Annotated in this window: 51 protein-coding genes and 1 pseudogene (1 of these 52 only partly in view); 32 read left to right on the top strand and 20 right to left on the bottom strand. The window is 72.3% G+C overall.

The features are described from left to right. Positions 1 to 305, bottom strand: partial view of a dihydropteroate synthase gene (gene folP, locus CTZ28_RS37335; protein ID WP_121894189.1) — the start only. 622 nt of this gene lie to the left of the window's left edge; 305 of the gene's 927 nt are visible here — the first part of the coding sequence; it begins with the start codon at positions 303 to 305; its stop codon lies beyond the left edge, outside the window. 121 nt (positions 306 to 426) lie between these two features. Beyond that, positions 427 to 2,295: a phosphatidylglycerol lysyltransferase domain-containing protein gene (locus tag CTZ28_RS37330; RefSeq protein WP_121894188.1), complete on the bottom strand. Its 1,869-nt coding sequence runs from the start codon at positions 2,293 to 2,295 to the stop codon at positions 427 to 429. Between the two features lie 229 nt (positions 2,296 to 2,524). On the opposite strand from CTZ28_RS37330, the gene CTZ28_RS37325 reads away from it, so the two are divergent. Both CTZ28_RS37325 and CTZ28_RS37320 read left to right on the top strand, forming a co-directional pair. Further along, positions 2,525 to 3,646: an alpha/beta hydrolase gene (locus tag CTZ28_RS37325; RefSeq protein WP_121894187.1), complete on the top strand. Its 1,122-nt coding sequence runs from the start codon at positions 2,525 to 2,527 to the stop codon at positions 3,644 to 3,646. Positions 3,647 to 3,778: 132 nt separating this feature from the next. After that, on the top strand, positions 3,779 to 5,179 hold the full coding sequence (locus CTZ28_RS37320) for a hypothetical protein (protein WP_121894186.1): 1,401 nt from the start codon (positions 3,779 to 3,781) through the stop codon (positions 5,177 to 5,179). A gap of 42 nt (positions 5,180 to 5,221) precedes the next feature. Here CTZ28_RS37320 and CTZ28_RS37315 read toward each other — a convergent pair whose 3' ends face one another. Together CTZ28_RS37315 and CTZ28_RS37310 are read right to left on the bottom strand one after the other, a co-directional pair. Then, the gene (locus CTZ28_RS37315) at positions 5,222 to 6,550 is read right to left on the bottom strand and encodes a PH domain-containing protein (protein WP_121894185.1); all 1,329 of its coding nucleotides are present in this window, start codon (positions 6,548 to 6,550) and stop codon (positions 5,222 to 5,224) included. Then, positions 6,547 to 7,080, bottom strand: coding sequence for a PH domain-containing protein (locus CTZ28_RS37310; protein WP_121894184.1), 534 nt, complete (start codon positions 7,078 to 7,080; stop codon positions 6,547 to 6,549). The genes CTZ28_RS37315 and CTZ28_RS37310 overlap by 4 nt, the downstream gene beginning before the upstream one ends. Positions 7,081 to 7,111: 31 nt before the next feature. Between CTZ28_RS37310 and CTZ28_RS37305 the strand changes: the two genes are divergently transcribed. Continuing rightward, positions 7,112 to 8,263 (top strand): NADH-quinone oxidoreductase subunit D, encoded by a 1,152-nt coding sequence (locus tag CTZ28_RS37305; RefSeq protein WP_121894183.1) that lies wholly within the window; start codon positions 7,112 to 7,114, stop codon positions 8,261 to 8,263. A gap of 52 nt (positions 8,264 to 8,315) precedes the next feature. On the opposite strand, the gene CTZ28_RS37300 is transcribed toward CTZ28_RS37305, so the two are convergent. Beyond that, positions 8,316 to 9,530 carry an SAM-dependent methyltransferase gene (locus CTZ28_RS37300; protein ID WP_121894182.1) on the bottom strand — a complete coding sequence of 405 codons (1,215 nt, stop codon included), beginning with the start codon at positions 9,528 to 9,530 and terminating at the stop codon, positions 8,316 to 8,318. Between the two features lie 118 nt (positions 9,531 to 9,648). Between CTZ28_RS37300 and CTZ28_RS37295 the strand changes: the two genes are divergently transcribed. The 3 genes from CTZ28_RS37295 (at position 9,649) to CTZ28_RS37285 (ending at position 12,339) form a co-directional block, all read left to right on the top strand. Then, entirely contained in the window at positions 9,649 to 10,854 is a 1,206-nt protein-coding gene (locus CTZ28_RS37295; protein WP_121894181.1) for a sensor histidine kinase, read from the top strand. Between the two features lie 149 nt (positions 10,855 to 11,003). Then, entirely contained in the window at positions 11,004 to 11,675 is a 672-nt protein-coding gene (locus CTZ28_RS37290; RefSeq protein WP_121894180.1) for a response regulator transcription factor, read from the top strand. A 31-nt stretch (positions 11,676 to 11,706) separates the two neighbouring features. Continuing rightward, positions 11,707 to 12,339 (top strand): AAA family ATPase, encoded by a 633-nt coding sequence (locus tag CTZ28_RS37285; protein WP_121894179.1) that lies wholly within the window; start codon positions 11,707 to 11,709, stop codon positions 12,337 to 12,339. A 21-nt stretch (positions 12,340 to 12,360) separates the two neighbouring features. Here the strand turns inward: CTZ28_RS37285 and CTZ28_RS37280 are convergent, their stop codons facing one another. Next, complete coding sequence (locus CTZ28_RS37280; protein ID WP_121894240.1) at positions 12,361 to 13,458, bottom strand: DUF5937 family protein; 1,098 nt, start codon at positions 13,456 to 13,458, stop codon at positions 12,361 to 12,363. A 230-nt stretch (positions 13,459 to 13,688) separates the two neighbouring features. Continuing rightward, positions 13,689 to 14,861: a threonine aldolase family protein gene (locus tag CTZ28_RS37270; protein WP_121894238.1), complete on the bottom strand. Its 1,173-nt coding sequence runs from the start codon at positions 14,859 to 14,861 to the stop codon at positions 13,689 to 13,691. A gap of 204 nt (positions 14,862 to 15,065) precedes the next feature. On the opposite strand from CTZ28_RS37270, the gene CTZ28_RS37265 reads away from it, so the two are divergent. The 10 genes from CTZ28_RS37265 to CTZ28_RS37220 all read left to right on the top strand — a co-directional run bounded on the left by CTZ28_RS37265 (position 15,066) and on the right by CTZ28_RS37220 (position 23,180). Beyond that, a complete protein-coding gene (locus CTZ28_RS37265) occupies positions 15,066 to 15,998 on the top strand; it encodes a Rossmann-like and DUF2520 domain-containing protein (RefSeq protein ID WP_121894178.1) in 933 nt (310 codons plus the stop codon). Next, positions 15,995 to 17,017: a pantoate--beta-alanine ligase gene (gene panC, locus CTZ28_RS37260; RefSeq protein ID WP_121894177.1), complete on the top strand. Its 1,023-nt coding sequence runs from the start codon at positions 15,995 to 15,997 to the stop codon at positions 17,015 to 17,017. Before CTZ28_RS37265 ends, panC begins: the two co-directional genes overlap by 4 nt. Then, entirely contained in the window at positions 17,014 to 18,732 is a 1,719-nt protein-coding gene (locus CTZ28_RS37255; protein ID WP_121894176.1) for an L-aspartate oxidase, read from the top strand. Before panC ends, CTZ28_RS37255 begins: the two co-directional genes overlap by 4 nt. Positions 18,733 to 18,737: 5 nt before the next feature. Further along, positions 18,738 to 19,715: a carboxylating nicotinate-nucleotide diphosphorylase gene (gene nadC, locus CTZ28_RS37250; protein WP_121894175.1), complete on the top strand. Its 978-nt coding sequence runs from the start codon at positions 18,738 to 18,740 to the stop codon at positions 19,713 to 19,715. A gap of 4 nt (positions 19,716 to 19,719) precedes the next feature. After that, a complete protein-coding gene (locus CTZ28_RS37245) occupies positions 19,720 to 20,517 on the top strand; it encodes a type III pantothenate kinase (RefSeq protein ID WP_121894174.1) in 798 nt (265 codons plus the stop codon). Positions 20,518 to 20,618: 101 nt separating this feature from the next. Next, entirely contained in the window at positions 20,619 to 21,251 is a 633-nt protein-coding gene (locus CTZ28_RS37240) for a hypothetical protein (protein ID WP_121894173.1), read from the top strand. A gap of 44 nt (positions 21,252 to 21,295) precedes the next feature. Beyond that, positions 21,296 to 21,475, top strand: a complete 180-nt coding sequence (locus tag CTZ28_RS37235) for a hypothetical protein (protein WP_121894172.1) — start codon at positions 21,296 to 21,298, stop codon at positions 21,473 to 21,475. A gap of 198 nt (positions 21,476 to 21,673) precedes the next feature. Continuing rightward, positions 21,674 to 22,066 (top strand): BlaI/MecI/CopY family transcriptional regulator, encoded by a 393-nt coding sequence (locus CTZ28_RS37230; protein ID WP_121894171.1) that lies wholly within the window; start codon positions 21,674 to 21,676, stop codon positions 22,064 to 22,066. A gap of 9 nt (positions 22,067 to 22,075) precedes the next feature. Next, positions 22,076 to 22,609 carry an amino-acid N-acetyltransferase gene (locus CTZ28_RS37225; protein WP_121894170.1) on the top strand — a complete coding sequence of 178 codons (534 nt, stop codon included), beginning with the start codon at positions 22,076 to 22,078 and terminating at the stop codon, positions 22,607 to 22,609. A gap of 235 nt (positions 22,610 to 22,844) precedes the next feature. After that, positions 22,845 to 23,180, top strand: coding sequence for a histone-like nucleoid-structuring protein Lsr2 (locus tag CTZ28_RS37220; RefSeq protein WP_121894169.1), 336 nt, complete (start codon positions 22,845 to 22,847; stop codon positions 23,178 to 23,180). On the opposite strand, the gene CTZ28_RS37215 is transcribed toward CTZ28_RS37220, so the two are convergent. Continuing rightward, positions 23,159 to 23,839: an SCO3374 family protein gene (locus CTZ28_RS37215; RefSeq protein WP_259471992.1), complete on the bottom strand. Its 681-nt coding sequence runs from the start codon at positions 23,837 to 23,839 to the stop codon at positions 23,159 to 23,161. The two genes, CTZ28_RS37220 and CTZ28_RS37215, sit on opposite strands and share 22 nt — an antisense overlap. Positions 23,840 to 24,317: 478 nt before the next feature. Here CTZ28_RS37215 and CTZ28_RS37205 point away from each other — a divergent pair, with 478 nt between their 5' ends. Continuing rightward, on the top strand, positions 24,318 to 26,843 hold the full coding sequence (locus CTZ28_RS37205) for an ATP-dependent Clp protease ATP-binding subunit (RefSeq protein WP_121894166.1): 2,526 nt from the start codon (positions 24,318 to 24,320) through the stop codon (positions 26,841 to 26,843). Positions 26,844 to 26,957: 114 nt separating this feature from the next. Here the strand turns inward: CTZ28_RS37205 and CTZ28_RS37200 are convergent. After that, a pseudogene (locus CTZ28_RS37200) lies at positions 26,958 to 27,215 on the bottom strand (hypothetical protein); the annotation flags it as partial. A 453-nt stretch (positions 27,216 to 27,668) separates the two neighbouring features. Between CTZ28_RS37200 and CTZ28_RS37195 the strand changes: the two are divergent. Next, positions 27,669 to 28,277, top strand: a complete 609-nt coding sequence (locus CTZ28_RS37195; protein WP_121894165.1) for a M23 family metallopeptidase — start codon at positions 27,669 to 27,671, stop codon at positions 28,275 to 28,277. Positions 28,278 to 28,435: 158 nt separating this feature from the next. Here the strand turns inward: CTZ28_RS37195 and CTZ28_RS37190 are convergent, their stop codons facing one another. Continuing rightward, on the bottom strand, positions 28,436 to 29,032 hold the full coding sequence (locus CTZ28_RS37190; protein ID WP_121894164.1) for a TetR/AcrR family transcriptional regulator: 597 nt from the start codon (positions 29,030 to 29,032) through the stop codon (positions 28,436 to 28,438). Positions 29,033 to 29,156: 124 nt separating this feature from the next. Here CTZ28_RS37190 and CTZ28_RS37185 point away from each other — a divergent pair, with 124 nt between their 5' ends. Continuing rightward, on the top strand, positions 29,157 to 30,746 hold the full coding sequence (locus CTZ28_RS37185; RefSeq protein WP_183154784.1) for an MDR family MFS transporter: 1,590 nt from the start codon (positions 29,157 to 29,159) through the stop codon (positions 30,744 to 30,746). A gap of 317 nt (positions 30,747 to 31,063) precedes the next feature. After that, positions 31,064 to 31,507 (top strand): VOC family protein, encoded by a 444-nt coding sequence (locus CTZ28_RS37180; protein ID WP_121894163.1) that lies wholly within the window; start codon positions 31,064 to 31,066, stop codon positions 31,505 to 31,507. Between the two features lie 377 nt (positions 31,508 to 31,884). Here the strand turns inward: CTZ28_RS37180 and cseC are convergent, their stop codons facing one another. The 5 genes from cseC to CTZ28_RS37155 all read right to left on the bottom strand — a co-directional run bounded on the left by cseC (position 31,885) and on the right by CTZ28_RS37155 (position 36,367). Next, on the bottom strand, positions 31,885 to 33,216 hold the full coding sequence (gene cseC / locus CTZ28_RS37175) for a two-component system sensor histidine kinase CseC (protein ID WP_183154789.1): 1,332 nt from the start codon (positions 33,214 to 33,216) through the stop codon (positions 31,885 to 31,887). A 25-nt stretch (positions 33,217 to 33,241) separates the two neighbouring features. After that, the gene (cseB, locus tag CTZ28_RS37170) at positions 33,242 to 33,946 is read right to left on the bottom strand and encodes a two-component system response regulator CseB (protein ID WP_121894161.1); all 705 of its coding nucleotides are present in this window, start codon (positions 33,944 to 33,946) and stop codon (positions 33,242 to 33,244) included. A gap of 86 nt (positions 33,947 to 34,032) precedes the next feature. Continuing rightward, positions 34,033 to 34,698: a hypothetical protein gene (locus tag CTZ28_RS37165; RefSeq protein ID WP_398657531.1), complete on the bottom strand. Its 666-nt coding sequence runs from the start codon at positions 34,696 to 34,698 to the stop codon at positions 34,033 to 34,035. Continuing rightward, the gene (locus CTZ28_RS37160) at positions 34,686 to 35,225 is read right to left on the bottom strand and encodes a SigE family RNA polymerase sigma factor (protein WP_121894160.1); all 540 of its coding nucleotides are present in this window, start codon (positions 35,223 to 35,225) and stop codon (positions 34,686 to 34,688) included. The genes CTZ28_RS37165 and CTZ28_RS37160 overlap by 13 nt, the downstream gene beginning before the upstream one ends. A 266-nt stretch (positions 35,226 to 35,491) precedes the next feature. After that, positions 35,492 to 36,367, bottom strand: a complete 876-nt coding sequence (locus CTZ28_RS37155) for an HhH-GPD family protein (RefSeq protein ID WP_121894159.1) — start codon at positions 36,365 to 36,367, stop codon at positions 35,492 to 35,494. Positions 36,368 to 36,547: 180 nt separating this feature from the next. On the opposite strand from CTZ28_RS37155, the gene CTZ28_RS37150 reads away from it, so the two are divergent. Next, the gene (locus CTZ28_RS37150; protein WP_183154783.1) at positions 36,548 to 37,393 is read left to right on the top strand and encodes a hypothetical protein; all 846 of its coding nucleotides are present in this window, start codon (positions 36,548 to 36,550) and stop codon (positions 37,391 to 37,393) included. A gap of 26 nt (positions 37,394 to 37,419) precedes the next feature. On the opposite strand, the gene disA is transcribed toward CTZ28_RS37150, so the two are convergent. Both disA and radA read right to left on the bottom strand, forming a co-directional pair. Then, on the bottom strand, positions 37,420 to 38,544 hold the full coding sequence (gene disA, locus CTZ28_RS37145) for a DNA integrity scanning diadenylate cyclase DisA (RefSeq protein ID WP_121894157.1): 1,125 nt from the start codon (positions 38,542 to 38,544) through the stop codon (positions 37,420 to 37,422). An 80-nt stretch (positions 38,545 to 38,624) separates the two neighbouring features. Continuing rightward, positions 38,625 to 40,034, bottom strand: coding sequence for a DNA repair protein RadA (gene radA, locus CTZ28_RS37140; RefSeq protein ID WP_121894156.1), 1,410 nt, complete (start codon positions 40,032 to 40,034; stop codon positions 38,625 to 38,627). 198 nt (positions 40,035 to 40,232) lie between these two features. Between radA and CTZ28_RS37135 the strand changes: the two genes are divergently transcribed. Then, on the top strand, positions 40,233 to 42,008 hold the full coding sequence (locus CTZ28_RS37135) for a BACON domain-containing protein (RefSeq protein WP_121894155.1): 1,776 nt from the start codon (positions 40,233 to 40,235) through the stop codon (positions 42,006 to 42,008). A 268-nt stretch (positions 42,009 to 42,276) separates the two neighbouring features. On the opposite strand, the gene CTZ28_RS37130 is transcribed toward CTZ28_RS37135, so the two are convergent. Continuing rightward, entirely contained in the window at positions 42,277 to 43,143 is an 867-nt protein-coding gene (locus tag CTZ28_RS37130) for a DUF3109 family protein (RefSeq protein ID WP_183154782.1), read from the bottom strand. Between the two features lie 71 nt (positions 43,144 to 43,214). Between CTZ28_RS37130 and CTZ28_RS37125 the strand changes: the two genes are divergently transcribed. The 4 genes from CTZ28_RS37125 to ilvD all read left to right on the top strand — a co-directional run bounded on the left by CTZ28_RS37125 (position 43,215) and on the right by ilvD (position 47,773). Then, the gene (locus CTZ28_RS37125; RefSeq protein ID WP_121894153.1) at positions 43,215 to 44,147 is read left to right on the top strand and encodes a Ppx/GppA family phosphatase; all 933 of its coding nucleotides are present in this window, start codon (positions 43,215 to 43,217) and stop codon (positions 44,145 to 44,147) included. Between the two features lie 137 nt (positions 44,148 to 44,284). Beyond that, positions 44,285 to 45,118, top strand: a complete 834-nt coding sequence (locus CTZ28_RS37120) for a sugar phosphate isomerase/epimerase family protein (RefSeq protein ID WP_121894235.1) — start codon at positions 44,285 to 44,287, stop codon at positions 45,116 to 45,118. Beyond that, entirely contained in the window at positions 45,115 to 45,741 is a 627-nt protein-coding gene (locus CTZ28_RS37115; RefSeq protein ID WP_121894152.1) for a TetR/AcrR family transcriptional regulator, read from the top strand. The genes CTZ28_RS37120 and CTZ28_RS37115 overlap by 4 nt, the downstream gene beginning before the upstream one ends. Positions 45,742 to 45,919: 178 nt before the next feature. Beyond that, positions 45,920 to 47,773: a dihydroxy-acid dehydratase gene (gene ilvD / locus CTZ28_RS37110; protein WP_121894151.1), complete on the top strand. Its 1,854-nt coding sequence runs from the start codon at positions 45,920 to 45,922 to the stop codon at positions 47,771 to 47,773. 51 nt (positions 47,774 to 47,824) lie between these two features. On the opposite strand, the gene CTZ28_RS37105 is transcribed toward ilvD, so the two are convergent. Then, positions 47,825 to 49,984: an outer membrane protein assembly factor BamB family protein gene (locus CTZ28_RS37105; protein WP_121894150.1), complete on the bottom strand. Its 2,160-nt coding sequence runs from the start codon at positions 49,982 to 49,984 to the stop codon at positions 47,825 to 47,827. A 235-nt stretch (positions 49,985 to 50,219) separates the two neighbouring features. Between CTZ28_RS37105 and CTZ28_RS37100 the strand changes: the two genes are divergently transcribed. From CTZ28_RS37100 to proC, 6 genes are all read left to right on the top strand, one after another. Then, positions 50,220 to 50,546, top strand: coding sequence for an SH3 domain-containing protein (locus CTZ28_RS37100; protein WP_121894149.1), 327 nt, complete (start codon positions 50,220 to 50,222; stop codon positions 50,544 to 50,546). A 42-nt stretch (positions 50,547 to 50,588) separates the two neighbouring features. After that, the gene (locus tag CTZ28_RS37095) at positions 50,589 to 51,104 is read left to right on the top strand and encodes an EamA/RhaT family transporter (RefSeq protein WP_121894148.1); all 516 of its coding nucleotides are present in this window, start codon (positions 50,589 to 50,591) and stop codon (positions 51,102 to 51,104) included. 108 nt (positions 51,105 to 51,212) lie between these two features. After that, positions 51,213 to 51,992 (top strand): class I SAM-dependent methyltransferase, encoded by a 780-nt coding sequence (locus CTZ28_RS37090; RefSeq protein WP_121894147.1) that lies wholly within the window; start codon positions 51,213 to 51,215, stop codon positions 51,990 to 51,992. A 42-nt stretch (positions 51,993 to 52,034) separates the two neighbouring features. Next, positions 52,035 to 52,862, top strand: a complete 828-nt coding sequence (locus CTZ28_RS37085; protein WP_398657523.1) for an ABC transporter ATP-binding protein — start codon at positions 52,035 to 52,037, stop codon at positions 52,860 to 52,862. Beyond that, positions 52,859 to 53,632 carry an ABC transporter permease gene (locus CTZ28_RS37080; protein WP_121894145.1) on the top strand — a complete coding sequence of 258 codons (774 nt, stop codon included), beginning with the start codon at positions 52,859 to 52,861 and terminating at the stop codon, positions 53,630 to 53,632. Before CTZ28_RS37085 ends, CTZ28_RS37080 begins: the two co-directional genes overlap by 4 nt. Positions 53,633 to 53,733: 101 nt before the next feature. After that, complete coding sequence (gene proC / locus CTZ28_RS37075; RefSeq protein WP_121894144.1) at positions 53,734 to 54,546, top strand: pyrroline-5-carboxylate reductase; 813 nt, start codon at positions 53,734 to 53,736, stop codon at positions 54,544 to 54,546. Positions 54,547 to 54,623: 77 nt separating this feature from the next. Here proC and trpS read toward each other — a convergent pair whose 3' ends face one another. Continuing rightward, positions 54,624 to 55,649, bottom strand: coding sequence for a tryptophan--tRNA ligase (gene trpS, locus CTZ28_RS37070; RefSeq protein WP_121894143.1), 1,026 nt, complete (start codon positions 55,647 to 55,649; stop codon positions 54,624 to 54,626). Between the last annotated feature and the right edge of the window lie 769 nt (positions 55,650 to 56,418).

Raw genomic sequence — 56,418 nt, 5'->3', positions numbered from 1 at the left:
CGCATGGTGTCGACGGAGACGGTGACGCCCTCGGCGGCGAGGCCGCGCACGACCGGGACGACGCGCCTGAGTTCCTCGGCCTCGTCGACACGGGTGGCGCCCGGGCGGGTGGACTCGCCGCCGACGTCGATCAGGTCGGCTCCCTCGGCGACCAGGTCGAGTCCGTGTTTGACGGCGGCGGTCGTGTCGAAGTAGCGGCCGCCGTCGGAGAAGGAGTCGGGGGTCACGTTCACGACGCCCATGACCGCGCACCGGTCCCATGCCGGAAGGCCCGCCACTCGGCCGCGCCCGCTCTGGTTGCTCATACGCTCAGCGTAGGCCCCGGGCGGGACGATCAGGGCCGCCGGTCCGGGCGGGTACGGCCGGGGCCGGCGGCCCGCGGTACGAGCGGGGCCCGGTGCCGTCGCGGGCGCGGGCCGGTGCGGGTCAGGCGGCCCGTATGTCGCGTTCCGCCATGCCGTGGGCGCACGGGCGGGCGGCGGTGGCCGAGCGGCGCCGCAGGAACCGGGGCAGCGGCAGGGCGAGGTTGACGAAGCCCTCCGCCTGCATGGCGGCGAAGCCGATGCGGGGCAGGTCGCCTGAGGCGCGGTAGACGACGAACCGCGGCTCCCAGCGGGGCCGGAACTTGGCGTTGAACTTGTACAGCGACTCGATCTGGAACCAGCGTGAGAGGAAGACCAGCAGCCCGCGCCAGGCACGCAGCACCGGTCCTGCGCCGATCTTCTCGCCGCGGGCCAGGGCCGAGCGGAACATGGCGAAGTTGAGCGAGATCCGCGTGATGCCGAGCTTCGGCGCCGCCTGGAGCGCGGCGACGATGAGCAGTTCGTTCATGCCCGGGTCGGCCGTGCGGTCGCGGCGCATCAGATCCAGGGACACGCCGTCGCCGCCCCAGGGCACGAAGTGCAGGATGGCCTTCAGGTCGCCGTACGGCCCTGGCTGGTCCTCGGCCCGGCCGTCGCCCGCCGCGGCCCTGTGCGGGTTGCCGTCCGGCGGCCCGTCGACCCGGTGCGCGGTGGCGATCAGGCAGTCGCCGTCGGCCGGGTCGCCGATGCGGCCGAGCGCCATGGAGAAGCCGCGCTCGGTGTCGGTGCCGCGCCAGTCCTCCGCGGCCCGCCGGATGCGTTCGAGTTCGCCTTCGCCGAGGTCACGGATGCGCCGTACCCGGGTTTCGTAACCGGCTCGTTCGATGCGCTTGACCATCTGCCGGACGTTGCGCATCGCGCGTCCGGCGAGTGAGAAATCCGCGACGTCCACCACCGCCTCGTCGCCGAGTTCGAGCGCGTCCAGGCCGGTCTCCCGGGTCCACACCTCGCCGCCGGTCTCCGAACAGCCCATCACGGCGGGGGTCCAGGAGTGGGCCCTTGCCTCGTCCATGAACCGTTCGATGGCGCCGGGCCAGGCCTCGACGTCGCCGATCGGGTCGCCGCTGGCGAGCATCACGCCGGAGACGACGCGATAGGTCACGGCCGCCTTGCCGCTGGGCGAGAACACGACCGCTTTGTCGCGGCGCAGCGCGAAGTGGCCGAGGGAGTCGCGCCCGCCGTGCTTGGCCAGCAGGGCGCGCAGCCGGGCCTCGTCCGCCTCGGTCAGCCGGGCGGCCGGGTGTTCCGGGCGGAAGGCGAGGTAGATGGTGGTGATCGCGGTGAGCAGGCCGAGGGCGCCGAGCGAGCAGGCGACCGTCCAGGAGGTGCTGCCCTGGTAGTTCACCGGTCCCTCGATGCCGAACAGGCCGTACAGGACGTGCGTCAGACGGTCGGCCACGCTGGGGTCGCCGATCGTCCGCTTCGGGTGGACGCTGACGACGACCAGCCCGAGGGCGAGTGAACCGGCGCCCATGAGGACGAAGTTGGCGAGCGCCCGCCACCGGCTGCGCGGATCGGGCAGGGCCGCGAACTCGCCGCGGTGGCGCAGCAGCGGGACGAGCAGCGCCAGCGAGATGAGCACCCCGATGACGGAGTGCCGGTAGGCGAACTGTGCGACCGCGCCGGCCGGCAGCAGCGCGACCGCGGCCCGCCAGGCCCGTCGTTTGCGCCGTTTGAGGCCGTGCGCGAGCAGCAGCAACAGCACGCCGACGCTGAGCGAGAGCGCGGCGGCGAACGGGCCGAGCGCGCCGGGCAGTACCTCGGCGAGCGCGTGCATACGGCTGTGCCGGAAGCGCGGGAAGACGCCCGCGGCGATGTCCAGGATGCCCACGAGGGCGCACGCCCGGCCGATCAGGGCGGGGACTGCCTCGGGACGTGGGCCGCGGAGTATGCGGCGCGCCACGCTTGCTCGACTCGGCACCTTGTCCGACATTTCCCCATCTATCCTGACAGACATCGCATCCCGTAGTTCTGCGAGAGACCTTGGACCCGGTGCCGATTCGGGCATCCGGCGACATTGCGCCCTCTAGGACGGTGTCCCGGGGGATCAGGTTCATTCCCCATCGGAAAGCCGGTTCAAAGGCCACGGAAAGCCCGGGGCAAGCCCTCGCGACGAACGCGGCGGCGGCCCGTGGGCGGAAAGCGCAGGCAGGAAGCAGCCCATGGGTCTGACGAGCGACAAGGTGCTGGCACTGGCGGTCGGGTCCGCCGTGCTCCTGTTCGCCGGCACGGTGTGGGTGTGGCCGCGGCTGGCCCGCGCGACCTGGCGGGCCGTCAGCGGCCGGATCGCCCTGCTGCTGGCCACCCAGGTGGCGCTGTTCGGCTCCCTGGGCATCGCCGCCAACCAGGCCTTCGGCTTCTACGCCGGCTGGGCCGACCTGTTCGGCCAGGAGACCGGCCAGGGCGTCGTCGTCGACCACACCGGCCACGGCGGCGGCCCGCTCCAGGTGGTCGGCACCGGGCGCGTGCCGGGCGCGAGCGGTTCGCTGCCGCAGATCGCCGGGGAGGTGCAGCGGGTCGACGTCGTGGGGCGTACGACCCGCATCGCCACGCCCGCGTACGTGTATCTGCCGCCCGAGTACTTCCAGCCGCGCCACCGCACGCGTACGTTCCCGGTGGCTGTCGTCCTCACCGGGTATCCCGGCACGGCGCGCGCCCTGGTGGACAAGCTGCACTACCCGCGTACCGCGCGGCAACTCGCCGAGGACGGGCGCATGCAGCCGATGATCCTGGTGATGCTGCGGCCGACGGTGGCGCCGCCGCGGGACACGGAGTGCGTGGACGTGCCGGGCGGCCCGCGCACCGAGACGTTCTTCGCCCGGGATCTGCCCGATGCCGTGCGCGCCCACTACCGGGTGGGCGGAAAGCCGGGCAGTTGGGGGATCGTCGGCGATTCCACCGGCGGTTACTGCGCCCTGAAGCTCGCGATGCACCATCCCGGTGTGTACGCGGCGGGCGCGGGCCTGTCCCCGTACTACAGGGCGCCGGCGGATCCCACGACCGGCGATCTCTTCCGCGGCGACAAGGATCTGCGCAATCGCGCCGATCTGCGCTGGTTCCTCGATCACGAGGCCGCGCCGGACACCGCACTGCTCGTCAGCAGCAGCAAGGTCGGCGAGCCCAACTACAAGGCCACGCTGGAATTCATCAAGCGGGTGGAGGCCACGAACCTGACCCGGATCTCCTCGATCATCCTCGACAGCGGCGGGCACAACTTCACCACGTGGCGGCGCGAGATCCCGGCCACGTTGCAGTGGCTGAGCGGGCGATTGACCGATCACTGAAAACGATCTTGAACAATTCGGCGGAGCAAGGTTCGCCGGTGCCGTTCCCTATGTTGCGAAAAGGCTTCGGTATGGCTGTGTTTTTACGGGCCGGGGCACCGCCATTCGCCTACGCGCGGTAAGTTTCTGGCCATGCCACGTGGACGTCACCGCCATTCCCCGCCACTGCACAGGCTGTTGCCGCCCTCGGCGATCGCCGGCGTCGCCCTCGTCTGCGCGCTGGGCCCCTGGGTGTCCTCCGAACCGATGGTGCTCCGCCTGCTCGCCGCGGTCGCCGCGGCGACCGCGTTCGTGGGCGCGGCCGTGATGCGCCGCTGGGACGCGCAGGCCGGCAAGCAGGTCGCCGACCTCACGCGCGCGCGTACCGGTGACGAGTGGCGCTACGAGGAGCGGGCCGCGGAGCTGGAGACCGACCTGGAGGAGTCCCGCGAACTGCGCGCCAAACTGGAGCAGCGGCTGCGCGCCAAGCGGGCCGAACTGGCGGGGCTGCGCAACGAGCACGCCGCGCTGCTGCGGCGCTACGCCACGGCGGAGACCGAGCGCGCCACCGCCCTGGAGGGCCGCCGGCTGCTGGAGATCGAGGCCGTGCCCTCGCACGCGCTGCCGGCCGTGGCGCAGCCGGAGACCGTGCAGCCGGCGACCGCGCGGGCGGATGCCGCCGCGTCCGGAGCCGACCGGTCCGACGGCGGCACGGCGGCCGACGAGCCCGGGACTCGCGAGGCGGCCGGGGCCGAGGCGACGGACGAGAAGAACGAGGCGGACGAGGCGGGCGAGGCGAAGCCGGCGGCTCCCGGGGTGTTCTCCCCCGCGGGGTCCCAGCTGTTCCTGCGGGCCCAGGCGGCGCTGTCCCGCCTGGCCGACGGCGACGAGGAGCCCCCGGAGGAGTCGGCTGCGGAGTCCGGCCCGGAGTCCGCAGCGGACTCTGCGTCGCCCGCTTCCGACCTCGACGCCGCCTCGGAGCCCGCGTCCGCCTCCGTACCGGCTCCTCCGTCGGCCCCGGAGCCCGCTCCCAAAGGAGACGGGCCCGCGGACGGTGTGACGAACGAGACCGAGGCCGCCGAGGCGCGGCCGGGCGATGGCGACGCGGAGCACGTCAGGGAGCCCGCCGCGGAGTCCGTCCCGGAGGACGAGCCCCAGGGGCAGCCCGAGGCGGCCGCCGGGCACGAGCACGCGGCCGCCGCCCCGGTGCCGGCCGCGTCCGCCAAGTCCGCGCAGCAGCCCTCGGGGCACTTCACCGTGCCGACCGCGGTGGCCGTCGTACCGCCCGCGCCCGCGCGGCCGGCGGTCGAGGGCGGGTTCGACTTCTTCGGCACCCAGAAGGACGAGGCGTCGGCGCCCTTGGACGCCGTGCAGAACGAGGACCTGGCCGACGTGGTCGGCCAGGAGGCGCTCGCGCTCCACAAGACCGAGTCCGACGGCGAGTTCAAGCCCGCCGGCGAGAAGGCGCACGACGCCGGCGAGGTCATCGACCTGACGGCGCACGACGAGACGGAACACATCGAGCTGCCGGGTCTGCGCAGCGCGGCCTCCTGAGCCCACCGGACGCGCTCGGGCCGGGCGTCCGTCCACGGGCGTTCAGGTCATCCAGCGGTCCGGTGGGGCGGCCCTGCGGCCCGTCCGTGATCGCTCGGCCTGGGCGTGCAGCAGCCGCGCCGCCTCCCCGGCGTCCCGTAGACGGGCCGTGACGGTCCTGTTGGCCCCGGTGTCCACATGGACGTTCGCGAGGCGCCACAGGCGTTCCCAGGGGCCCTGCGTGAGCCGTACGCTCTGGACCTTGGCGTGCGGCACCAGCGACAGGCTCCGGCGCAGCAGCCCGTGCCGGGCGGCGAACACCGTGTCGGTGACCGCGATGCCGTGCCCGCGCCACCACACCGGCAGGCACCGCCAGGCGCGCCGCGGCGGGCGCTCCGCCGACCGCGGCACGGCCACGCCGGGCAGCACGCGCGCGATGACCGACTCGGCGGCCGCGCGCGGGGCGACCGGCACGAGCACGGAGTTCGACGACCCGGCGACGTCCAGTTCCACCCGCACCCAGCCGCGCCGGCGCCACAGCAGCGGCTCCACGATCCGTACGGTCTGCACCCGCCCCGGCGGCACCGTCTCGTGCGCGCGGTCGAGCAGCCCGTGGTCGATCCGCAGCCCGTCCGGGGACTCGGCCACCGTCCAGTCGTACTCGGCGACGAACCGGCCCACGCTGCTCGCGCCCGCCGCGCCGAGCAGCGGCAGCCCGGTGGCGAGGACCGTCCACACGCTGTGGGTGGCGAGCCACAGCACGGGCGGTACGACGAGGGCGGCCACCAGGGAGCCCCAGGTGGCGCCCGTCAGCACCAGGGAGACCGCGAGGTCCCGTGCGGGCAGCCGCAGCAGTTCGTGCGCCGGGGCCTCGCCGACCTCGTGCGCCGTCTCGGGCGCGAAACCGGCGGCGCGCGCGAGCAGTTCCGCGCGCAGGGCGCGCGCCTCGCCCTCGCCCAGGAAGGCGAGTTCGTCCTTCTTGTCGGCCCCGACGACGTCGATGCGCAGCTTGGCGACGCCCGCCACGCGCGCGAGGAGCGGACGCGTGACGTCGATGGCCTGGATCCGCTCCAGCCGGATGTGCGCCGTGCGCCGGAACAACAGGCCGGTGCGTATGCGCAGTTCGCTGTCGGTCACCGAGAAGTGGGTGAACCACCAGGACAGGAAGCCGTAGAGGGCAGCCGCCGGGACCAGCACGGCGAGCCCGGTCAGCAGCCATGCGGTGGTCAGCTTGGTCAACTGCTCCTGCGCCTGGTTCGGGTCGTGCATCGCCCACCCGGCGAGCACGGCGACCGGCGCCCACGCCCGCCGGAAGGGCGTCACGGGGTGCAGCCGCCGCTCGGCCACGGCCCGCTCCGTCCGTATGCCGTCCTCGACGCCCGGCGCGGTCACAGGCCGGCCGATCGGGCCTCGCCGAGCTCGGTGAGCCGGTCGCGCAGCCGTTCCGCCTCGGCCGGGTCGAGGCCCGGGATGGTGGCGTCGGTGGCCGCGGCGGCGGTGTGCAGCTGGACGCTGGCCAGCCCGAAGTGCCGCTCCACGGGTCCGGAGGTCACCTCGACGAGCTGCATGCGCCCGTAGGGCACGACGGTCTCCTCGCGCCACAGGACGCCGCGGCTGATCAGCAGGTCGTCGGCGCGCTCGGCGTACCGCCAGGAGCGCCAGTTGCGGCCGAGCATCACCCAGCCCCATGCCCACAGGGCCAGCGGCAGCAGCGCGAACGCGGCCCAGGGCGGCCCGGCGAGCAGGCCGGGCAGCAGACCCGCGGCCAGGGCGACCAGTCCCAGCCACACCGACAGCAGCAGGCGGCGCATCCGCAGCAGCCCCGGCGGCAGCCCGGTCCACACCGGCCCGGCGCCCGCCGTCCCCTCGGTCCCCTCAGCGGTCCCCGCCGCTCCCGCCTCGCGCGGGCTCCCCGTCTCCATACGGCCAGCCTACGTAGGAGAGACTGGGTGCATGACTCCTACGACGGAGACCACGGTCGGGATCGGCGGTGCGGCGGAGAGCACCGACATGGTGCTCAACATCGGTCCCCAGCACCCTTCCACGCACGGCGTGCTGCGGCTGCGGCTCGTGCTGGACGGCGAGCGCATCGTGCACGCGGAACCCGTGATCGGCTACATGCACCGGGGAGCGGAGAAGCTCTTCGAGGCGCGCGACTACCGCCAGATCGTCATGCTCGCCAACCGCCACGACTGGCTGTCGGCGTTCTCCAACGAGCTGGGTGTGGTGCTCGCCGTGGAGCGGATGCTCGGCATGGAGGTCCCCACGCGCGCGGTGTGGACGCGCACGCTGCTCGCCGAGCTGAACCGGGTGCTCAACCACCTGATGTTCCTGGGCTCCTATCCGCTGGAGCTGGGCGGCATCACCCCGGTCTTCTACGCGTTCCGGGAGCGCGAGGTGCTGCAGAACGTCATGGAGGAGGTCTCCGGCGGGCGCATGCACTACATGTTCAACCGGGTCGGCGGCCTCAAGGAGGACCTGCCGGCCGGCTGGACGGCACGCGCGCGTGCCGCCGTCGCCGCGGTGCGTTCCCGCATGGACGTCTTCGACGACCTGGTCCTCGGCAACGAGATCTTCCGCGGGCGCACCCGGGGCGTGGGGGTACTCGCGCCGGAGACCGTGCACGCCTACGGCGTGAGCGGGCCCGTCGCACGGGCGGCCGGCGTGGACTTCGATCTGCGGCGCGACGAGCCGTACCTGGCGTACGGGGAGCTGCGGGACACCCTGCGGGTGGTGACCCGGCAGGAGGGCGACTGCCTCGCCCGCTTCGAGTGCCTCCTGGAGCAGACGCACAACGCCCTGGCGCTGGCCGACGCCTGTCTCGACCGGCTGGCGGAGCTGCCGCCCGGCCCGATCAACCAGCGGCTGCCGAAGGTCCTGAAGGCGCCCGAGGGGCACACGTACGCGTGGACCGAGAACCCGCTCGGCATCAACGGCTACTACCTGGTCAGCAAGGGGGAGAAGACCCCGTACCGGCTCAAGCTGCGCTCGGCCTCGTACAACAACATCCAGGCGCTCACCGAGCTGCTCCCGGGGACGCTGGTCGCGGACATGGTGGCGATCCTGGGGTCGATGTTCTTCGTGGTCGGGGACATTGATAAGTAGCGACAAGTAGTGATAAGTAGCGGCAAGTAACCGGCGACCGGCCCGGGGTGTCTCACGCGCGGGTGGAGTCCGGGGCGAGCGGGTGCGGGATGCCGACCGGCTGGAGCAGCCAGCCGAAGTCGCCGAGGCCGCCGACCGCGGTGAGTTCCGCGGCCTCGCCCGCGCTCGCGAGGGCGCTGAGGTACGCCTGGGGGTCCGTGGCGGCGAGCGCGAGCGGGGGGCGTGCGCCGGCGAGGCCCAGGGCGCGCAGCGCATCGCGTTGTGACAGCAGGAGCGCGTCGGGGAGCGCCCCACAGGCACCCGGCGCCGTATCGCCGTCCCGCGCCTCCCCGGCGTCCCGCGCCTCCCCGGCGTCCGGCGCCTCCTCGGTGTCCCGTGCCTCCCCGCGGTCCCGCGCCTCCTCGGTGTCCCGCGCCGTGCACGCTCCCCGCGCCGCGCACGCGTCCAGTGCGACGTGTGCCGTGATGTCGCAGGACCCGTCCGGCACGGGTGCCGTCTCGCGTCCCTCCCGGAACCCGGTGAGCGTCCCGAACGGGGGCCGCGCCCGCGCCGTGTGGGCGTAGTCCACGGCGACCGCGAGCCCCCGCTCGACGCACCCGACGGCGGACGCCCACGCGGTGTCCCTCGGCAGCCCGATCTCCGCGCGCAGCCCCTCCTCGGGCGGCAGCGGCCACCAGCGCGCGAGCCACGCCGCCTCCGCCCCCGCCACGGGCTCCCCGAGCCGCTCGATGCCGTCCTGCCGTACGAGCACCAGCCGGGCCACGCCCGCGTGGTCCACCTCGGCGACCTCCAGCGGCACGTCGTCCAGCCACTCGTTGGCGAACAGCAGCCCGGTGATCCCGGCGGGGGGCGCGCTCAGCCAGGTGATCCGCTCGTCGAGCCCCGCGGGGCGGTCGGCGACCTCCACGGCGTACCCACGCGCGCGTGCGGCCACCTCGTCGGGCAGCGCGGCGAGCACGCCGGTGACCAGTTCGCCCCGTCCGGCCGCCATGTCCACGAAGTCCAGCGCCGAGGGCCGCCCCAGCGCCTCGTCGACCCGGCACAGCAGCCGCGCCACGGCCGCGGCGAACAGCGGCGACGCGTGCACGGACGTACGGAAGTGCCCGGCGGGTCCCTCGGGGCGGCGGTAGAAGCCGCCGGGGCCGTAGAGCGCCGCCTCGGTGGCCGCACGCCAGCCGCGCCACCCGCCCGGCGCGGAATCCCGCTCCGCGCCGCCCGTTCCGCCTGCGGACCCGCTTGTGGTCCCGCGTGTCGTCCCGTCCGTCATCGGACCAGACTAGGCGCGTAGATGATCACGGTCTCCACCTTGCGGAGTATGTGCGTCAGGCACGGATCGGCCCTCCGGTTGACCCCCGCACACATCACCTTTCCCTACTCTGGGTTACGTGCAGCGCCTCTACGACTTCCTTCGCAGACACCCGACGTGGGTCGACACCTTCTGGGCCGTCGTCCTGTTCGGGCTCTCCTGCGTGGGCGTCGCCAGCGTCGACGGGGTGTCGGGCCACCACGGATCGGTCGCCGAGGGGCTGGTCGTGTCCACCGTGCTGTGTGCCGTCATCGCGCTGCGCCGCCGGCTGCCGGAGCAGATGCTGCTGCTGGCCGCCGGGACCGGAGTGGCCCAGCTCGTCCTGGACGTCGAGACGACCGTCGCCGACTTCGCCATGCTGGTGATCATCTACACGGTCGCCGCGACCGGTGCGCGCTGGGCCTCCTGGTTCGCCCTGGCCACCGGCCTGTGCGCGGCGACCCTGGCGCAGATCCGCTGGCCGGTCGAGCAGACGAGTTTCGCGGGGCAGATCGCCATAGCCGTCTTCCAGACCGTGCCGTTCGCCCTCGCCTGGGTGCTCGGCGACTCCATGCGCACGCGCCGCGCCTACTTCGCCCAGCTGGAGGAGCGGGCCGCCCGCCTGGAGAGGGAGCGGGAGGCACAGGCCAAGGTCGCGGTCGCCGCCGAGCGCGCCCGGATCGCGCGCGAACTGCACGACGTCGTCGCGCACAACGTGTCGGTGATGGTGGTGCAGGCCGACGGCGCCGCCTATGTTCTCGACGCCGCGCCCGACCAGGCGAAGAAGGCCCTGGAGACGATCTCCTCCACCGGCCGCCAGGCGCTCGCCGAGATGCGCCGCCTGCTCGGCGTGCTGCGCACCGGCGAGCACAAGGAGGTCGGCGAGTACGTCCCGCAGCCCGACGTGGAGCAGATCGACGAGCTGATCGAGCAGTGCCGCAGCTCCGGGCTGCCGGTCGACTTCAAGGTCGAGGGCACCCCGCGCCCGCTGCCCAGCGGCGTCGAGCTGACCGCGTACCGCATCGTGCAGGAGGCCCTGACCAACACCCGTAAGCACGGCGGGCCGAACGCGGGCGCCAGTGTGCGCCTGGTCTACTTCGACGACGGGCTCGGCCTGCTCGTCGAGGACGACGGCATGGGCGCCCCGCACGAGCTGTACGAGGAGGGCGGCGCCGACGGCGGGGGCCACGGTCTGATCGGCATGCGCGAGCGGGTCGGCATGGTCGGCGGCACCCTCGACGCGGGGCCCCGCCCGGGCGGAGGATTCCGCATCAGCGCCCTGCTCCCGCTCAAACCGGCGCATTGACGCCGTCGCACGCCCCCGTTGACACCTGTCACGCCCCGCAGAACCCAAGAACCCAAGAACCCAGAAGTCGAAGACCGTAGAGCCGAAGACCCAAGAGCCGAAGCCCGAAGAGACGGACCGAAGCGACGGAAACGGAAGAAGAGGACCCGATGGCGATCCGCGTGATGCTCGTCGACGACCAGGTGCTGCTGCGCACCGGCTTCCGGATGGTGCTCGCCGCCCAGCCGGACATGGAGGTCGTCGCGGAGGCGGGTGACGGCGTCGAGGCCCTCCAGGCGGTGCGCTCCACCGCCGTCGACGTCGTCCTGATGGACGTCCGTATGCCGAAGCTGGACGGCGTGGAGGCCACCCGCCGCATCTGCGCCGAGCCCGACCCGCCGAAGGTGCTGATCCTGACCACCTTCGACCTCGACGAGTACGCCTTCTCCGGGCTGAAGGCGGGCGCCTCCGGCTTCATGCTGAAGGACGTGCCGCCCGCGGAACTGCTGGCCGCCATCCGCTCCGTGCACAGCGGCGACGCCGTCGTCGCCCCCTCCACCACCCGGCGCCTCCTCGACCGCTTCGCGCCGATGCTGCCCCCCGCCGGCGGGGAACCGCAGCACAAGGAGCTGGAGCGGCTCACGGACCGCGAGCGCGAGGTCATGGTGCTGGTCGCCCAGGGCCTGTCGAACGGCGAGATCGCGGCCCGGCTGGTGCTGTCCGAGGCGACGGTGAAGACCCACGTCGGCCGCATCCTGACCAAGCTGGGGCTGCGCGACCGGGTGCAGGTGGTGGTCCTCGCGTACGAGACGGGTCTGGTGCGGGCCGGCGGACACGGCTGACCCCCGCGCGGGGCATCGATAGGGTCTGCGCATGCTCCTGTGGATCAACGGCCCCTTCGGGGGCGGCAAGACACAGACCGCGCACGAGATCCAGCGCCGCCTGCCCGGCAGCGTGATCTGCGACCCCGAGCACCCCGGCTTCGGGCTGCGTCGCATGCTCCCGCCCGAACTGCGCGGTGATTTCCAGGACTTGGCCTCCTGGCGGCAGGGTGTCGTCGAGGTGCTCGATCTCGCCCTGACCCGGCACGACGGTGTGGTGATCGCACCCATGACGGTCACCGACACCGGCCACTTCGCCGAGACCGTCGGCCGGCTGCGTGAACTCGGCCATGACGTCCAGCACTTCACGCTGCTCGCCGAGCACGAGACGGTGCTGAGACGGCTGCGCGAGCGGAGCCCGGGGCACCTGATGCGGCTCTCCGGCGGCAAGAAGTCGGCTCCGCGCAGGGCGAACTGGGCCGTCGAGCAGCTCGACCACTGCCTGGAGCGGCTGCGCGAGCCGGAGTTCGCCGAGCATCTGTGGACCGACCACTCCACCGTGCCCAAGACGGCGGACCGGATCGCGGTGCTGGCCGGCCTGACACTGCAGCCCAACACCGACGGTGCGCTGCGCACGCGGATCAGACAGGCAGGCGTCGGCCTGCGGCACATCCGCTTCGACTGACCCCGCCCGCGCCCGCCCCGGCTAGCGCAGCAGCCCCTCCAGGAGGTCGCCGCCCAGCCGGGCGACGACCGCCACGTCCAGCTGGTGCAGCACATAGCGGCCACGGCGGCGGGTGGTGACCAGGCCCGCCTTCTTCAGCACGCCGAGGTGCCGGGACACCTCGGGCGCGGTCAGGCCGTGCACCTGGGCCAGCTCGCTCGTGGTGTACGTGCTGCGCGCCAGATGGCGGCAGATCCGCATGCGGACCGGGTGGGACAGCGCGGTCATCCGCAGCGTGAGCTGCTCCACCGACGGGGGCGAGGCCGGCTCGGGGGAGGCGACCGGGTAGTGCAGCGCGGGCTGCCATCCGTAGCGGTGCAGCACGCTCAGATGCGGCCGGCCCAGGTTCGTCGGTATCAGGAGCAGGCCGCCCGCGGTGACCGTGCGGCCCTCGGTGAGCTTGTCCACGGTGATCCGCGCGGCGGACTCGTCCAGCGTGACGGCCGGGGAGACGGCGGCCAGCGCCTCGGCCAGCCCCTTGTGCCGCAGCAGTTCGCCCTTGTGCCGGGCGTCCGCCGTCAGCTGGTGGCGCATCCGGTCCCAGGTCTCGGCGAAGAAGGCCTCGTCGCAGTCCTCCAGGAACCGCCGCAGCCAGGCCCGGACGCTCGGCGGGTCGTCCAGCAGCCGCTGGGTGAACCGCACCTGCCGCGGTCCGCGCGAGGCGGCGGCCTCCAGCGCGCGGCGGCGCACGACGTCGTCCGACAGGATGTCCGGGGCCTGGGTGTCGTACGTGAGCATGCACGTGAACTCCAGGGCCGCGTCCACGAAGTCCTCGTCCGCCAGCTTGTCCAGCAGGTCCAGGTCCGCGGCGAGGGTGGCGCCCGGTACCGCGCCGGGGAGGCCCGCGAACGGCATGAACAGGTCCGAGAACGTCGTCCGCCACAGGAAGTCCGCCTCGCACATCCGGTCGGCGAGGTGCGCGTCAAGCCGGGCGGTCACATCGGCCGTCCAGCCGCGCAGGCCCGGATGGTGTCCCGGCTCCGACAGCGCGTGCAGCGCCATGCCCAGCTCGGCCAGGGGCGAGGGCACGACGACGACCCGCTCCGGCCGCAGCCCCGCGATGTCGATGCGCACACTCATGCCCCCATGGTGCATGCCGCCACCGACAACGGCCGTCTCGTTTGACGGCGGCCGTCAAACGACGGGACGTCCCGGCGCAATCGGCGCAACCCGGCCCCGCCGGGGGCCGCCGCGGAGCCCGCCCGCGCCCGGTACGGGTGACGTACGTCTCATACGCGAGCTGCGCGACCTGCGGCGCTTCCGCGCGGTCGGCGCGGGCCACCCGGGACGGCGGGCGCGGCCGGTGACGGCTAGGACTTCTCCGGGAGCCGGGCGGTGAACTCCGCGACGGCCTCCCGTACGTCCTGCGCGGTCCACTCCAGGCCGGCCGCCCCGACGGTGACCTCCGTCATGGCGAGCCCGGGGCCGCCGGACTGCCAGCGGCCCGCGAAGAGGGCCACGGAGGTCTCCTCGGCCTGCCGTACCGCCGCCTCCGCGGCCACGTCCGGCTCGTACGGCAGCCAGACCTGGAACTGGTGGGTGTGCGGCTCCTCGGGGTGCACGCTCGCCCACGGCAGCCCGTTCGCGGCGAACCCCTCGCGCAGCGCGCCGGCCACCACGCGCGCGTGCCGCACGTACTCCGGCAGCCGGGGCAGCTCGCGCTCCAGTCCGACGAGCGCCGACAGCGCGGCCGGGAACTGCTGGAACAGCGTGCCGCCGTACCGGTGCCGCCACACCTTGGCGTCCTCCACCAGCGTCGTGCTGCCGGCGAGCGCGGCGCCGCTGAGGCCGTCGAGGGACTTGTAGAACGACACGTAGACGCTGTCGGCCAGGCCGGCGATCTCGTCCAGGGAGCGGTCGAAGTGCACGGTCGACTCCCACAGCCTGGCCCCGTCGAAGTGCACCACGGCGTCCCGTTCCCGGGCGGCCGCCACGACCTCGGTCAGCTCGTCCCAGGCGGGCAGCACGAAACCGGCGTCCCTCAGGGGCAGTTCCAGCATCAGCGTGCCGAAGGGCTCCGCCAGGGCGCGTATCTCCTCGGCCGTGGGGAGCCGGGTCGCGGTGGTCACATGGACCGGGCGCAGGCCGCTGACCTGGCTGAGCGCATGCCGTTCGTGCACCTCGGGGTGCGACAGCGGATGCAGTGCGACCGACGGGTTGCCGGTGCGGGCCGCCCAGCAGCGCAGGGCCACCTGCTGGGCCATCGTGCCCGTCGGGAAGAACGCGGCGGCCTCCGTGCCCAGCAGCGCGGCGACCCGGTCCTCCAGGGCCGCCACGATCCGGTCGCCGTACATGTCCGCCGGTTCGTCCAGGTCGTACACCTGGGGTCCGGCCTCCCGCAGCAGCTCCAGCCGTTCGCGGATCGAGGCCCGCATGCCGGGGCGGGCCAGCACGTGCCGCGCCTCCCGGTGCGCCGCCGCCCGCCGCTCCGGCAGCCGCTCCCGCTCCGACGGCTCTTCGCCTCGCTCAGCCTTGTCGCTCATGCACGGGATCATGCCGTGCCGTGCTCCGCGGGGCAGCTCCATTTCCGGGGGCCGGCACCGGGCGCGTGCGCGGGCGGCGCCGGCGGCGGGCGCGGAGAAACCCACAGCCTGTGGACAGCCGATCGGCCCTCCACCCGATCGCGTTAACATGACGAGAAATCGTCCGGTACCCAGAGCGGACTGGAACGGGAAGGCCACCGTCGCGTGAGTACAGACCTACAGCCAGACCTCAAGGACCGCCCTGCGCGGCTCACCGTGGGCGTCGTCGGCGCCGGCCGGGTGGGCCCGGCCCTGGCTGCGTCCCTCCGACTCGCCGGGCACCGGCCGGTGGCCGTCTCCGCGGTCTCCGACGCCTCCATGAGGCGCGCCGAACTGCTGCTGCCGGACGTGCCGGTCGTGCCGCCCGCCGAGGTCCTGCAGCGGGCCGACCTGGTCCTGCTCACCGTCCCGGACGACACCCTGCCGGGCCTCGTGGCGGGGCTCGCCGAGACCGGCGCCGTACGGCCGGGGCAGCTGCTCGTGCACACCTCCGGGCGGTACGGCGCGCGGGTCCTGGACCCGGCGCTGCGCGCGGGCGCGCTGCCGCTCGCGCTGCACCCCGTGATGACCTTCACCGGCACCCCCGTGGACGTCCAGCGGCTGGCCGGCTGCTCCTTCGGCGTCACCGCCCCCGACGAACTGCGGCTCGCCGCCGAGGCGCTCGTCATCGAGATGGGCGGCGAGCCCGAATGGGTCGCCGAGGAGAACCGCCCGCTCTACCACGCGGCCCTCGCCCTCGGTGCCAACCATCTGGTGACCCTGGTCGCGCAGTCCATGGAGCTGCTGCGCGCGGCCGGCGTCGAGGCGCCCGACCGGATGCTCGGCCCGCTCCTCGGCGCCGCCCTGGACAACGCCCTGCGCTCCGGTGACGCGGCGCTGACCGGGCCCGTCGCGCGCGGGGACGCGGGCACCGTCGCGGCGCACGTCGCCGAGTTGCGCAGGCACGCCCCGCAGAGCCTCGACGGCTATCTGGCGATGGCCCGCGCGACCGCCGACCGGGCGCTGGCGCACGGACTGCTGAAGCCGGAGCTCGCCGAGGACCTGCTCGGCGTTCTCGCCACGGGCAGGGACGCGACCGGGAGCGGGGAGGACCGATGAGCCGCCGTCGCTGCGCACTCGCCCCCACGGCCGCGGACCTGACGGCCCTGCGCGACCGGTTCGCGGTGCCGGGAGGCACCGCCGTCGTGATGACCATGGGCGCCCTGCACGAGGGCCACGCCACCCTGATCCGGGCCGCACGCGAGCGCGTCGGCGACGCCGGTTTCGTGATCGTCACCGTCTTTGTCAACCCGCTCCAGTTCGGCGCGGGCGAGGACCTCGACCGCTATCCGCGCACCCTCGAAGCCGATCTGAAGATCGCCGAACAGTCCGGCGCCGACGCGGTGTTCGCGCCGTCTGTGGACGAGGTCTACCCCGGCGGCCGGCCCCAGGTGCGCATCTCCGCGGGCCCCATGGGCGAGCGCCTGGAAGGTGCCGTGCGGCCCGGGCACTTCGACGGTGTGCTCACGGTCGTCGCCAAACTGCTCCACCTCACCCGCCCCGACCTGGCCCTGTTCGGACAGAAGGACGCCCAGCAGCTGGCGCTGGTCCGGCGCATGGTGCGGGATCTGAACTTCGGCGTCGACATCGTCGCCGTGCCGACCGTGCGCGAGCCCGACGGCCTGGCCCTGTCCAGCCGCAACCGCTACCTCTCGCCCGACGAGCGGCGCACCGCGCTCGCCCTGTCCCGGGCCCTGTTCGCGGGCCACGACCGGCACGCCGCGCAGGAGGCGCTGCGCGCGCGTGCCCTCGAAGTGCCCTCCACGCGTGCGCGTGCCGAGGCGCTCAGCGCGATAGGCGAGTCCAGGGCGGCCGCCGACGCGCACGCGGTCGCCAAGGCCGTGCCGGGAGCCGCGGCGGCCGTCCGCGCCGCCGCCCGCACCGTCCTGGACGAGGCGGCGCGCCACGACCCGCCGCTGGAGCTGGACTACGTGGTCCTCGTCGACCCGGCCGACTTCACCGAGATCGACGACGACTTCACCGGCGAGGCCGTCCTCGCCGTGGCCGCCCGGGTCGGGACGACCCGGCTGATCGACAACGTCCCCCTCACCTTCGGAACCCTCGGAGCCGCCTCGTGACCAGCACAGGCATACGACTGCACGCGCCCGCTCCCGGGTGGTCCATCGCCGCGGACGTGGTGGTCGTCGGCTCCGGTGTGGCCGGGCTCACCGCGGCCCTGCGCTGCGAGGCCGCCGGGCTGCGCACGGTCGTCGTCACCAAGGCCCGTCTCGACGACGGCTCCACCCGCTGGGCGCAGGGCGGCATCGCCGCGGCCCTCGGCGAGGGCGACAGCCCCGCGCAGCACCTGGACGACACCCTGGTCGCGGGCGCCGGCCTGTGCGACGAGGAGGCCGTACGGATCCTCGTCACCGAGGGCCCCGACGCGGTACGGCGGCTGATCTCCACCGGCGCCCACTTCGACACCGACGACGAGGGCGACATCCAGCTCACCCGGGAGGGCGGCCACCACCGCCGCCGCATCGCGCACGCCGGCGGCGACGCCACCGGCGCGGAGGTCTCCCGGGCGCTCGTGGAGGCCGTACACGCGCGCGGACTGCGCACCGTCGAGAACGCGCTCGTGCTCGACCTGCTCACCGACGCGGACGGCCGGACGGCCGGCGTGACCCTGCACGTCATGGGCGAGGGCCAGCACGACGGCGTGGGCGCCGTGCACGCCCCCGCCGTGGTGCTGGCGACCGGCGGCATGGGCCAGGTGTTCTCGGCGACCACCAACCCGTCGGTGTCGACGGGCGACGGTGTCGCGCTCGCCCTGCGCGCCGGCGCCGAGGTCTCCGACCTGGAGTTCGTGCAGTTCCACCCGACCGTGCTGTTCCTCGGCGCGGACGCGGAGGGCCAGCAGCCGCTGGTCTCCGAGGCGGTGCGCGGCGAGGGCGCCCACCTGGTCGACGGCGACGGTGTGCGCTTCATGCTCGGGCAGCACGAACTGGCCGAGCTGGCCCCCCGGGACATCGTCGCCAAGGCCATCATGCGCCGGATGCAGGAGCAGGACGCCGGGCACATGTTCCTCGACGCCCGGCACTTCGGCGCCGCCATGTGGGAGCACCGTTTCCCGACGATCCTGGCCGCCTGCCGTGCCCATGGCATCGACCCGGTCACGGAGCCCATCCCGGTCGCCCCGGCCGCCCACTACGCCTCCGGCGGCGTCCGCACCGACTCCCGGGGCCGCACGACGGTCCCCGGGCTGTACGCGTGCGGCGAGGTCGCCTGCACCGGCGTGCACGGCGCCAACCGGCTGGCCTCCAACTCCCTCCTGGAGGGCCTGGTCTACGCCGAGCGGATCGCCGCCGACATCGCCGCGAGCCGGGCGGAGCACGGCCTGCCCGCGCGTGAGCCGGCGCCGGTCGGACGCCCGGGCCGGCCCGCGCACCCGCTGCTCGGCCCCGAGGCCCGGTTCGCGATCCAGCGGATCATGACCGACGGCGCGGGCGTGCTGCGCTCGGACGAGTCCCTCGCCAAGGCCGCCGACCAGCTCCGGCGGCTGGACACGGAGGCCCGCGACACCCTCGGCGAGAACGGCAAGACCGCCGAGCCCGGCGTCGACACCTGGGAGGCCACCAACCTCCTGAGCGTGGCCCGTGTCCTGGTCGCCGCCGCCCGCGTGCGCGAGGAGACCCGCGGCTGCCACTGGCGCGAGGACCGGCCCGACCGCGACGACGCCACCTGGCGGCGCCACATCGTCGTACGGCTGAATCCGGACCGCACGCTGGCCGTGCGCACCACGGACACCGCAGACTTCCCCCCGACCCGGCAGCACCGTCCCCAGGAGCAGTGACAGAAGTGAGCACCCACGACCTTCCCCTCGCCTCGTCCGGTGGCTGCGGCGACGGCTGCGCCTGCGGTGCCGAGGGCGACGAGGCATACCTGGAGTGCGGGCTCGACCCCGCCCTCGCCCAGCTCCTGGCCGACGCCGGGCTCGACCCCGTCGAGATCGAGGACATCGCGAACGTCGCCGTCCAGGAGGACCTCGCGGGCGGTGTGGACGTGACGACCGTCGCGACCATCCCCGAGGAGGCCGTGGCCACCGGCGACTTCACCTCGCGCGAGGCGGGCGTGGTGGCGGGCCTGCGGGTCGCCGAGGCGGTGCTCTCGGTGGCCTGCACGGACGAGTTCGAGGTCGAGCGGCACGTGGCGGACGGCGACCGGGTGGCGGCGGGCCAGCGGCTGCTGTCGGTCACCACGCGCACGCGTGACCTGCTGACGGCCGAACGCAGCGCGCTGAACCTGCTGTGCCGCCTGTCGGGCATCGCGACGGCCACGCGCGCGTGGGCGGACGCCCTCGAGGACACCCGGACCAGGGTCCGCGACACCCGCAAGACCACGCCGGGTCTCCGGTCCGTGGAGAAGTACGCGGTGCGCTGCGGCGGCGGGGTCAACCACCGCATGTCGCTGTCGGACGCGGCGCTCGTCAAGGACAACCACGTGGTCGCCGCGGGCGGCGTCGCGCAGGCCTTCGAGTCGGTCCGTGAGGCCTTCCCGGACGTGCCGATCGAGGTCGAGGTCGACACCCTGCACCAGCTGCGCGAGGTCGTCGACGCGGGCGCGGACCTGATCCTGCTGGACAACTTCACGCCAGGGGAGTGCGAGGAGGCGGTGGCCATCGTGCACGGGCGGGCGCTGCTGGAGGCGTCGGGCCGGCTGACGCTGGAGAACGCCAGGGCGTACGCGGACACCGGCGTGGACTTCCTGGCCGTCGGTGCCCTGACCCACTCGTCGCCGATCCTGGACATCGGCCTGGACCTGCGTGAGGCGGAGTAGGGCCATGCTCCTCACGATCGACGTGGGCAACACGCACACCGTGCTGGGACTGTTCGACGGTGAGGACATCGTCGAGCACTGGCGCATCTCCACGGACGCCCGGCGCACGGCGGACGAGCTGGCGGTGCTGCTGCAGGGGCTGATGGGGATGCACCCGATGCTCGGCGAGGAACTCGGGGACGGCATCGACGGCATCGCGATCTGCGCGACCGTGCCGTCGGTGCTGCACGAGCTGCGCGAGGTGACGCGGCGGTACTACGGGGACGTGCCCGCGGTGCTGGTGGAGCCCGGGGTGAAGACCGGCGTGCCGATCCTGACCGACAACCCCAAGGAGGTCGGCGCCGACCGGATCATCAACGCGGTCGCGGCCGTCGAGCTGTACGGGGGCCCGGCGATCGTCGTGGACTTCGGCACGGCGACCACGTTCGACGCGGTCAGCGCGCGCGGGGAGTACATCGGCGGGGTCATCGCGCCGGGCATCGAGATCTCCGTCGACGCGCTCGGGGTCAAGGGCGCGCAGCTGCGGAAGATCGAGGTGGTCCGGCCGCGCAGCGTCATCGGCAAGAACACCGTGGAGGCGATGCAGGCGGGGATCGTGTACGGGTTCGCAGGGCAGGTCGACGGCGTGGTGAGCCGGATGGCCCGGGAGCTGGCCGACGACCCGGACGACGTGACGGTGATCGCCACGGGCGGGCTGGCGCCGATGGTCCTGGGCGAGTCGTCGGTCATCGACGAGCACGAGCCGTGGCTGACGCTGATCGGGCTGCGCCTGGTGTACGAGCGGAACGTGTCCCGTCTCTGACCCGGTCCGGGGTGGGGCGCGCACGTCCAGGTGGGTGGTGTGCGCGCGCCACGCACGCCCCCTTACGCCAAATTTGTCTGATTAGTGCGTATGGTCGGTGTATGCCCACGCCCAATGGATCCCGCGGCGGCATGGCGTTCGGTGCGGAGGAGCTGCGTGTGCTCCGCCGTGCCCTCGCCCTCGCCCTCCACCCCAGCCCCGCTTCGGCCGAGGACGTCCAGGACTGTCTCCGGCTCGCCGAGTCGCTCGACGAGGCGATGCGCGAGGGGGCGCGGTTGCGCGCCTTCCTGGTGGCGGACCTCGCCCGGTACCGCGCTGCCCTGCCCGGCACCGTCGTCGGCTATCTCGCGCTCCTGGAGGAGGCGCTGGCCGCCGGATACCGGCCGTCGGACGACGACCTCGCCGCGCTGCGGGCGCTGCGCGGGAATCCCGTCGCGGCGGGACTGCTGCACCGCTGCACGAGCGGGCCGGTCGCCGGCGTGCCGAGCGTGCCCGCCTCCCGCCGCGGCGCCCGGCTGGTGGCCCTGCCGGGCGGTGCGGGCGAGGAGCGGGGCAAGAAGCCCGCGGAGCGGCCCAAGGAGCGTCCCGGCGAGCGGCCCGGGCAGCGGCCGAGCCCCGCCCCGGCGAAGCCGTCGCGGCCCATCCCGACCCCCGGCGAGGTCTTCCCCCGCCGCAAGCCGCCCACGCCGCCCGCCGACCCCGCTCCCCCGCACCAGCGGCTCGCCGCCGGGTGAGGGGCGGTCCCCCTGCCGCGTGGGGCCGTGGCTACCCTGGGGCCATGGACTACGTCTCCGCGCTCGTGCCCCCCGTCGTCATGGCCGCGTTCTTCATCGGTGTGGTCAGGGTGATCGTGAAAACCCAGGGCGGGGCCGCCAAGACCAAGGAGGACGCCGCCGTCGACGCCGCCATGGCTCGCACGGAGGGCGCGCCGCAGGCCTCCGCCCGCTCCGAGGCCTGAGCCGTCCGGCGCCCACGGCGCCGGACCCGGACCACGGCGTACGACTCGGAGGCCCGCACCAGGTGCGGGCCTCCGAGTCGTACGCCGTTTTTGTCCGTCTTTGTAGCTGAACTGCCCGTTCGGTGCGCCGTTACCCCGGATCTCCCACTATTGTTCTGAGTTGTGCCTCGCCCATTGGGAGAACTCGAAGACGCGGTCATGACGCGGGTGTGGAAGTGGAACCGCCCGGTGACCGTTCGAGAAGTCCTGGAAGACCTTCAGCGGGAACGGTCGATCGCGTACACCACGGTCATGACCGTATTGGACAATCTCCATCAGAAGGGCTGGGTGCGGCGCGAGGCCGAAGGCCGGGCCTATCGATATGAGGCCGTCTCCACCCGGGCCGCCTACGCCGCCGCCCTGATGAACGACGCATGGTCGCAGAGTGACAACCCGGCGGCGGCCCTGGTCGCCTTCTTCGGCATGATGAGCGACGAACAGCGCCAGGCACTCAGAGACGCCGTCCGCATCGTCCAGGGCCCGGAAACCGATACCGGTGCCGATGCCGGCGCCGAGAACCCCGGCTCCGCGCAGGACGGCGGCGGGCGATAGCGTCCGCTCATGTCAGCAGAGCGCCCCGAAGTCACCGCAAAAGCCATCACCGTCCGGCGGGCCCGGACCGGCGATGTCCCGGCCGTGCGCCGCCTCCTCGACGCGTACGTCCGTGAGCGCATCCTGCTCGACAAAGCGACCGTCACGCTTTACGAGGACATCCAGGAGTTCTGGGTCGCCGAACGCGACGACAACGCCGAGGTGGTCGGCTGCGGCGCGCTGCACGTCATGTGGGAAGACCTCGCGGAAGTCCGCACTCTCGCGGTCAAGCCCGGCCTGAAGGGCGCCGGCGTCGGCCACCAGTTGCTGGAGAAGTTGCTGCACACCGCCCGTTGGCTCGGTGTTCGACGGGTTTTCTGCCTGACCTTCGAAGTGGACTTCTTCGGGAAGCACGGCTTCGTGGAGATCGGCGAGACGCCCGTTGACACCGATGTCTACGCGGAGCTGTTGCGTTCCTATGACGAGGGTGTCGCCGAGTTCCTCGGTCTCGAACGAGTGAAACCGAACACCTTGGGCAACAGCCGGATGCTTCTGCATCTGTGATCGCCGGGCTTGGCCCGGTATTCCAGCCCTCCGACCCTGCCCAGGTGCCCTATGTCCGAAACGCGCATGTTTCCGGACTGAGGTGCCCCCCAGAGTCTCTCCCGGGGGTTTGTGTTTTTCCGGCAAAAGCGGTTTGCTTTCCGACGTACTGCAGTACTGCATATAACAGGGGGGCGGCGAAACGGCGGATGCCGCAGGCCCCGAGCCCTCATAGTTATCGATGAAAGGAAATCCGGTGGCACAGAAGGTTCAGGTCCTTCTTGTCGACGACCTCGACGGTGGCGAGGCGGACGAGACCGTGACGTTCGCGCTGGACGGCAAGACGTACGAGATCGATCTCACGACCTCCAACGCGGACAAGCTGCGCGGACTTCTCGACCCCTATGTGAAGGGCGGTCGGCGTACCGGTGGCCGTGCTTCGGGCGGACGCGGAAAGGCCCGCGTCGCTTCCGGCGGCAGCCAGGACACCGCGCAGATCCGCGCCTGGGCGAAGGAGAACGGTTACGAGGTCAACGACCGTGGCCGTGTTCCCGCGTCCATCCGCGAGGCCTACGAGAAGGCCAACGGCTGAACAGCCGGCGGCCCGGCGCTCGCGCGCCGCAGCCGGATCCGGTGGCAGTGAGCCGCCACCGTGTCCACCAGCCGTACGAGATCGGGGGCGCCCCCACCGCCCCCCACGGCCGACAGTGTCGGCAGCGAGGCCTCGACCTCGCGCCCCGGCTCGGGGGGTCGCAACCACAGGGCGGCCCCCTGCGCGGAATGAGGAGAACCCGCGGATCGCACGGACCGCGCGGACCGCGTGGACCGTGGCGCGGGGACCCTGCGCGAGGGGAACGCGGGACCGGTGCGGCCCGCGGGAAGCGGCCGCGGTCCACCGGCGTCGGGCCCGGGAGGTGCCGGCGCGTCCAGTCGGCCGCCGGCGCCCAGAGCCAGCAGATCGAGCGGCAGCGAACCCCATTCCAGCCAGTCCAGCAGCCCCGGCAGCTCCTCCGCGCCGCCCGCGGCCACCAGAAGCCGCATCCGGTCGCCCCGCAGGGCCACCGGAGAGCCCGGTGCCAGATGCCTGAGCGCCGCGGCGCCCGCCTCGGCCGGGACGTCCAGGACGTCGAAGCGCACACCCGTGACGAGCCGCAGCGGCTCTCCGGCCACCGTGGCCCAGCCCAGCTCGTTTTCGTACCAGTCCCGGGCCCGTGCGTCCGGCGCGACAGGCCGACGGGGGAGCGGGATCATGGGGACGGTGCCAACCATGCCAGGCGCAACAGCGGAACCCTGCCGGGAGTTACGCTTGGTGTTCCGATGACTGCACAGAGTGCCGGAAAAGGGGGCGCGTGGGGGCCCGAGCAGGCGCAAGGTTGTTCGCCCATAGCGGAGGGAACCGAGGCGCCCGGCATGGAGTGTCAGTCCGTACGGGTAAGACATCCCTAGTGGGAGGGGGCGACACGCAGAACGGGCCGTCTCACGTTCGCCATCGGCGTACTCGTGGTGTGGGTAACTGTCTGGCCTGCGGGAACATCGTCTCGCACCATCGGGTTGGAGCAGATGTCGGCGTTCGGGGTCAGGAGGCAGCAGCTTGTCTCCGCGAGAGCGGAGGTGATCCGGACGGTGTCGGCAGTTGGAATGAGCGGTCCCCGCTTGCGGGACTAAGCTGCGGAAGGACAGAGAGGGGAGCGTCCCCTTACTGCCTGACCGCTCTGAGGAGCGATTAACGATGTTCGAGAGGTTCACCGACCGCGCGCGGCGGGTTGTCGTCCTGGCTCAGGAAGAAGCCCGGATGCTCAACCACAACTACATCGGCACCGAGCACATCCTCCTGGGCCTGATCCATGAGGGTGAGGGTGTCGCCGCCAAGGCCCTTGAGAGCCTCGGGATTTCGCTCGAGGCGGTCCGCCAGCAGGTGGAGGAGATCATCGGCCAGGGCCAGCAGGCCCCGTCCGGGCACATCCCCTTCACCCCCCGTGCCAAGAAGGTCCTGGAGCTGTCGCTCCGCGAGGCCCTCCAGCTGGGCCACAACTACATCGGCACGGAGCACATCCTGCTCGGCCTGATCCGTGAGGGCGAGGGCGTCGCCGCCCAGGTCCTGGTCAAGCTGGGCGCCGATCTCAACCGTGTCCGCCAGCAGGTCATCCAGCTGCTGTCGGGCTACCAGGGCAAGGAGACCGCCACCGCCGGCGGCCCTGCCGAGGGCACTCCCTCGACGTCCCTGGTCCTCGACCAGTTCGGCCGGAACCTCACCCAGGCCGCTCGCGAGTCCAAGCTCGACCCGGTCATCGGGCGCGAGAAGGAGATCGAGCGGGTCATGCAGGTGCTGTCCCGCCGTACGAAGAACAACCCGGTCCTGATCGGTGAGCCCGGCGTCGGCAAGACCGCCGTCGTCGAGGGTCTCGCCCAGGCCATCGTCAAGGGCGAGGTGCCCGAGACGCTCAAGGACAAGCACCTCTACACGCTGGACCTCGGCGCCCTGGTCGCCGGCTCCCGCTACCGCGGTGACTTCGAGGAGCGCCTGAAGAAGGTGCTCAAGGAGATCCGCACCCGCGGCGACATCATCCTGTTCATCGACGAGCTGCACACGCTGGTCGGTGCGGGTGCCGCCGAGGGCGCCATCGACGCCGCTTCGATCCTGAAGCCGATGCTGGCCCGCGGTGAGCTGCAGACCATCGGTGCGACCACGCTGGACGAGTACCGCAAGCACCTGGAGAAGGACGCGGCCCTGGAGCGCCGCTTCCAGCCCATCCAGGTCGCGGAGCCGTCCCTGCCGCACACGATCGAGATCCTCAAGGGCCTGCGCGACCGCTACGAGGCGCACCACCGGGTCTCCATCACGGACGAGGCGCTGGTCCAGGCCGCCACCCTGGCCGACCGCTACATCTCGGACCGCTTCCTGCCGGACAAGGCGATCGACCTGATCGACGAGGCCGGTTCCCGGATGCGGATCCGCCGGATGACGGCCCCGCCGGACCTGCGCGAGTTCGACGAGAAGATCGCCGCGGTCCGCCGGGACAAGGAGTCCGCGATCGACTCGCAGGACTTCGAGAAGGCCGCCTCCCTGCGCGACAAGGAGAAGCAGCTCCTGGCCGCCAAGGCGAAGCGGGAGAAGGAGTGGAAGGCCGGCGACATGGACGTCGTCGCCGAGGTCGACGGCGAGCTGATCGCCGAGGTCCTCGCCACGGCCACCGGCATCCCGGTCTTCAAGCTGACCGAGGAGGAGTCCAGCCGCCTGCTCCGCATGGAGGACGAGCTCCACAAGCGGGTCATCGGCCAGGTCGACGCCGTCAAGGCGCTGTCGAAGGCGATCCGCCGCACGCGTGCGGGTCTGAAGGACCCGAAGCGTCCGGGTGGCTCGTTCATCTTCGCCGGCCCGTCGGGTGTCGGTAAGACCGAGCTGTCCAAGGCACTGGCGGAGTTCCTCTTCGGCGACGAGGACGCGCTGATCTCCCTCGACATGTCGGAGTTCAGCGAGAAGCACACGGTCTCGCGTCTCTTCGGTTCGCCCCCCGGCTACGTGGGGTACGAGGAGGGCGGTCAGCTGACCGAGAAGGTCCGCCGCAAGCCGTTCTCCGTCGTCCTCTTCGACGAGGTCGAGAAGGCCCACCCGGACATCTTCAACTCGCTGCTGCAGATCCTGGAGGACGGTCGGCTGACCGACTCCCAGGGCCGGGTCGTGGACTTCAAGAACACGGTCATCATCATGACGACCAACCTCGGCACCCGGGACATCTCCAAGGGCTTCAACCTGGGCTTCGCGGCCTCGGGTGACACGAAGACCAACTACGAGCGCATGAAGAACAAGGTCTCGGACGAGCTGAAGCAGCACTTCCGGCCCGAGTTCCTCAACCGCGTCGACGACGTGGTCGTCTTCCCGCAGCTGACGCAGGAGGACATCCTGCGGATCGTCGACCTGATGATCGGCAAGGTGGACGAGCGCCTGAAGGACCGGGACATGGGCATCGAGCTGTCCCAGTCCGCCAAGGAGCTGCTGTCCAAGAAGGGCTACGACCCGGTGCTGGGCGCCCGGCCGCTGCGCCGCACGATCCAGCGCGAGATCGAGGACACGCTCTCCGAGAAGATCCTCTTCGGCGAGCTGCGTCCCGGTCACATCGTGGTCGTGGACACCGAGGGCGAGGGCGAGACCAAGACCTTCACCTTCCGCGGCGAGGAGAAGTCCGCGCTGCCGGACGCCCCGCCCATCGAGCAGGCGGCCGGCGGCGCCGGTCCGAACCTGAGCAAGGAGGCGTAAGCCTCCGGCGGATCTGCCGACCCGGAGGGGCCGGTGCCTTCGAGGCACCGGCCCCTCCGGGCGTTTCAGCGGTGTGCGGCGAGTCCCGGATGGTCCGGGTGTTCAGCCCGGCGTCCGCGTGTCCTGCGTCGTGCGCGGGGGAGTCAGCGCCGCCGCGCGCTGCTCCGCCTCCGCCCGTACCGCCGGATCCACGGCCGTCGCGTGCGCCAGGCACGTCAGCGCCAGCAGGGTCGGCCGGGGGCTGTCCCGGGAAAGCAACTGCCGTAGCAGTGCGGCCCGTTCGCGGGGGCGGGCGTGGGCCACCGCCATGCGGATGACGTCCTCCCCCTGTGGGTCGTCGGCGTGGCTCGTCAGGACGTCGAGATGGCCCTCCGCACCAGCGCGCGTACAACTCCTCGCGGCCGGTGGACAGATGGCTGCGGCGCTCGCGGTACGGGGCGCAGATCAGCCCGCACATCAGCTGATGGCGACGGTGCGAGACGCCGGGCGTAGTGCCGGTCACATTCTGAGGGGGGTGGATCTTGGGGTTCGGTGACTTGGCACACAGGTCAAATAGGCGGTACTACCCGAGGTAGTCAGAGCGGCCGTCGGGGCAAATTAGGACATTTGCTCCAGGGGTTTGAGGGTCGATCTGCCGTTGCCAGAAGGGTTGTCCGGTTCGTGGGGTCTCTGTCTTGAATGGGGTGGTTTTTCGGTGAAGTGCTATATCGCCTCGTAGGTGGTGGTTTTGGAGGCGGGCGAGGTCCGGGGTTACCAAGGGATGGCCCGACCGGGAGGCGTCCGTGCGCCGGCCGGGTTTCCCGTCCCCGAATACACGAGGTTCCGATGTCCCAGCGCGTCACGTCCCGCCTGTCCCGTACGTCCCTGGTCCGCAACCGCACCGCAGTCCTTGCCGCCGGTCTCGGCGTCTCGGCCGTACTGGGGGGCGGGGTCGCGGCCGCCGCCACCGCGCAGGCTCCCGCCACCGCCGTGACGGCCAAGACCGTCGCCGCCCAGGGCGCCGCCCAGAGCGCGGCGGCGTGGATCGACCCGGTCAAGAAGTACACGCTGTCCGCGAGCTTCAACCAGGCCGGCGGCATGTGGAAGGCCAAGCACAGCGGCCAGGACTTCGCGGTGCCGAGCGGTACCCAGGTCCTCGCGGCGCACGGCGGCACCGTCGTGAAGGCCGGAGGCAACGGCGCGGGCGACGGTCCCGCGTACGGCAACGCCGTTGTCATCAAGCACGGCAACGGGACGTACTCCCAGTACGCCCACCTGTCGCGGATCGACGTGAAGGTCGGCCAGGTCGTCGCCACCGGCCAGCACATCGCGCGGTCCGGCAACACCGGCAACTCCACCGGTCCGCACCTGCACTTCGAGATCCGTACGACCCCGAACTACGGCTCCGCGATAGACCCGGTCTCCTTCCTGCGCGCCAAGGGCGTGCGGGTCTAGGGCCTCTCGTTTGGATCATGCCGGGCTCGCGGGCCCTGGCACCGCGCCTCGCGGCGTTGTCGTCGGTTGTCAGGGCTCCGCCCTGCCGCCCTCCTCCGCCTTGCGATCCACGGCACCAGACCCCGCTCCCTGATCCGGCCTGATCCAAACGAAAGACCCTAGGTCCCGGCGCCGCCCTTGTGTGCCTGTGTCACCAGGTCCACGGCGACCTCGAGAACGGCCGCGCGCTTCTTCTCGGGGTCGCCCTCCAGGTCCTGCAGCAGGAACATCCCGGCGTGCAGCGTGAAGATGGCGCTCGCGCAGCGGACCTGGTCGACCAGGTCCGCGTCCGGGTCGACGAAGATGTCCCGCAGGCCGCGCATGCGGTCCTTGAACGAGTCGCCGATGCGCAGTTCCCGCACGGTCGCCTGGTTCTCCTGCATGAAGCGGAACAGCGGCGCCGCGTCGACGAGTGCCTGGCTGTAGCGCCTGACGATCTCCTGCTTGGTCGCCAGGGTGTGCGGCTGCTGCTCGCCCCAGTCGATCAGCTCCTCCATCGGCTTCGTCAGATCCGCGAAGAGGCTGACGATGATCTCTTCCTTCGTCTTGAAGTGGTAGTAGAGCGCCGCCTTGGTGACGTCGAGCCGTTCGGCGATCTCGCGCAGGGAGGTCTTCTCGTATCCCTGCTCCGCGAAGAGTTCGAGCGCCACGTCCTGGATGCGCTGGCGGGTGTTCCCGCGACGCTGCTGCTTGGTCCCGTCCATGGTGACGCCCATTTTCGTACTCCTCGCACTCCTGCGGAAACTTACTTGACGACCGGCTAGTGACGGGTCTACCTTCCCCAGTGTAGTCAACTAGCCGGGCGGCAAGTAAGTGGCCGCCGCAGGGAGAGTGCGGACGATGGCGGACACACAGCAGGCCCCGGCGGGCCAGGACATATCCGAAGAGCAGGGCAGCCAGCCGAAGAGCGTGCGCGTGGTCCTGCTCGCGCTGATGATCGCGATGATGCTCGCGATGCTCGACAACATGATCGTGGGCACGGCGATGCCGACGATCGTCGGTGAACTGGGCGGCCTGCAGCACCTGTCCTGGGTGGTGACCGGGTACACGCTCGCCACCGCGGCGGCCACCCCGATCTGGGGCAAGCTCGGTGACATGTACGGGCGCAAGGGCGCCTTCATGGCCTCGATCGTGATCTTCCTGATCGGGTCCGCGCTGAGCGGCATGGCCCAGGACATGGGCCAGCTGATCGGTTTCCGGGCCGTGCAGGGCCTCGGCGCCGGTGGTCTGATGGTCGGCGTCATGGCGATCATCGGCGACCTCGTGCCGCCGCGTGAGCGCGGCAAGTACCAGGGCATGATGGCCGGGGTCATGGCGCTCGCGATGATCGGCGGCCCGCTGGTCGGCGGCACCATCACCGACAACTGGGGCTGGCGCTGGGCCTTCTACATCAACCTGCCGCTCGGCGTGATCGCGCTGGCCGCGGTCAGCGCGGTGCTGCATCTGCCGAAGAAGCGGACCGAGACGCGCATCGACTATCTGGGCGCCGCGCTGCTGACTGTCGGCATCACCGCGATCGTGCTGGTGACGACCTGGGGCGGCACCGAGTACGCCTGGACCTCCGCGCGGATCATGGAGCTGTGCGCCATCGGCATCGTCTCGCTGATCGCCTTCGTGATCTGGCAGACCAAGGCCGCCGAGCCGGTGCTGCCGCTGCACATCTTCCGCAGCCGCAACTTCACCCTGATGTCGGTCATCGGCTTCATCACCGGCTTCGTGATGTTCGGCGCCACGCTGTTCCTGCCGCTGTACCAGCAGTCGGTGCAGGGCGCGTCCGCGACCAACTCCGGACTGCTGCTCCTGCCGATGCTCGGCGCGATGCTGGTCACGTCGATGGTCGCGGGGCGGGTCACCACGAACACCGGCCGCTACAAGATCTTCCCGATCGCCGGCGGTGTGCTGATGGTCGCGGGCCTGTATCTGCTGTCGCTGATGGACACGGGCACCTCCCGGTTCACCTCCGGCGTGTACATGGCCATCCTGGGCCTCGGCATGGGCTGTCTGATGCAGATCACCATGCTGGTCGCGCAGAACAGCGTGCAGATGAAGGACATGGGCGTCGCGTCCTCGTCGACCACCCTGTTCCGTACGCTCGGCTCCTCCTTCGGCGTCGCCATCATGGGCGCGCTCTTCAACCACCGGGTCCAGGACGTCATGGCGGAGCGGGCCGGCTCGGCGGGCCGGCAGCTGACCGAGCAGTCCGCCCAACTGGACGCGGCGAGCCTGGCCAAGCTGCCGGCGGCGGCGCGCGAGGCGTACCAGCACGCGGTGTCCGCGGGCACACACAGCGCCTTCCTGCTGGGCACGGCGGTCGCGGTGATCGTGCTGATCGCGGCGGTGTTCGTGAAGGAGGTTCCGCTCAAGGGCGGACCGCAGAAGGACCCGGCCGACGCCGCCCAGCCGCAGGCGCCGGTGGCCGAGGCCGTCTGATCCGGTTCCGAGCCGAAGGCCCCCCGGCGGGTGTCCGCCCCGGGGGGTCTTCTCCTTGTCCCGGCCCGGCGAGCGCCGCGGGGGCCGCCCGGCCGTTCCGCGGCGTTGTCGGTGCCGCGTGTCACCATCGGCTCATGGGCACGTTGCGCCGGCTGCGGCTGGCCGAGGACGCCGTGGACCGCGCCTGGGCCGACCCGAATCGCGATGCTCTGAGTCGGCGGCTTCCGGCGGGCCCCCGACGCGCCATGGAGCCGTTCCGAAGACGCGGACTCTACGGTGACCGGGCAAGGGACGATCGCCGCGGACAGGAGCAGACCATGATCAAAGGACTCAGGATTTCCACCGTCTGGGTACTGGACCAGGACCGGGCCAAGGAGTTCTACACGCAGAAGCTGGGCCTGGAGGTCCGTACGGACATGACGATGGGCGAGGGCGGCATGCGCTGGCTGACCGTGGGCGCGGCGAGCCAGCCCGGCGTCGAGCTGACCCTGATGGTGCCGGGCCCGCCCGCGATGGACCCCGAGTCCGCCGACATGGTGCGCACGCTCGTGGCCAAGGGGGTGCTCGGCGCCGGGGTGCTGACCACGGACGACGTCCATGGCGACTACAAGCGGCTCAGGGAGGCCGGTGTGGAGTTCCTCCAGGAGCCGCAGGAGCGCCCGTACGGCACGGAGGCGCTGTTCCGCGACGACTCGGGCAACTGGTTCTCCTTCACCCAGCCCCGCGAGGGCAGCCTGGACGAGTCGAAGAACTGGTCCTGACCTGACCAGCTGACCCGCGCGGGACCGGCCGCCGAGCACCGGTTCGAAGCCGCACGCACCGGCGCACGCCACCGCCGGCCCGGGTGCCGTCCGCCCGGGCGAGCCGCCGCCCGTTGTGCCCGGGGCGTCGACCTCCCTTTCCACGGCGAAGCCGGTCCCGGGACAGATCGCCGGCCGGGGGCTTGCCCGCCGGGTGGGGCTCTGGCGGCGAGCGCTGCCCGTGCGCACCAGGCGGTCGGGACGCCGGCTGCCCTCCGCACGGCGAAGCCGGCCCCGGGACAGGTCGCCGGCCGGTGAGGCGGCGCTGCCGGGCCGGGCGTCGGCCGGTGAGAGGGCGGTCGGGCCGGGCACCGTCGGTCTCCGGTTCGCGCGGAGCGCTACGGCAGCATCGGATAGCTGCCCGTGTTCGTCGGGGCGTGTTCCGGCAGCCACAGGACGGCCACCGCGCCCTCCGCCGGGACGTACTCCGGTGTGCCCGTGGGCCGGACATTGCGGAAGGTCAGCCGGGCGCCCAGCACCCGGGCCTGGCCGGCGGCGATGGTCAGGCCCAGGCCGTGGCCCTGGCCCGCGCGGTCCTCGCTGCCGGTGCGGAAGCGGCTCGGGCCATGGACGAGCAGCTCCTCCGGGAAGCCGGGCCCGTGGTCGCGGACGCGGATGACGCGGCCCTCGACGGTGACCTCGATGGGCGGCTTGCCGTGCCGCGCGGCGTTGGCGAGCAGGTTGAACAGCACCCGCTCCAGGCGGCGCGGGTCGGTGGTGACCTCCGACTCGTGCACCACTCGCACCGCGATCTCCGGGTCCTTGGCGGCCACCCGCCGGGCCACGAACTCGCCCAGCATGATGTCCTGCAGCTCGGCCCGCTCGGAGGCGCTGTCGAGCCGGGCCACCTCCAGCACGTCCTCGACGAGCGTGCGCATCGCCTTGGCCCGGTCCAGGACCAGCTCGGTGGGCCGGCCCGGCGGCAGCAGCTCGGCGGCGGTCAGCAGCCCGGTCACCGGGGTGCGCAGTTCGTGCGCGATATCGGCGGTGACCCGGCGCTCGGCCTCCAGCCGCTGCTGGAGCGCGTCCGCCATGGCGTCCACCGCACGCGCGAGATCGTCGGTCTCGTCCCGTACGACACCGCCGATGGCGTCCCGCACCCGGACGTCGGGCTCGCCCTTGGCGACCTGGTTCGCGGCCGCCGCCGCCTTCCGCAGCCGCCGCGACAGTTGCCCGCCGATGAGCACGCCGAGCGCGCTGCCGCCGAGGACGACCGCGATCGAGCCGATGACCAGGGCCTGGTCGAGGTCCTTCATCACGTCCGTGCTGCGGTCGGTGAAGTGGGTGTGCAGCGACAGCACATGCCCGTCCTTGACCGGGACCGCGGCCCAGATGTCCGGCACCTGGCCGCCGTGGTCGGAGACGAACGTCGCCCGGCGCCCCTGCCCGACCTTGTCCCGCAGCTCGGTCGGCAGCTCCGGGTCGTCGATCTTGATGCTGGGGAAGTTGGGCCGCCCGGACAGCTCGTAGTTGCGCTGGGCGATCTGCACCCGCTCGTCGGCCAGGTCGCGCGCGTTGTCCAGCATCGAGACCCGGGCCGCGTTGTGCACGACCAGGCTGAGCGCGATCGCCACGAGCGCGCCGACTAGCGCGATGGCCGCGCTCAGCTTCCAGCGGACTCCCGTGCGGATGCCGGCCGGCAGCACCTTTCCGCAGATCTGACGCCACATGAACTGCCCCATGCCGCCGCCCCGCTCAGGCCTTCAGCTTGTAGCCGAAGCCGCGGACCGTCTCGATCCGGTCCTGGCCGATCTTCGTCCGCAGCCGCTGCACATGGACGTCGACGACCCGGGTGTCCCCGCCCCAGCCGTAGTCCCACACGCGCTCCAGCAGCTTGTCGCGCGAGAGCACCGTGCCCGGCGCGGAGGAGAACTCCAGGAGCAGCCGCATCTCGGTCGGGGTGAGCGCCACCGGCCGGCCGTCCCGGCGCACTTCCATGCCCACGGTGTCGATCTCCAGTTCGCCGAAGGTCAGCACGCCGCCGGAGACCGCCGCGCCGGGGTCCTCGGCCTGCGTGGCCCCGCCGGCGTGCCCGAAGCGGCGCAGTACCGCGCGGATGCGGGCGACCAGCACGGCGCCGTCGAAGGGCTTGGTCACATAGTCGTCGGCGCCCGCCTCCAGGCCCAGCACGACGTCGATGGAGTCCGCGCGCGCCGACAGCATGATCACCGGGACGGTCGACTCGTCGCGGATGCGCCGGCACAGGCTCACCCCGTCCAGCCCCGGGACCATGACGTCCAGCAGCGCGATGTCGGGGCGCCTGGCCCGGAACGCCTCCAGCCCCGACAGCCCGTCGGGCATCGCGGTGACCGCGAAGCCGTCCCGCTCCAGGGCGAGTTGGGTGGCCTCACGGATGACGTCGTCGTCCTCGACGAACAGAACGTGGGTCTGGTCTGCCATCCCGGTGCTCTCAGTCCTCGTGTGATTCTCTCGTGCCGTCACCCTTGTGACGTCGGTGTCGTGTGCTGGGTTGACCGCGCTCGCCGTCAGTGGTCCAGTGCCTCTGTCGGTTCCGGCACCGGTGACGCCACGCCGCCGGCCGCGTTGCCGTAGTCGGTGTGGTGCGAGGACTCCTCGACGAAGCGGCCCGCGGTCCAGGCGTAGGTGATCACGTTCTCGCCGGACGGGTTCGAGACCGGGTCGCCCTTCTCGTACACCTGCTTGGTCACCATCAGATCGCCGCGGTCGATCTCCGCGTAGACGGGGGACTCCTCCGCCCTGAAGACGTTCTGGTACCTGCCGCCCTCGCTGCGGTACACATACGAGCCGACCCCCACCGCGTCGCCGCAGGTCAGCACGTTGACCACGACGTCGTCGACGGCCGATCCGGTCAGGCTGCCGTAGGACACGTCGACCGGGTACTCATCGGCGGCGCACGGCTTGAGGTCCCGTTTGACCGCGGGTGAGACCTTCGGGTCGTCCTTGACGAGAGTGACCGCGTTCACCCGCTGGTAGCTGTCGGATGGGCTGGGCGCGGGGGAGGCCGCCGCGCCGGTGACCGAGTCGGCGTGCGCCGGCCCCTCGTCACGGGCGCCGGTGCCGCCGGTGGCGCAGGCGGCGAAAAGGGCGAGGGCGGCGAGCACGGACACCGCCGTGATCACCGCCTGCGTACTCCCTCGGGCACTGAGCCCGGCGCCCATCAGGCCGCGCAACGCTCCCGCTCCTCACGCTCCAGCGCGCGTGCGTCCAGATCGCGCGCCTCCAGCTCCTCGCGGAGCCGGGCGAGCGCCCGGTGCAGCGTGCTCTTGACTGTTCCGGCCGACATGCCGAGGGCGGCGGCCGTCTCCTCCGTGGACATCTGCTCCCAGTGTCGCAGCACCACGACACTGCGCTGCTTCGGAGCCAGCACCTTCATGATGTCCATGAGGAGCGCGCGGTCGGCGTGCTGCTCGGTGGCGTCGTCCACGCACGCGTCCGGCAGCTGCTCGGTGGGGACCTCCTCCAGCTTCCGGGCCCGCCACCACTCGGTCCGCGTGTTGATCATCACCCGGCGCAGATAGGCGTCGGCGAGCCGCTTGTCCGCGATGCCGTCCCAGCGGCCGTACGTCCGCACGAGCGCCGTCTGGAGCAGGTCCTGGGCGTCCACCGGGTCCGGAACCAGTCGGCGGGCGCTGCGCAGCAGCGCGTCCTGCCGGGTGCGGACGTACTCCTCGAATTCGAGCACCTCGCCCTGCGCCATTTCAACCGCCTCCGTTCCCCGTTCTGCTTCGGCCCCGCGCCTGTCGTTGCCGTGGTCCCGTGGTCTGCCGGGCACAGAAATGAAGGTACGGAGCGGTTGTCACGGGGCTGTGCGGAGCAGCCTGCGGATGGCACTCGGCTGTCCGTCGGTTGTGTAACGGAAGTAGGGACGGGGTAAAGGGGGCGGTCCTTCTGTCCTGATTTGGTGCTTTTTGTCGGCCCTGATGGTCCGTAACCGGGCCACCGGGGCTGTGACGTGGCTGTACGTCAGCTCAGCGGAAGCCGATAACGGCCGCCCGCCAGCGGCTCCACCAGACCGTCCGCGACGAGCCCGTCCAGTGCCCGGGCGCGCTGCACCGGCTCGTGCCACACCCGGTCGAGGGCGGCCTGCGGCACGGGGGCGTGCGCGTCGCGCAGCACGGCGAGCAGCTTGCCGCGCACCTGACGGTCGGTTCCGGCGTACGTCTGACCGCGGCGCGGCGGACCCTCGTGCTCCGGCTTGCCAGCCAGCCGCCAGGCGCACTGGTCGGAGATCGGGCAGTGCTGGCACAGCTCGTTCTTCGCCGTGCACACCAGCGCGCCCAGCTCCATGGAGGCGGCGGCCCAGCGGGCGGCGGTCCGCTCCTCCTCGGGCAGCAGCTCGCGGGCCAGCCTGCGCTCGGCGGCCGTGGTGGCGTTCGGCGGGTACTGGACGCCCGTGACCGCCCGCGCGAAGACCCGGCGCACATTGGTGTCGAGCACCGCGTGCCGCTGTCCGTACGCGAACGAGGCCACCGCCGCCGCCGTGTACTCGCCGATGCCGGGCAGCGCGAGCAGCTGCGCGTGCTCCGTCGGCACGTCGCCGCCGTGCCGTTCCGTTATGGCGACCGCGGCGCCGTGCAGCCGCAGGGCGCGGCGCGGGTAGCCGAGCCGGCCCCAGGCGCGGACGGCCTCGCCGGGGGCCTCCTCGGCCAGGTCGGCGGGGCGCGGCCAGCGGGCCAGCCAGTGCTCGTAGACCGGCAGTACGCGGTTGACCGGCGTCTGCTGGAGCATGAACTCGCTGACCATCACGCCCCACGGGCCCGCCTCCGGGCGGCGCCAGGGGAGGTCGCGGGCATGGGCGTCGAACCAGGCGATCACGGGGGCGTGGAGCTTCTCAGTCATGGCCCTTCCGATCCTGCCACGGGTGGGGCTGACGTGGTTCGAGCCGCAGCCGGGCCGGGGCGCGTGGCGGGGGAAGGGCGCTCCTCCTGACGGCAGTTACCGGGATGATGATCCGGAAAAGTTGGACCCTGGCGGCGGGTGGCGCAAGCAAGCGCGCCGATCTCTCGTACAGTTTGCGCCGTGGGATCTCTGCGCAATCCGATCGGGCCGCTTCCCTCCTCCATCTACTGGCGCCGGAGGGTCGTTCTGCTGTCGGTGGTCGCCCTGCTGGCGCTGCTGATCACCTGGATCGTGACCTCGGGTGGCGGGGCCGGGAAGAAGAGCGCCGACGGGTCCAACGGCAAGGACCCGGTGTCCACGATCACGCCGGGGCCGTCGCCCTCCGGGTCCGCCATAAGCCAACGCCCCGGTGGACGCGAGGAATCGGGCGGCGGGGGATCGGACGGCGGCGGCACCGGGGCGGGCGACGGCGGCGCCGCTGACGGCTCCGACGGCCCCGACGGCTCGGCCGGCTCGGCCGGGCCGGAGGGCGGCGACTCCACGGGATCCGGTACGGAGGCGGGCGACGGCTCGGGCAGTGGCGGTACCGGTGCGGGTCCCACGCTCCCCGCGTCCTCCGGGCTGTCCAACTGCACGCCCGGAGCCGTGACGTTGAGCCTGCGCAGCCTGCACAACTCGTACGCGCCCGGGCAGACGCCCAGCTTCGAACTCACGGCGAAGAATTCTTCGTCCGGGGACTGCAAGGTCGATCTCGGCCCGAAGAAGGCCGTGTTGGCCATCACGCCCGCGGACGGCAGCGACGTCTACTGGTCGTCCGCCGACTGCCCGAAGGGCGCGGGGAGCCTGGTGTACCGGGTCCCTGCCGGCAGCAGCATCACCTACACCGTGAAGTGGGACCGCAGGCCGAGCGCCCCCGAGTGCGCCACGCCCCGGTCCGGCTCGGCCGCCCCCGGCACCTACTTGGTGGAAGCCGAAACCGCCGGCTTCGGAAAGACCCAGACGTCCTTCGTCCTGACGGCGGACTGAGGAGGGGTGGGCCGGGTCGGGGGCGGTCAGACGTAGCGTTCGAGGATCGAGGACTCCGCCAGGCGGGACAGGCCCTCGCGGACGCTGCGGGCCCGGGCCTCGCCGACGCCGTCCACCGTCTGGAGGTCGTCGACGCTCGCGGCGAGGAGCTTCTGCAGACCGCCGAAGTGCTCCACGAGGCGGTCGATGATCGCGCCGGGGAGCCGCGGCACCTTGGCCAGGAGGCGGAAGCCGCGCGGCGACACCGCGGAGTCGAGGGCCTCGGGCGAGCCGGTGTAGCCAAGGGCCCGGGCCACCGTGGGGAGTTCGAGGAGCTCGGCGTGGCTGAGCGCGTCCAGTTCGGACAGCGCCTCGTCCACCGTGCGGGAACGCTTCGCCGTCGGCTCCGGCACATAGTCCCGGACCACCAGCTCGCGCTCGGGCTCCACGCCCGCGATCAACTCGTCCAGCTGGAGGGCGAGCAGCCGCCCGTCGGTGCCCAGTTCGACCACGTATTCGGCGATTTCGGTGGCGATGCGGCGCACCATCTCCAGGCGCTGTGCGACCGCCGACACATCGCGGACCGTCACCAGGTCCTCGATCTCCAGCGCCGACAGCGTGCCCGCGACCTCGTCCAGGCGCAGCTTGTAGCGCTCCAGGGTGGCGAGCGCCTGGTTGGCGCGGGAGAGGATCGCCGCCGAGTCCTCCAGGACCCGGCGCTGCCCGTCGACGTACAGGGCGATCAGACGCATCGACTGGGACACCGAGACCACCGGGAAGCCCACCTGCTTCGAGACCCGGTCCGCCGTGCGGTGCCGGGTGCCGGTCTCCTCCGTCGGGATCGTCGGGTCCGGGACCAGCTGGACACCCGCCCGCAGGATCTTCGACAGATCGGAGGAGATCACGATGCCGCCGTCGAGCTTGCACAGCTCGCGCAGCCGGGTCGCGGTGAACTCCACGTCCAGCACGAAACCGCCCGTGCACATCGTCTCGACGGTCTTGTCGCAGCCCAGCACGATCAGTCCGCCGGTGTTGCCGCGCAGCACCCGCTCCAGGCCGTCACGCAGGCCCGTACCGGGTGCCACGGCGCTCAGCGAGGCGCGCATCAGGCCATCGGAACCGGCACTCCCACCGGACTTTCCGGGAGCTGCTGCCCGGTCGTTGGCTGCCACTGCACTCCTCCGGTCGCAGGTTCTGGGGCGCCCCCGTTCCCGCACGACGTTCGTACGGACGGGCGAGACCAGGGCAAAGTCTACCGGCGGTCCTCCGCGTCCCGTGGGGCGTCCCGGCGACGGGAGCGCGGAAGCACTCTGAGCGCGTCCCCTATGTCGGCCACTTCCAGGACCTTCATGCCGGGAGGGATCTTGCCCGGGTCCCCCGGCACGAGCGCGTGCGTGAAGCCCAGACGGTGCGCCTCGGCGAGTCTGCGCTGCACACCCGTCACCCGCCGGACCTCGCCCGCCAGCCCCACCTCGCCGATCGCGACGAGGTTCTTCGGCAGCGGGGTGTCGCTCGCGGCCGAGGCCAGGGCAAGGGCGACGGCGAGGTCGGCGGCGGGCTCGGAGAGCTTCACCCCGCCGACCGTCGCGGAGTAGATGTCCCGCTTGCCGAGCGCGCTGATCCGGCCGCGCTGCTCCAGCACCGCCAGCATCATCGACACCCGGGAGGTCTCCAGGCCGGACGTCGTACGCCGCGGGGAGGGGATCTGCGAGTCGACCGTCAGCGCCTGCACCTCGGCGACCAGCGGCCGGCGGCCCTCCAGGGTCACGGTCAGACAGGTGCCGGGGACCGGTTCGGCGCGCCGGGTCAGGAACAGCCCGCTCGGATCGGCGAGGCCCGTGATGCCCTCGTCGTGCAGCTCGAAGCAGCCCACCTCGTCCGTCGCGCCGTACCGGTTCTTGACCCCGCGCACCAGGCGCAGGCGCGCGTGCCGGTCGCCCTCGAAGTGGAGCACCACGTCCACGAGGTGCTCCAGCAGCCGCGGACCCGCGATCGCGCCGTCCTTGGTGACATGGCCCACCAGCAGCGTGGACATCCCGCGCTCCTTGGAGGCGCGGATCAGGGCCCCGGCGACCTCCCGCACCTGGGCCATGCCGCCGGGCGCCCCGTCGATCTCGGGGGAGGCGACCGTCTGCACGGAGTCGAGGATCAGCAGGGACGGCTTGACCGCGTCCAAGTGACCGAGGACGGCGGCCAGATCCGTCTCGGCGGCCAGGTACAGATGGTCGTCGATGGCCTTGATGCGGTCAGCGCGCAGCCGCACCTGGCTCGCCGACTCCTCGCCCGTGACATAGAGGGTGCGGTGCTCCTCGCTCGCCGACTTGGCGGCCACGTCGAGCAGGAGCGTGGACTTGCCGACACCGGGCTCACCCGCGAGCAGCACCACCGCGCCGGGCACCAGGCCGCCGCCGAGCACCCGGTCCAGCTCGGGCACGCCGGTCGTGCGGGCGGTGGCCTGCCGGCCGTCGACCTGGCCGATGGGCAGCGCGGAGCTGGTGACGCGCCCCGGCGTCGTCGTCCGCACCGCGGGCGCGCCGTACTCCTCGATCGTCCCCCACGCCTGGCACTCGGGGCAGCGGCCGAGCCACTTGGCCGTCTGCCAGCCGCACTCCGTGCAGCGGTAGGACGGGCGATCCTTGGTGGTCCTGGTACGGGCAGCCATGGACGAAACCGTAACGGCCGGCACCGACAGCGCGGGCAGGGACCGCCGCCAGGACCACCGCGGCCGGCCACGCACCGTCAGCAAATACCCGCCGAATGGCACGTTCCTGTCCCCGAATGAGGGATCGTTTCACCCGTACGGATTAAAAGTGCTCAAGGTGGAAGAAGGGCCCTTCCCCGGCCGCCTACGGTCGCACAGGTGATGAGCAGCAGTCCGGAAACCTCCACCCGCACCACCGGCGCACATCGTGCGCACAGGGAAGCGCGTGACCGCGCGGCGGCGCGCACGCTGGCCCAGCGCACGCCGCCGCAGTACGAGCCTCACTTGGACGGCCTGTTCACCTACTGCCTCTCGGTGCTGTGCGACCACGACACGGCGATCGCGGCGCTCGGCGATGCGCTCGCGCTGGCCGAGCGGCGCGGCCAGCGGGGGCCGGAGTCGGCCGATGACCTCAGGGCCTGGCTGTACGCGCTGGCCCGCTGGGCATGCCTGCGCAAGCTGGCCGAGGCCAAGCAGAATCGGCAGGCCGCCCATGCGGCGGGCCGGTCCGGCACCGAAGGGCAGTCCGGCGCCGAAGAGCGGTCCGGCGCCGAAGAGCGGTCCGGCAGCGGGGGAGGCGCCGACGGCGGGCGGCAGCCCGACGCGCAGGCCGGCGACCCGGCGCTCACCGACGAGGCCCGGGAGCAGCGCCGCGAACTTGCCCTGCTCGCCTGGCCGGAGGCCGCCGGGACCACCCCGGAGCAGCGCGAGGCGCTCGAACTCGCCGTCCGCCACCACCTCGCCGCCCACGAGGTCGCCGCCGTCCTCGGCATGGACCACGCCGCCGCCCGTGACCTGCTCGCCTCCGCCGCCTGCGAGGTGGAGCGCACCCGCGCCGCGCTCGCCGTAGTGGAGACCGGCGGCTGCCCCGGGGTGGCCCGCCTCACCGGTGACCACCAGCTCGTCCTCAGCAGCACTGTGCGGCGCGAGCTGGTCCGGCATGTCGACGACTGCCCGCGCTGTCGCCGCACCGCCGAGCGCGCGGTGCCCGGCCGCTGGCCGGGCGCCGCCGCCACGCCCGCCCAACTGCCCGTCATCGAGGCCCCGCGCGCGGCCCTCCGCCAGGCCCTGGCGCACCGCCCGCGCGCGCGGGGCGCCGCCGTGCCGCGCTTTGACCGGCGTGGCTTTCCGACGGACCCCAAGGACCGGGCGGCCCGCCGCGACCGGCTCCGCGCGCGTGCCGTCACGACGACCGTCGTGGCCACGGTCGTCGCGGCCCCCGTACTCGCCCTGTGGGCCGCCTACCGCGGCTCGCCGGACAGCGAGGGCTCGGACGGCCCCACCGCCACCTCCCAGGAGGCGCAGGACCACGGCGGGCTCCGTGGTGACGCGGCCGACGGCTACGAGAACACCGGCAACTCCGGCGTCAGGCCCGGCGCCCGTTTCCTGAAGGACGGCGCGGCGCCCGACGTCTCCGTGGAGGTCATGAGCGTCTCCGGGGCCGGGAAGAAGGGCGCGGGGCACCTCGCGGTGTCCGCCCGCACCAGCGGCCAGACCACCCTCGTCACCCTGACCGCGTCCGGCCCCTCGCCGGTCCGCTGGTCGGCGTCCACCGGGGCCGAGTGGCTCTACCTCAGCCGCTCCTCAGGAACGCTGCGGCCGGGCGAATCGTTGACGGTCAAGGTGTTCGTCGATCCTCTGCGCGAGCCGTCCGGGTCCTGGTCCGCGCAGGTGGCGGTGGCACCCGCGGGCGCCGTGGTCACGATCCGGGGGTACGGCACCGCCCCCACCCGCCCCTCCGACCCGGGCGGTCCGCCCAGCGACGGCACACCGGACCCGACACCCACCACGACGGCCCCCAGCGACCCGCCGGCCAGCCCCTCGCCCACGCCGACCGACCCGACGCCGCCCGTGTCGGACCCGCCTCCGTCCGATCCTCCGTCCGAGACCCCGTCCCCCACCGACCCCTCGAGCCCGACCCCCTCGGACAGCTAGGGCCTCTCGTTTGGATCATGCCGGGCTCGCGGGCCCTGGCACCGCGCCTCGCGGCGTTGTCGTCGGTTGTCAGGGCTCCGCCCTGCCGCCCTCCTCCGCCTTGCGATCCACGGCACCAGACCCCGCTCCCTGATCCGGCCTGATCCAAACGAAAGACCCTAGCCCCACCCCGGGGCGTGCGCGGTCGGGGAGTGTGCGGGGTGCTCCCGGGAGCCCGCCGCGGCTGCCGAGGGCGTTCATGGGCTGCGCCGGCGGGGGCGACCGCGGGTCAGTCCGTCGGGTCCGCCGGGTGGGGGGCCAGCAGGGGCAGGCGCGACGCCAGCCGCTCCTCGCACAGCTCGACCAGCCGGTCGTAGCCGGCCTTGCCCATCAGCTCGGTCAGCTCGGCCCGGTAGGAGACGTACACCGGGTCGCCCGCGCCGTGCGCCGAGGTCGCCGACGTGCACCACCAGTGCAGATCGTGCCCGCCCGGCCCCCAGCCCCGGCGGTCGTACTCGCCGATCGACACCTGGAGGATCCGCGTGTCGTCGGGGCGGTCGATCCAGTCGTACGTCCGCCGGATCGGCAGCTGCCAGCACACGTCCGGTTTGGTCTCCAGCGGCTCGCGGCCCTCCTTCAGGGCGAGGATGTGCAGCGAGCAGCCCGCGCCGCCCGGGAAGCCGGGCCGGTTCTGGAAGATGCACGACCCCTGGTACGGGCGGGTCTGCCGGGAGCCCTCGTCGTCCTCCGCGACCCAGCCGTGCTCCGTGCCCTCGTCGTGGTGCTGCCAGATCTCCGGCGTGAGTCGCGCCACATGCTCGGCGACCCGCTTCTCGTCGTCCTCGTCGGAGAAGTGCGCGCCCAGCGTGCAGCATCCGTCGTCCGCGCGGCCCGCCTGGATGCCCTGGCAGCCACTGCCGAAGATGCAGTTCCACCGAGAGGTCAGCCAGGTCAGATCGCACCGGAAGACCTGCTCGTCGTCCGCCGGATCGGGAAACTCCACCCACGCGCGCGCGAAGTCGAGCCCCTTCTCGTCGGCTTCCGGGCCCTTTGCCGCCTGCTTCGCCTTCTTCGCCTTCTTCAATGAATTCACCTGCGAAGAATCGTGGGCGGATTCGGCGGCCTTGTGGTCCTTCGCCTTTTTCGTCTTTGGCACGCGTCCAGGGTATGTCGCCCCAGCCCGCTCCGTGGACGGGCGACAGTCCAGGTGGCAGTAGCGTTCCGTGCATGAGACTCGGTGTCCTGGACGTTGGATCGAACACGGTGCATCTGCTGGTGGTGGATGCGCACCCGGGCGCGCGCCCGCTGCCCGCGCATTCGCACAAGGCGGAGCTGCGGCTCGCCGAACTCCTGGACATGGACGGGGCGATCGGCCCCGACGGGGTCGACCGGCTGATCGGCGTCGTCCACGACGCCCTCCAGGCAGCCGAGGACAAGGGCGTCGAGGATCTGTTGACCTTCGCCACCTCCGCCGTGCGCGAGGCCAGCAACGCCGACGACGTCCTCGCGCGCGTGCAGGCCGAGACCGGCATCGAACTGCAGGTGCTCACCGGCGCCGAGGAGGCCCGGCTCACCTTTCTCGCCGCCCGCCGCTGGTTCGGCTGGTCGGCCGGCAAGCTGCTGGTCCTGGACATCGGCGGCGGCTCCCTGGAGATCGCCTACGGCATCGACGAGGAACCCGACGCGGCCGCCTCGCTCCCGCTCGGCGCGGGCCGGCTGACCGCCGGCTGGCTGCCCGTCGATCCGCCGGCCCCCGAGGCGATAAGGGCCCTGCGCCGGCACGTACGGGCCGAGATCGCCCGCACGGTGGGGGAGTTCAGCCGCTTCGGATCGCCCGACCACGTGGTCGCCACCTCCAAGACCTTCAAACAGCTGGCCCGGATCGCGGGCGCCGCGCGGTCCGCCGAGGGCCTGTACGTCCAGCGCGAGCTGAAGCGGGAGTCCCTGGAGGCATGGGTGCCGCGGCTGGCCGGCATGTCCGCCGAGCAGCGCTCCGGGCTCCCCGGCGTCTCCGAGGGCCGCTCCGGCCAGCTGCTCGCCGGCGCCCTGGTCGCGGAGGGCGCGATGGACCTGTTCGGCGTGAAGAACCTGGAGGTCTGCCCGTGGGCGCTGCGGGAGGGCGTGATCCTGCGCCGCCTGGACCACATGGGATCGCCGTGAGCGTCCCGCGTCCGCGAGCGGACGTGTGGGACGGGTCACCGGCGGCCCGCACCGGCCCGCGAGGAACGGCCGGAACGGCCCACAGGGCGTCCGGCCCCCGGACCGATGCCACCGTGTACCCCCGTACCCTGTCCTTCGTGGCTGAAGCAAGGGACGTCCCCGTCCGCATCCCGGATGCGAAGGTCGCCCTGTCCACGGCCTCCGTCTACCCGGAGTCGACGGCGACGGCCTTCGAGATCGCCGCACGCCTCGGATACGACGGCGTCGAGGTCATGGTGTGGACGGACCCGGTCAGCCAGGACATCGAGGCGCTGCGGCGGCTGTCCGACTACCACCGCATCCCGATCCTGGCGGTGCACGCCCCCTGCCTGCTGATCACCCAGCGGGTGTGGTCCACGGACCCCTGGGTCAAGCTCCAGCGCGCCCGCGCCGCCGCCGAGCGGCTCGGCGCCGGGACGGTCGTCGTCCACCCGCCGTTCCGCTGGCAGCGGCAGTACGCCCGTGACTTCGTCGATGGAGTCTGGCGGATGGCGAACGAGACGGACGTACGGTTCGCCGTCGAGAACATGTACCCCTGGCGCTACCGCGACCGCGAGATGCTCGCGTACGCCCCCGACTGGGACGTCACCAAGGACGACTACCGCCACTTCACGATCGACCTCAGCCACACGGCCACCGCCCGCACGGACGCGCTGCAGATGATCGACCGGATGGGCGCCCGCCTGGGCCATGTCCATCTCGCCGACGGCAGGGGATCGGGCAAGGACGAGCACCTGGTCCCCGGCCGTGGCAGCCAGCCCTGCGCCGAACTGCTGGAACGGCTCGCGCAGGGCGGCTACGACGGCCACGTCGTCATCGAGGTCAACACCCGGCGTGCCATGTCCAGTGCCGAACGCGAGGCGGACCTGGCGGAGGCGCTGGCCTTCACCCGGCTCCACCTCGCCTCAGCGGTGAAGGTGCCCCGACCGTGAGCGGCACCACCCCGGACCGGGAGGGCGCACCCGCCCGCCGCCGCGGCCGGCCCCCGCGCACCGAGTCGGGCGACACCCGCGACCGCATCCTGACCGTGGCCCGCGAGGAGTTCTCCGAGCGCGGCTACGAGAAGACCTCCGTACGCGGCATCGCGAAGGCGGCCGGCGTGGACTCGGCCCTCGTCCACCACTACTTCGGCACCAAGGAACAGGTCTTCGAGGCGGCCGTCGCGGTCGCCTTCGCGCCCGCGCTGCACGCCCCGGACGCCGTGGGCGCCGGCCCGCTCGACGGCATCGGCGAGCGGCTGACCCGGTTCTTCTTCGGCATCTGGGAGAACCCCACCACCCGGGCGCCCCTGCTGGCGATCGTGCGCTCCGCCGTCAACAACGAGACCGCGGCCGCTGTCCTGCGCCGCCTGATCGCGAGCCAGCTGCTGCGCCGCATCGCGGGACAATTGGAGCCGCCGGACGCCGAGTTGCGCGCCGAACTGGCGGCCGCGCAGCTGATGGGGTGCGTCATGCTGCGGTACGTGATCAAGATGGAGCCGATGGCCTCGGCCGATCTGGAGCAGATCATCGCGCGGGCGGCGCCGGTGGTACAGGGGCATCTCACCGGGGCGTGAGTGCCCGCGGTGGTTCCGGCTTCCCGGGCCGGCCGCCGGGACGCGGAATCGTCGGCGGTCCGGGCCTCCGAGACGCGGATCCCGCATTCCGGACACTCCGTCCCGGTCCCTGGATGACCGGCGTACGCTCGACGAGTCAGAACTCTCTGCCAGAAGGTCTTCGAAGGAGCGAGCGACGATGCCCGAGCTGAGGTCCCGCACAGTCACCCACGGCCGCAACATGGCGGGCGCCCGCGCCCTTATGCGCGCCTCCGGTGTACCCGGTGCGGACATCGGCCGGAAGCCGGTCATCGCGGTCGCCAACAGCTTCACCGAGTTCGTGCCCGGCCACACCCATCTGCAGCCGGTCGGCCGGATCGTCAGCGAGGCGATCCGGGAGGCGGGCGGCATCCCGCGCGAGTTCAACACCATCGCCGTCGACGACGGCATCGCGATGGGCCACGGCGGCATGCTGTACTCCCTGCCCTCCCGCGACCTGATCGCGGACAGCGTGGAGTACATGGTCGAGGCGCACTGCGCCGACGCCCTGGTCTGCATCTCCAACTGCGACAAGATCACCCCGGGCATGCTGATGGCCGCGTTGCGCCTGAACATCCCCACGGTCTTCGTCTCCGGCGGCCCGATGGAGGCCGGCCGGGCCACCCTGGTCGACGGCACGGTCCGCACGCTGGACCTGATCGACGCGATCGCCGAGGCAGCCAACGACAAGGTCTCCGACGAGGACATCCTCCGCATCGAGGAGAACGCCTGTCCGACCTGCGGCTCCTGCTCCGGCATGTTCACCGCCAACTCGATGAACTGCCTCACCGAGGCGATCGGCCTGTCCCTGCCCGGCAACGGCTCGGTCCTGGCCACGCACACGGCCCGCCGCAGCCTCTACGAGGACGCGGCCCGCACGGTGATGGACATCACCCGCCGCTACTACGAGCAGGACGACGAGACGGTCCTGCCCCGCAGCATCGTGTCGTTCGCCGCCTTCGAGAACGCGATGGCCCTGGACATCGCGATGGGCGGCTCGACCAACACGATCCTGCACCTGCTGGCGGCGGCCCAGGAGGCGGGCGTCCCGTTCGGTCTGGAGCAGATCGACGCCGTCTCCCGCCGGGTGCCCTGCCTGGCGAAGGTCGCGCCCAACGTCGCCAAGGGCCGCACGTACTACATGGAGGACGTGCACCGCGCCGGCGGCATCCCCGCCCTGCTCGGCGAGCTGCACCGGGCGGGCCTGCTCAACGAGGACGTGCACGCGGTCCACAGCCCGTCCCTGGCGGACTGGCTGAAGACCTGGGACGTGCGCGGCGGCTCGCCGTCCGCGGCGGCCGTGGAGCTGTGGCACGCGGCCCCCGGCTGCGTCCGCTCGGCGGAGGCCTTCTCCCAGTCGGAGCGCTGGGCGGCGCTGGACGAGGACGCCGAGAACGGCTGCATCCGCTCCGCCGAGCACGCCTACTCCAAGGACGGCGGCCTGGCCGTCCTGCGCGGCAACCTGGCCGTCGACGGCTGCGTGGTGAAGACGGCCGGCGTCGACGAGTCCATCTGGACCTTCGAGGGCCCGGCGGTGGTCTGCGAGTCGCAGGAGGAGGCCGTCGAGAAGATCCTGGGCAAACAGGTCACCGAGGGCGATGTCGTCGTCATCCGCTACGAGGGCCCCAAGGGCGGCCCCGGCATGCAGGAGATGCTCTACCCGACGTCCTTCCTCAAGGGCCGCGGCCTGGGCAAGTCCTGCGCACTGATCACCGACGGCCGCTTCTCCGGCGGCACCTCCGGCCTGTCCATCGGCCACGCGTCCCCCGAGGCCGCGTCCGGCGGCACCATCGCGCTGGTCCAGGACGGCGACCGGATCCGCATCGACATCCCGAACCGCAGCATCGAGCTGCTCGTCGACGAGGCCGAGCTGGCACGCCGTGAGCAGGCGCTGAACGGCGTCCACGCCCCGAAGGACCGCGACCGCAAGGTCTCGTCGGCCCTGCGGGCGTACGCGGCGATGGCGACCAGCGCCGACAAGGGCGCCGTCCGGGACGTCAGCAAGCTGGGCTGAGTCCCCCGCACGCTCCGGGGCCGCCTCCGACGGGGGCGGCCCCGCCGCATGTCACCAGGTCTCGGGATCGCGCGCGGCCACCGCGAAGACCGTGCCGTCGGGGGCACCGGCGTAGAGACGGCCGTCCACGAGCAGGGGGGCCGGGAGCACGGCCGTGACCTCGTCCGAGTTGGCGCCGAGCCGCGCCGGGGTCTGCCCCACCAGCCGGCCGTCGCGGGCGTCGACCGCGAGCAGCCGTCCGTCGGCGGCGCTGACGTACACCTGCCTGCCGTCGGCGACCGGCGCCGAGCCACGGCTCACGGACGTCTCGAGCAGCCACCGCCGCTTGCCGCCGGCCACGTCGACCGCCTCCAGCGCACCGCCGCTGGACAGCAGGTAGACGACGTCGCCGCGCACGGCGGCCTGCGGAGCCAGACGCGGCACCGGCAGCGGCACCCGCCGCTCGGTCCCCGAGGCCGGCGTGTAGCGCACCACCTCGTCCGTCTGGCCGCTGGCGCTGTCCACGGACAGCAGGAACAGGGAGCCGCCCTGACTGCCGACGGGCTTCAGGTTCCCCGCCAGCCGCGCGTGCCAGCGCTCGGCGCCCGTCACCGGATCCACGGCCGTCACGCGCGTGTGCGTCCCGTCCGCGGAACTGGTCGCGTACGCCGACGCGTCCCCCGCGAACCAGGCCAGGGCCGGCGTGTGGGCACCGAAGATCCGCCGGGTCCACCTGGTGTCACCCGTCAGGCCGTCCACGCCGGTGAGCGAACCGTCGGCGTCCGTGACGAGGAGCATCCCGCCGGCGAAGCGCGCCGCCTGCCCCGGCACCTCCCGCTTCCAGCGCGTCGTACCGGAGGCCGGGTCGACCGCCTCCACCCGCTCGCCCCCGCTCGTCGGCAACTGCAGGAGCCCGCCCGACAGGCCCGGCGCGGCGCTCGTCCGCTCCCCGGCGACGGAGCGCCGCCACAGCAGGGAACCGTCCGCCGGGTCGAGGGCGTAGGCCAGGCCGGAGCGGAAGCACAGCACCTTGTCGCCGCCGTAGGCGCACCGGGGCATCCCGGAGCCCTCGCCGACCGGCTCGGCGTGCCATGCCTGGAACCCCGGCGCCGCAGTGTTCCGGGCCGCGGCGCCCACCGGCGCGGGCGGATCGCCGCCGAGCCACAGCACCGACGCGAGCACACCGCACAGGGCAAGGGTGAGCGAACCGCCCACGAGCGCCGCCCGCCTGCCGAGCCACGCCCGCGGTCCCCGGGGCGCCCGCGCGGCCCGCTCGGGTTCCTGCGGCGCGCCCGTCCGCGGACCCCAGGAACCGCCCGGATCGGGGGTCGGATCCGGGCCGTCCGTCCGCTGGTCGTTCCCGTGCGCCCGCTGAGGCGGTATGAACGCCTGCGTGTCGTACGAGGCGGCCACCGACCGCAGCTCCCGCATCAGCTCGTCGGGCGTCGGCCGGCCCTCCGGCTCCTTGGCGAGGCAGCGCAGCACCAGCGGGGCGAGGTCCTCCGGCACTCCGGTCACATCCGGTTCGTCGTGGACGACCTGGTAGGCCACGACATACGGGCTGTCCGAGTCGAACGGGCCGCGCCCGGTCGCCGCGTGCACCAGCACCGACCCCAGCGTGAAGATGTCGGCGGCCGGCCCGACTTCGCGGGGCCGCCGGAACTGCTCGGGCGCCATGAAGGGCGGCGTGCCTATCAGCTTGCCGGTCTCGGTGCGCAGTTCGCTGTCTTTCGGCCGAGAGATCCCGAAGTCGATGACCTTCGGTCCGTCCTCGGCGAGCAGGACGTTGCTCGGCTTCAGATCGCGGTGCACCACCCCGACCCGATGGATGTCGCGCAGCGCCTCCGCGAGCCCGGCCATCAGCCTGCGCAACTGCGCAGGCTCCATGGGGCCGTTCCGCTTCACATGATCGGCGAGCGTCGGCCCGGGGATGTACAGCGTGGCCATCCAGGGCCGCGCGGCCTCCGGATCGGCGTCGACGACCGGCGCGGTGAAGGCACCGCTCACCCGCCGGGCGGCGGCCACCTCCTGCCGGAAACGCCCCCTGAACTCGCGGTCCTTGGCGAACTCCGCGTGTACGACCTTCACGGCGAGCTTCAGCCCCGAGGTGCTGCGGGCGAGGTGCACCACGCCCATGCCGCCCGCCCCGAGGCGTGCCTCCAGGCGGTAATGACCGGCGTACTCGGGAAGTTCCGCTTCCGCGCCCGCTCCGGTGTTCCTCTGTGGCGCCATGGAACCACCCCCGTGCTGTTCGTCCGCGCGCGCGACGCTCGGAGCCTAGTCGATGACTCGTACGAGGCAGAGGCGGCTTGCTAGCCTCCGCGTGCGATTCGCGCACGGGTGTTTCGTGGCTCGAATCAGGGGAATCAACGGGACCCCATGGCGGTCATGGGATCTGACGGGGGGAGGTCTACTCATGTCTGGCGACCGTGTGGAAGCGACAGAAGAAACTGACGGCACAAAAGAGATGAACGACACGAAAGCAGCCGAAGCGACCGCGAGCGGGGTCGAGGCCGAAGCCGCGGCCGTCACGGTGGCGGCCACCGCGAGCACCTATCCGGTCGCCCCCGGCGTGCGGCTGAACGTCCGCAGCGGCCCCGGCACCAACTACGGCATCGTCCGGGTCCTCCCGGCCGGCTCCCGCGTCCCGATCTTCTGCCAGACACCGGGCACGACGGTCACCGGCCCGTACGGCACCTCGAAGATCTGGGACAACATCGACAACGGCGAGTACGTCTCCGACGCCTATGTGTACACGGGCAGCGACGGCTACGTGGCCTCGCGCTGCTCCTGACCCGCCCCGGAGCCCGCGGACCCGCGGCGCCATAATCGTCCCGTGAGCGACGAACCCGGCACCCCGGACACCCCCGCGGGCTCCACCGGCGGGCCGATGGGCCCCCGCCCCGAGCCCCTCCGCTTCTTCGGCACGTCCTGGGTGCACCACGACGACGGCTACGCGGCCCGCCGGGCCGGCGTGGCCGTGGGCTCGCTCGCGGCGGCGGCCGTCTCCTGCCTGATCCTCCGCTTCGCCTACCAGGGCCTGCAGATCGCCGACACGGGCTCCTTCGTGAACGTGCTGGTCGTGGTGATGTTCGCGATCTGCAGCGCGCTGGCCTTCCGCAACACCTGGGACCGCTTCGGCAGGCACCCCGACCCCGACCGCCAGGCCTCCCTGCGCGGCCTGCTGGCCATCGGCTTCGTCGGCTCCCTCCTCGCGTACTTCTTCCGCTCCCTGATCGAGGCCCCCGGCGAGAAGCTCCACCGCGCGGAATACGAGAAGGCCCGCACCCGGCACGAACACCGCACCACCCGCCGCACAGGCAACCCCGCAAAAAAGAAACGCCACCGCTAGCGGGTGATCGACTGCGCCGGCCCGGAGCGGGTGCAGGGGTGCTGAGCGGAGCGGCTTCGTGTCGGATTCCGCTGTCGCTCACCGGTTCGGGCGCAGGACCATGGCCGTATGACCACTACGCCCCCGCCCACCGGTGCCAGCCGGGCCCACTCCTTCAATGCCGCAGCTGCGCAGTACGGAGCGAACCGGCCCTCCTATCCGCCCGCCCTCTTCGACACCATCGAGGAACTGGCCGCCCGCCCCCTCGCCGGCGCCCGGGTCGTGGACGTCGGCGCCGGTACCGGCATCGCGACCGCGCTCCTGCGCGCCCGCGGCGCCGACGTGGTCGCGGTGGAACCCGGTGACGGCATGGCGGCCGAGTTCCGCCGCGGCCTCCCCGACGTCCCGATCGTCCGGGGCAACGGCAACGCCCTGCCCCTGGCCGACGCCGGCGCCGACCTGATCACCTACGCCCAGGCCTGGCACTGGACCGACCCCGCCCGGTCGGTGCCGGAGGCGCTGCGGGTGCTGCGCCCCGGCGGAGCCCTCGCGCTGTGGTGGAACACCAGCGCACTCGACATCCCCTGGATCGACGCCCAGACGGACCGCATCGAGCGCCACTTCGGCCGCGACGGGGTCGTGGCCAAGAACGGCAACGGCGTCCGCACCGCACTCGCCGACCCCAGCGGCCGCCTCGACTTCGCCCACCGCTCGGTTCGTTGGAGCCGCCGCGTCCCCCTCGACACCCACCTGGCCAACATCGGCAGCCACTCGATCTTCCTGACGCACGGCGAGGAGCGCGCCATCGCCTTCCTCGCCGAGGAGCGGACCCGTCTCCTGGCCGCCTTCCCCGACGGCACCGTGGAGGAGGTCTACGACGTGGAGCTGCTGGTCGCACGCAACGCCTAGCGGCCCTTGACGCCCCTCGGCGCCGGGAGCATTATTCATCGTGTGATGAATAATGCTCCCGGCCCTCCGGGCATGCCCGAAACCCCCGCCGTACACGCCGCCGCCCTGACCGTCGAACGTGGCCCCCGCACCGTCCTGCGCAACCTCCGCTTCACCGTCCAGCGCGGCCGGATCACCGGCCTGCTCGGCCCCTCGGGATGCGGCAAATCCACGCTGATGCGCGCGATCGTCGGCACCCAGGCCAAGGTCACCGGCACCCTCGACGTCCTCGGCAGCCCCGCAGGCCACCCCACCCTGCGCACCCGTATCGGCTATGTCACCCAGCACCCCTCCGTCTACGACGACCTGACGGTCCGGCAGAACCTCGACTACTTCGCGGCGATCCTCAACCCCGGCCGGTCCGCCGCCGCACGCCGCCACGACGACGTCACCCGGGCCATCACCGACGTCGACCTCACCAGCCACGCCGACGCCCTCGCCGGAAACCTCTCCGGCGGCCAGCGCAGCCGCGTCTCCCTCGCCGTGGCCCTGCTCGGCACCCCCGAACTGCTGGTCCTCGACGAACCCACCGTCGGCCTCGACCCCGTCCTGCGCCGCGACCTGTGGGCCCTCTTCCACGACATCGCGGCCACCCGCGGGGCCACCCTGCTCGTCTCCTCCCATGTCATGGACGAGGCCGAGCGCTGCCACCGCCTGCTGCTCATGCGCGACGGCGAGATCCTCGCCGGGGGCACCTCCCGGCCGGAGGCCGGTGGAGAGACCCCCGAAGCCCTCCGCACCCGCACCGGAACGGACACCGTCGAGGCGGCCTTCCTGCACCTCGTGGACGAGGCGGCCGCGGCCGGCCGCACCAAGGAGACGACCCGATGAGCACGACCACCGCACCCGCCGCCACCAGGGCCCTGAACCTCTCCCGCGCCACGGCCACCGCGACCCGGGTCCTGCGCCAGCTGCGCCACGACCCGCGCACCATCGCGCTGTTGCTCCTCATCCCCTGCGTGATGCTGCTTCTGCTGCGCTATGTCTTCGACGGCAGCCCGCGCACCTTCGACACCATCGGCGCCTCGCTCCTGGGCATCTTCCCGCTCATCACGATGTTCCTGGTCACGTCCATCGCCACCCTGCGCGAACGCACCTCGGGCACCCTCGAACGCCTCCTCGCCCTGCCCCTCGGCAAGGGCGACCTCATCGCCGGCTACGCCCTCGCCTTCGGCGCCCTCGCCATCGTCCAGTCGGCACTGGCCACCGGCCTCGCGGTCTGGTTCCTCGGCCTGGACATCAACGGCTCGCCCTGGCTGCTCCTGCTGGTCGCCCTCCTCGACGCCCTGCTCGGCACCGCCCTCGGCCTGTTCGTCTCGGCCTTCGCCGCCTCGGAGTTCCAGGCCGTCCAGTTCATGCCGGCGGTGATCTTCCCCCAGCTCCTCCTCTGCGGTCTCTTCGCACCCCGCTCCACCATGCACCCCGTCCTCGCGGGCATCTCCGACGTCCTGCCGATGTCCTACGCGGTCGACGGCATGAACGAGGTCCTCCACCACACCGACATGACCGGCACGTTCGTCCGGGACGTGCTCGTCGTGGCGGGCTGCGCGGCGCTGGTCCTGGCCCTGGGCGCGGCCACCCTGCGGCGCCGCACGGTGTGACCCGACAGCCGGACGTCCGTCCAGCGGACAACACCGCACACCCCGGACCCCCGGTGCGAGGATGTACCCCGGACGACGCACCCCCGGAGGGCACCCGCACCATGACCCACAAAGTCGCAGTCCTCGGCACCGGCAAGATCGGCGAAGCCCTGCTCAGCGGAATGATCCGAGCCGGCTGGGCCCCCGCCGACCTGCTCGTCACCGCCCGCCGCCCCGAGCGGGCCGAGGAGCTCCGCGCGCGCTACGGGGTCACCCCGGTCACCAACCCCGAGGCAGCCAAGACCGCCGACACCCTCATCCTCACGGTCAAGCCGCAGGACATGGGCACCCTCCTGGACGAACTCGTCCCGCACGTCCCCGCCGACCGTCTGATCATCAGCGGCGCGGCCGGCATCCCCACCTCCTTCTTCGAGGAGCGCCTGGCCGCGGGCACCCCCGTCGTCCGTGTCATGACGAACACCCCCGCCCTCGTCGACGAGGCCATGTCCGTCATCTCCGGCGGCACGCACGCCACCGCCGGACATCTCGCCCACGCCGAGGAGATCTTCGGCGCGGTCGGCAAGACCCTCCGCGTCCCCGAGTCCCAGCAGGACGCCTGCACCGCCCTCTCCGGCTCCGGCCCGGCGTACTTCTTCTACCTGGTCGAAGCCATGACCGACGCGGGCATCCTCCTCGGCCTGCCCCGGGACAAGGCCCATGAACTCATCGTCCAGTCCGCGATCGGCGCCGCCGTGATGCTCCGCGACAGCGGAGAGCACCCCGTCAAGCTCCGCGAGAACGTCACCTCGCCGGCCGGCACCACCATCAACGCCATCCGCGAGCTGGAGAACCACGGCGTGCGAGCCGCCCTCATCGCCGCCCTCGAAGCCGCCCGCGACCGCAGCCGCGAGCTGGCCTCCGGCAAGAAGGACTGACCCCGCCGAGCCCCGCCTCGGCGGCGGGGCCACGACGCGTCGGCACCCGCACCGCGCCCCGCCACCGGTCCGCGGACCTACCGGGCCGCGTTCAGCACCGGCTCCGGGACGGGTTCCAGCAGCCCGATCGCCCGGTAGGCAGCATCGACCGTCGGCCGGGCCATGGCCCGTGCCTTCTCCGCACCGTCCCGCAGCACCCCCTCCACATACACAGGATCCGCGCACAACTCCTTGTGCCTGGCCTGTACGGGCCTGAGAACCTCGACCACGGCCTCTGCGGTGTCCTTCTTCAAGGCGCCGTACGACTCGTACACACCGCCCAAGGCCGCCGGGTTCCCACCCGTGCACGCCGCCAGGATCTCCAGCAGATTCGCCACCCCCGGCCGTGCCTCCCGGTCGTACACGACGTCCTGCCCGCTGTCGGTCACGGCCCGCATCACCTTCTTGCGCACCACATCCGGCTCGTCGAGCAGATAGACGATGCCCGGCCCGGAGTCGTCCGACTTCCCCATCTTCGACGTCGGGTCCTGGAGGTTCATCACCCTGGCGGCGACCGCCGGGGGCGTGGCCCTCGGCACCACGAACGTGTGCCCGTACCGCTGGTTGAACCGCACCGCGAGATCCCGCGTCAGCTCCACATGCTGCGTCTGGTCGTCCCCGACGGGCACCTCGTCGGCCCCGTACGCCAGGATGTCCGCCGCCATCAGCGCCGGATACGTCAGCAGCGACAGCCGCACGCTCCCGCCCCGCGCGCGCTCCCGCACGGACTTCTCCTTGTACTGGATCATCCGCCGCATCTCACCGTCGGTCGCCACGCACTCCAGCACGTACGACAGCCGGGTGTGCTCTCCGACGTGGCTCTGCACGAACACGGTGCACAGCTCCGGATCCAGCCCGGAGGCCAGCAACAGCGTCGCCCCCTGCCGGCTGAGCCGACGCACCCGCGCAGGGTCGTGGTCCACGGTCAGCGCGTGCAGATCGACGATGCAGAACAGGGCGTCGGACCGGTGCTGGTCCACATCGGCCCACCGCCGCATGGCTCCCAGGTAGTTGCCCAGCGTCAGGTGCCCGGTCGGCTTGATCCCACTGAAGACCCGTGCCATTCCCTCTCCACCTTCTGGTCGGGACCACCGCTCCGGTCGGCCGGCCCTCAGAGGTTCTGCAGGGAGATACGAGAACGGCCGCCGGGGCGGCGGCCGTTGGATGCATACGCGAGTACGGCCGCCGTCAGGCGGCCCACCACTGCTGGGTGCACGTACGCGTCATCACGTCCCTGAGCATACGTCTCCGGGGCGCCCCCAGGACGTGAGTTGACACGCCCCGAACGGATACGTAGTGTTCTCCGAGTTGTCCGACGTGAGCGCCGACCTCGGTCGGTCCCCGGACAGCCATTCCGCAGGTACCACTCGGCTCATCGGCGATTCGCCGACTGCTTCGGTGTGCGTATTTGCGAAATGAGGAATCCGCGTTCGAAAGGCGCAGGACCCCGATTAGCTCGGGGGCCAGGAATCCGCTAAAGTCTCACTCGTCGGAACGGCCCAGCGGGTCGGGAAGGCAGATCCCGCCGACCGGGAATCGGACACCGAAAGGGTCTGATAGAGTCGGAAACACCGAAAGGGAAGCGCCCGGAGGAAAGCCCGAGAGGGTGAGTACAAAGGAAGCGTCCGTTCCTTGAGAACTCAACAGCGTGCCAAAAGTCAACGCCAGATATGTTGATACCCCGTCTCCGGCCATTATGGCTGGGACGTGGTTCCTTTGAAGAATACACAGCGAGGACGCTGTGGACCATCGGGTTATTCCTCCGGTGGTTCCGCTCTCGTGATGTGTCGCCCCCGATTACGGGGAAAGCATTCACGGAGAGTTTGATCCTGG

Origin of the sequence: Streptomyces shenzhenensis, from assembly GCF_003688995.1 — a bacterium.
Lineage (GTDB): Bacteria > Actinomycetota > Actinomycetes > Streptomycetales > Streptomycetaceae > Streptomyces > Streptomyces shenzhenensis_A.
This window is presented reverse-complemented; position numbering and strand designations above follow the sequence as displayed.

Excerpts from the sequence above, each read along its gene's own strand:
- CTZ28_RS37310 (WP_121894184.1), bottom strand. The coding sequence starts at position 7,080 with ATGGAGACGGGGAGCCCGCGCGAGGCGGGAGCGGCGGGGACCGCTGAG.
- CTZ28_RS37330 (WP_121894188.1), bottom strand. The coding sequence starts at position 2,295 with ATGTCGGACAAGGTGCCGAGTCGAGCAAGCGTGGCGCGCCGCATACTC.
- CTZ28_RS37160 (WP_121894160.1), bottom strand. The coding sequence starts at position 35,225 with ATGGCGCAGGGCGAGGTGCTCGAATTCGAGGAGTACGTCCGCACCCGG.
- CTZ28_RS37190 (WP_121894164.1), bottom strand. The coding sequence starts at position 29,032 with ATGGGCGTCACCATGGACGGGACCAAGCAGCAGCGTCGCGGGAACACC.
- CTZ28_RS37205 (WP_121894166.1), top strand. The coding sequence starts at position 24,318 with ATGTTCGAGAGGTTCACCGACCGCGCGCGGCGGGTTGTCGTCCTGGCT.
- CTZ28_RS37100 (WP_121894149.1), top strand. The coding sequence starts at position 50,220 with ATGAACGACACGAAAGCAGCCGAAGCGACCGCGAGCGGGGTCGAGGCC.
- CTZ28_RS37320 (WP_121894186.1), top strand. The coding sequence starts at position 3,779 with ATGCCACGTGGACGTCACCGCCATTCCCCGCCACTGCACAGGCTGTTG.
- CTZ28_RS37305 (WP_121894183.1), top strand. The coding sequence starts at position 7,112 with ATGACTCCTACGACGGAGACCACGGTCGGGATCGGCGGTGCGGCGGAG.
- CTZ28_RS37240 (WP_121894173.1), top strand. The coding sequence starts at position 20,619 with ATGCCCACGCCCAATGGATCCCGCGGCGGCATGGCGTTCGGTGCGGAG.
- CTZ28_RS37125 (WP_121894153.1), top strand. The coding sequence starts at position 43,215 with ATGAGACTCGGTGTCCTGGACGTTGGATCGAACACGGTGCATCTGCTG.
- CTZ28_RS37230 (WP_121894171.1), top strand. The coding sequence starts at position 21,674 with ATGACGCGGGTGTGGAAGTGGAACCGCCCGGTGACCGTTCGAGAAGTC.
- CTZ28_RS37290 (WP_121894180.1), top strand. The coding sequence starts at position 11,004 with ATGGCGATCCGCGTGATGCTCGTCGACGACCAGGTGCTGCTGCGCACC.
- CTZ28_RS37105 (WP_121894150.1), bottom strand. The coding sequence starts at position 49,984 with ATGGCGCCACAGAGGAACACCGGAGCGGGCGCGGAAGCGGAACTTCCC.
- panC (WP_121894177.1), top strand. The coding sequence starts at position 15,995 with ATGAGCCGCCGTCGCTGCGCACTCGCCCCCACGGCCGCGGACCTGACG.
- ilvD (WP_121894151.1), top strand. The coding sequence starts at position 45,920 with ATGCCCGAGCTGAGGTCCCGCACAGTCACCCACGGCCGCAACATGGCG.
- CTZ28_RS37225 (WP_121894170.1), top strand. The coding sequence starts at position 22,076 with ATGTCAGCAGAGCGCCCCGAAGTCACCGCAAAAGCCATCACCGTCCGG.
- cseB (WP_121894161.1), bottom strand. The coding sequence starts at position 33,946 with ATGGCAGACCAGACCCACGTTCTGTTCGTCGAGGACGACGACGTCATC.
- CTZ28_RS37245 (WP_121894174.1), top strand. The coding sequence starts at position 19,720 with ATGCTCCTCACGATCGACGTGGGCAACACGCACACCGTGCTGGGACTG.
- CTZ28_RS37180 (WP_121894163.1), top strand. The coding sequence starts at position 31,064 with ATGATCAAAGGACTCAGGATTTCCACCGTCTGGGTACTGGACCAGGAC.
- CTZ28_RS37215 (WP_259471992.1), bottom strand. The coding sequence starts at position 23,839 with ATGATCCCGCTCCCCCGTCGGCCTGTCGCGCCGGACGCACGGGCCCGG.
- CTZ28_RS37325 (WP_121894187.1), top strand. The coding sequence starts at position 2,525 with ATGGGTCTGACGAGCGACAAGGTGCTGGCACTGGCGGTCGGGTCCGCC.
- CTZ28_RS37285 (WP_121894179.1), top strand. The coding sequence starts at position 11,707 with ATGCTCCTGTGGATCAACGGCCCCTTCGGGGGCGGCAAGACACAGACC.
- CTZ28_RS37080 (WP_121894145.1), top strand. The coding sequence starts at position 52,859 with ATGAGCACGACCACCGCACCCGCCGCCACCAGGGCCCTGAACCTCTCC.
- CTZ28_RS37185 (WP_183154784.1), top strand. The coding sequence starts at position 29,157 with ATGGCGGACACACAGCAGGCCCCGGCGGGCCAGGACATATCCGAAGAG.
- CTZ28_RS37300 (WP_121894182.1), bottom strand. The coding sequence starts at position 9,530 with ATGACGGACGGGACGACACGCGGGACCACAAGCGGGTCCGCAGGCGGA.
- cseC (WP_183154789.1), bottom strand. The coding sequence starts at position 33,216 with ATGTGGCGTCAGATCTGCGGAAAGGTGCTGCCGGCCGGCATCCGCACG.
- trpS (WP_121894143.1), bottom strand. The coding sequence starts at position 55,649 with ATGGCACGGGTCTTCAGTGGGATCAAGCCGACCGGGCACCTGACGCTG.
- CTZ28_RS37280 (WP_121894240.1), bottom strand. The coding sequence starts at position 13,458 with ATGAGTGTGCGCATCGACATCGCGGGGCTGCGGCCGGAGCGGGTCGTC.
- CTZ28_RS37090 (WP_121894147.1), top strand. The coding sequence starts at position 51,213 with ATGACCACTACGCCCCCGCCCACCGGTGCCAGCCGGGCCCACTCCTTC.
- CTZ28_RS37235 (WP_121894172.1), top strand. The coding sequence starts at position 21,296 with ATGGACTACGTCTCCGCGCTCGTGCCCCCCGTCGTCATGGCCGCGTTC.
- CTZ28_RS37195 (WP_121894165.1), top strand. The coding sequence starts at position 27,669 with ATGTCCCAGCGCGTCACGTCCCGCCTGTCCCGTACGTCCCTGGTCCGC.
- radA (WP_121894156.1), bottom strand. The coding sequence starts at position 40,034 with ATGGCTGCCCGTACCAGGACCACCAAGGATCGCCCGTCCTACCGCTGC.
- CTZ28_RS37155 (WP_121894159.1), bottom strand. The coding sequence starts at position 36,367 with ATGACTGAGAAGCTCCACGCCCCCGTGATCGCCTGGTTCGACGCCCAT.
- proC (WP_121894144.1), top strand. The coding sequence starts at position 53,734 with ATGACCCACAAAGTCGCAGTCCTCGGCACCGGCAAGATCGGCGAAGCC.
- CTZ28_RS37270 (WP_121894238.1), bottom strand. The coding sequence starts at position 14,861 with ATGAGCGACAAGGCTGAGCGAGGCGAAGAGCCGTCGGAGCGGGAGCGG.